The following is a 57,671-nucleotide window of genomic DNA, read 5'->3' on the forward strand; positions in this document are numbered from 1 at the left end:
AACAGTAACAATCACAGATAATGACTCTGTTAATGTAACAATTGAAGATGTAACCGTAGATGAAGGTGATGGAACAGCAACTGTGCCAGTAACTTTAAGTACACCAAGTTCAGAAGATACAATAGTTGATATTGTAACAACAACAGGAACAGCAGGCACATCAGATTACACAGTTACAACAACAACAGTAACTATTCCAGCAGGAGAGACTAGTGTAGATGTAATCATTCCAATAACAGATGATAATATTAGTGAGTCACCAGAAGACTTTACAGTTGAAGGAACGGTAACAAGTACAAACACTACTAATACAGATCCAGAAGGAACAGTAACAATCACAGATAATGACTCTGTTAATGTAACAATTGAAGATGTAACCGTAGATGAAGGTGATGGAACAGCAACTGTGCCAGTAACTTTAAGTACACCAAGTTCAGAAGATACAATAGTTGATATTGTAACAACAACAGGAACAGCAGGCACATCAGATTACACAGTTACAACAACAACAGTAACTATTCCAGCAGGAGAGACTAGTGTAGATGTAATTATTCCAATTACAGATGACACAACAGGAGAACCAACAGAAGACTTCACAGTTGATGGAACAGTAACCAGTGGTAACACAAGTAACACCGATCCAAGTGGAACAGTAACGATTACAGATAACGATTCAGTAACAGTTACTATCGGAGATGTAGTTGTAGATGAAGGAGACGGAACAGCAACTGTACCAGTAACCTTAAATATCCCAAGTTCAGAAGATACAGTAGTTGTTATTGTAACAACAGACGGAACAGCCGGAACATCAGATTACACAACGACAACAACAACGGTAACAATTCCAGCAGGAGCAACAAGTGTTGATGTTATCATCCCAATTACAGAGGATGCAACAGATGAGCCAGATGAAGATTTCACAGTAGACGGAACAGTAACTAGTGGTAACACAAGTAACACCGATCCAAGTGGAACAGTAACGATTACAGATAACGATTCAGTAACAGTTACTATCGGAGATGTAGTTGTAGATGAAGGAGACGGAACAGCAACTGTACCAGTAACCTTAAATATCCCAAGTTCAGAAGATACAGTAGTTGTTATTGTAACAACAGATGGAACAGCCGGAACATCAGATTACACAACGACAACAACAACGGTAACAATTCCAGCAGGAGCAACAAGTGTTGATGTTATCATCCCAATTACAGAGGATGCAACAGATGAGCCAGATGAAGATTTCACAGTAGACGGAACAGTAACTAGTGGTAACACAAGTAACACCGATCCAAGTGGAACAGTAACGATTACGGATAACGATGGTACACCAACAGTAACCATTGGAGATGTAACCGTAGATGAAGGAGACGGCACAGTAACAGTACCAGTAAGTATCGATGTACCAAGTTCAGAAGATACCGTAGTTTCTATTGTAACAACAAGTGGAACAGCTGGCACATCAGATTATACTGAGACAACAACAACAGTAACAATTCCAGCAGGAGCAACAAGTGTTGATGTTATCATCCCAATCACAGAGGATGCAACAGATGAGCCAGATGAAGAGTTTACAGTAGACGGAACAGTAACTAGTGGTAACACAAGTAACACCGATCCAAGTGGAACAGTAACGATTACCGATAACGATGGGACACCAACAGTAACCATCGGAGATGTAACGGTAGATGAAGGAGACGGCACAGTAACAGTACCAGTAAGCATCGATGTACCAAGTTCAGAAGATACAGTAGTTTCTATTGTAACAACAAGTGGAACAGCTGGCACATCAGATTATACTGAGACAACAACAACAGTAGTTATTCCAGCAGGAGCAACAAGTGTAGATGTTATTATACCAATAACAGATGATACTATAAGTGAAACACCAGAAGACTTCACAGTTGATGGTACAGTAACCAGTGGTAACACAACTAACACCGATCCAAGTGGAACAGTAACGATTACAGATAACGATTCAGTAACAGTTACTATCGGAGATGTAGTTGTAGATGAAGGAGACGGAACAGCAACTGTACCAGTAACCTTAAATATCCCAAGTTCAGAAGATACAGTAGTTGTTATTGTAACAACAGATGGAACAGCCGGAACATCAGATTACACAACGACAACAACAACGGTAACAATTCCAGCAGGAGCAACAAGTGTTGATGTTATCATCCCAATTACAGAGGATGCAACAGATGAGCCAGATGAAGAGTTTACAGTAGACGGAACAGTAACTAGTGGTAACACAAGTAACACCGATCCAAGTGGAACAGTAACGATTACCGATAACGATGGGACACCAACAGTAACCATCGGAGATGTAACGGTAGATGAAGGAGACGGCACAGTAACAGTACCAGTAAGCATCGATGTACCAAGTTCAGAAGATACAGTAGTTTCTATTGTAACAACAAGTGGAACAGCTGGCACATCAGATTATACTGAGACAACAACAACAGTAGTTATTCCAGCAGGAGCAACAAGTGTAGATGTTATTATACCAATAACAATTGATACAGAAGTTGAAGGAGACGAAGTATTTACAGTTGATGGAACAGTAACAAGTGGTAACACAACAAATACAGCCCCAAGTGGTACTGTAACAATTACAGATTGCCTATCTGATTTAACAGCAGATTGCGATGGTGATGGTGTATCAAACGGAGATGAGTTAACACCTCCAGATGGAGAGGATCCAACAGATCCTACTGATCCATGTGAGTTTAATACTGATGATATTACTGTAACACCTAACACTACTTGGTTAGAAGCAGATTGTGATGGTGATGGTGTAACAAATGGAGATGAATTAACACCTCCAGGTGGCGAAGAAGCAACAGATCCTAATGATCCATGTATGTTTATAGCAGATGATATTTCAGTAACACCAACTATAGATTGGTTGGCAGCAGATTGCGATGGTGATGGTGTAACAAATGGAGATGAAGTTAATGATGGAACAGATCCATTAAGTAACTGTAGTTTCATTGCAGATAGCGTAACACTTCCTCAGTCTACTGAGTGGTTTAATGGAGATTGTGACAATGACAATGTTCCAAATGGTATTGAATTCCCATTTGGAGATACAGATGGTGATGGAATACCAAACTGGTTAGATGCCGATGATGATAATGATGGAATTGATACAATTAATGAAGATTATGCAGATGTAGATATCTCTGATGGAGAAGTTGATCCAACAGGAAACGACGATCCAACAGATAACGATACAGATGGAGATGGTACACCAGATTATTTAGATGATGATGATGATAATGATGGTATATTAACTATTCATGAGAATCCAGATCCAAATGGAGATGGTATTGGATTTGGAGAAGATGCACAAGATAGTGATGGTGATGGTCTTCCAGATTACTTAGAGCCTGATAATGGAGTTCTTCCTGCAACTGGTTTTGCAGACGATTTAGAAGTTTTCCAAGCAGTAACACCAAATGGAGATAATGATAATGATGTATTTATTATTAAAAACATTGAGTTATTCCCAGAAAACACTGTTGAAATTTACAACAGATGGGGAGTTATAGTTTATGAAACTGAAGGGTATGGACAGAATGGTAAATACTTTAAAGGTGAATCTAATGGTAGAGTAACAATTAAACAAGGAGAGCAATTACCAGTTGGAACATATTTCTATATTGTTAAATACAAAAAAGGAGATGAAGCTAAATCTAAAGCTGGTTACCTATACATTCAACGTTAATTAAACAAATAATGAAGGCAGAGCAATTCTGCCTTCAAAATTAAATTATACCTTTTATAATGAAAAATAGAATATTAATTTTAGTAATCCTTATCAGTTCTATATTTGCTGTAGAGAGTACTGCACAACAGGATGCTCAATACACACAGTATATGTATAATACAATGAGTGTAAATCCAGCTTATGCAGGATCTAGACAAGGTATTAGCATGACAGGATTGTATAGAACACAATGGGTAGGTCTAGATGGAGCTCCAGATACACAAACTTTTAATATTCATTCTCCAATTGGTGATAATGAAAAGGTTGGTTTGGGTTTATCTATTATTAATGATAATATTGGTCCAACTCACGAAACTTATTTTGATATAGATTTCTCATATACAATTAATACTTCAGAAGAAGGAAAGTTAGCTTTTGGTTTAAAAGCTGGAGGTCATTTACTAGATGTGGCTTATTCAGAGTTAAGTCAGTTTAATGCAAATGATCAATTATTACAATCAGATATTGAAAATAAATTTTCACCAAACATTGGTGCTGGTGTTTATTATAGAAAAGGAGATAGATGGTATGTAGGTTTGTCTGTACCTAATTTATTAGAGACTAAACATTTTGACAAAGCCTCTCTATCTGTAGCAAAAGAGAATGTTAACCTTTACCTTATTGGTGGATATGTATTCGATATTAATCATGATTTAAAACTTAAACCAGCTGTATTATTAAAAGGAGTTGCAGGAGCACCCTTACAAGCAGATTTAACTGTTAATGCTTTATTAAAAGAAAAATTAACATTAGGTTTAGCTTATAGGTGGAGTGCAGCAGTAAGTGCTTTAGTTGGTTATCAATTAACAGATAGACTTATGTTAGGATTAGCTTACGATAGAGAAACAACAGATTTAGGAAAAACGCAGTTCGAACAAGGTTCTTATGAAGTATTTTTAAGATTTGAAATTTTTGACGAGCAAAAAATATTATCTCCAAGATTCTTCTAAATTTAGAAATTAGTAATTATGAAAAAAAGAATATATATAATATTAGCAATTTTTGCGATATCCTTTAACACTGCCTTTTCTCAAGAGGATGGTAAGGTTAATACAGGTGTAGATAAAGAGTATAAGGGCTTAGAGTATAAAGAAGTAATTAGAAATCTTTCTAAGCTTGTTAAATCGGGAAATAACAGTCCAGAAGTATTAAATAAATTAGCTAATGCTTATTATTTTAATGTTGAAATGGAAGAGGCTTCAAAATGGTATGGAGAACTTTTAGCCCAAGATACTGCTATAGATTTCGAGAATTACTATAGATATGCAATGGCACTTAAAGCTACTGGTAAATATGAAGATGCAAACAAGTATTTAAAAAAGTTTGCCGTTCTTAATCCTAATGATTCAAGAGCAATAAAATATTTAGAATCTCCAGATTATTTAACAACAATCGATAAATTATCAGGTAACTTTATAATTGAAAACTTAGATTTTAATTCGCGTTTTTCAGATTTTGGAACTTCGTTTTATAAAGATGGAATTGTATTTGCTTCTTCAAGAGGTGATGGTAAATTATATAAGTGGAACGAACAACCTTTTTTAGATCTATATTATGTAACAGACGATGGAAGTAATCCAATAAAATTTTCTGAAGAAATAAATACTAAATTTCATGAATCTTCTACAACATTTACAGAGGATGGAAAAACAATGTATTTTACACGTAATAATTATATTAACGGTAAGAAAAGAAAGAGTAGTGAAAAGGTAGTTGGTTTAAAAATATATAAAGCAACATTAAATGAAGATGGTGAATGGTCTGATGTTACTTCTATGCCATTTAATAACGATGAGTATAATGTAGCACATCCAGCATTAAGTTTAGACAATAGTAAACTTTATTTTGCATCAGATATGCCAGGAACTAGAGGACAGTCAGATATTTTTGTTGTCAATATTTTTGAAGATGGTAATTATGGAGAACCTACAAATCTTGGAGATGTTGTAAATACAGAAGGAAGAGAAAACTTTCCTTATGTTAGTAATAATGGAACACTATACTTCTCTTCAAATGGACATCAAGGTTTAGGAGGTTTAGACATTTTCTATGCTAATTTAAATGGTGACATTAAGAAAATCGAAAATTTAGGTAAGCCTATTAATAGTCCTCGTGATGATTTTGAATTTATTATAGATGAATTCACTAATATTGGTTATTTAACATCTAACAGATATAATGGTAAAGGAGATGATGATATTTACAAATTTGAACGTGAAATATGTAATCAATTAGTAGCAGGAACAGTAGTAGATAAAAACACTAACATTGTAATACCAGAAGCAAATGTTATTATTTACAATGGTAGTAAGGAAAAAGTATATCGTTTTACAACTGATGTTAACGGCGCATTTAGCTATAATACAGATTGTAAAAAGGGAACTTATAAAGCAGTTGCCAGTAAAGAAGGTTACGATTCTGAAGAGTTGACTTATATTATAGATCCAGAAATTAAATTAGATTTAGCACTTAAGCTTAATTTAACTCCAAAAACAACTATCGACGAACCGGCAGCGATTGGTGAAGATTTATTTGTGTTATTAGATTTAGATCCTATTTATTTTGATTTCGATAAATCTTACATTAGACCAGATGCTCAAATAGAATTACAAAAAGTAATAAATTACTTAAAGCAATATCCTTCAGTAAATATTGATGTACAATCGCATACAGATTCAAGAGCGACTCATGAATATAACGAAGCATTATCACAACGTAGAAACGTTTCTACTAAAAATTGGATAATACAAAAAGGAGGTATTTCGCCAAATCGCCTTACAGGAAGAGGATATGGAGAAACGCAACTTGCAAATAAATGTTCAGATGGTGTTAAATGTAGTGAAGAAGAACATCAAGAAAATAGACGTAGTATGTTTATTGTAACTAGAAACTAGATATTTACAACATTAATAATCCATTGAGATTGTCAATAATAAAAAGTGCCATAGAAATATGGCACTTTTTATGCTTTATTCTCAATATTAAAATAAACTAAAAACCCTTATAATATTGAGGCTATTTTGTAAATTTGTTTTCCTCAATAAATATAATGGCTGAAGAAAAAGTAATTTTAGTAAACGAAAAAGATGAGCAAATAGGTTTAATGCCTAAAATGGAAGCTCACGAAAAAGCTATTTTACATCGCGCTTTCTCTGTTTTTATTTTTAATGATAAAAACGAATTAATGCTTCAGCAACGTGCATTAAGTAAATACCATTCACCAGGATTGTGGACAAATACTTGTTGTAGCCATCAAAGAGATGGAGAAAGTAATTTAGAAGCTGGAACAAGACGTTTACAAGAAGAAATGGGTTTTGTAGCACCTTTAGAAGAGAAAATGTCTTTTATTTATAAAGCGCCTTTCGATAATGGTTTAACAGAACACGAGTTAGATCACATTATGGTTGGTAACTATAACGAAATTCCTAATATTAATAAAGAAGAAGTTGAGGCATGGAAATGGATGCCTTTAGAAATGGTGAAAAAGGATATTAAACAGCAACCAGAAATATATACAGCTTGGTTTAAGATAATATTTGATAAATTCTACAATTTCATAAATATAACAGATGAAAGTAACAGTTAATAGGCGTGCACATTTTAATGCAGCACATAGACTGTATCGAAAAGACTGGAGTAACGAAAAAAACAATGCTGTTTTTGGTAAATGTAATAACGCTAATTATCATGGGCATAATTATGAACTCATTGCTAGTGTTACTGGAGATATAGACCCAGAAACGGGTTTTGTTATAGATATGAAAAATTTAAAAGATATTATTAAATCTGAAGTTGAAGATGCTTTCGATCATAAAAACTTAAACTTGGATGTAGCTGAATTTAAAGACTTGAATCCTACTGCAGAAAACATTGTTGTTATTATTCATAAAAAAATAAAAGCTAAGCTAGAATCACATTTAGAGTTAGAAGTTACTTTATATGAAACACCAAGAAATTTTGTAAGCTATTCAGGTTAATAATGATTAAAAATAAATTCTACCCAATTAAGTTTCAACCCATTTTCAAAGAAAAAATTTGGGGAGGAAATAAATTAAAATCTGTTTTAAATAAAAAGACAGAGGGCAATTCAATTGGAGAAAGTTGGGAAATTAGTGATGTTGATGAGAACGATGTTTCTATAGTATCTAATGGCGCATTAAAAGGACAATCGCTTAAGACACTTTTAAATGAGTATACTTCAGACTTAATAGGAATTAAAAACCATAAAGCTTTTGGCAATAAGTTTCCATTACTAATTAAATTTATAGACGCAAAGGAAGATTTATCTATCCAGTTACACCCTAATAATGAAATGGCAGCTAAACGCCATAATTCTTTTGGGAAAACAGAAATGTGGTATGTTTTACAAGCAGACCAAGATGCTAATTTAATAGTTGGATTTAATCAGGAGATGACTTCCGATAAATACTTAAATCATTTAAGGAATAAGACACTTCCAAAAATTTTAAATTTTGATAAGGTAAAACCCGGAGACACTTATTTTATAGATGTTGGTCTTATACATGCTATTGGAGCAGGAGTAATGGTTGCAGAAATACAACAAACTAGTGATGTAACTTATAGAGTTTACGATTGGGATAGAGTAGATGCTAATGGTAATTCTAGAGATTTACATAATGATTTAGCAATAGATGCTATTAATTTTGATTTGAAAGACGATTTTAGGATTAACTATTCTAAAAAAGAGAACCAAACAAACAAGTTATTAACTTGCCCTTATTTTACTACAAACTATTTGTCTTTACAAGGTTCGATATTAGAAAAAGAAAATACTTACGATTCTTTTATGATCTATCTATGTGTAGATGGCGAGGCTACAATTATAGCTTCTGGATTTTCAGAAACTATAAAAAAAGGAGAAACAGTTTTAATGCCAGCAGCAATTACATTTTTTAAAATTGAAGCAGAAGCAGCAGAACTACTCGAGGTTTATATTTAAATTGTTTTAATATAAAACAGTTCATTCTTTTCAATCATTTATTCCAAATTAATTCTTTACTTTTGTCGCTTAAATAAAATTAATATTATGGCAAATAAAAGAGACCTAAAAAAAGACCTTAATTATGTATTAGGGGACATTATTGAAGCAGTTTATGTTTGGGAATATAGCAACTCTAGCAAGGACACTAAACAAAGTGAAGCAGTTATTGATGATGCAATTAAGGTTTTCGATGATTTAATAGCAAGAGTTAATGCAAAAGATGTAGAAAATAAAAAAGCACATTTTAAGGCAATTAGTTCAGAATTAGAGACTAAAGGTCTTGAATTAATTGAGAGAATAAATAAATTGTAAAAAAGTTCAAAAAAACTTTGTAGATATCAAATACAAAATTATATTTGCAACCGTTTGGCCGATGTAGCTCAGCTGGCTAGAGCAGCTGATTTGTAATCAGCAGGTCGTGGGTTCGAGTCCCTCCATCGGCTCTTATTAAACCTTAACTACTAATGTAGTTAAGGTTTTTTCTTTTTACAGTAAATCCTTAATCCTAATTTTTTTATTAAAATAGATATTAAATAAGGAGTTTCTATCTGTTAGTATCTCTTTTAATAGTCTGTTTCAAAACGAATGATAAATTCTATTTATATAATAAACGATTAAACTTAATAAGCATCAATTTTAGGCTTTATAAGCAGTTTATTATAGTAGGATAAAGATTTAGCTTATCTAAACCAAAAAAGGCTTTTAAATTAAATTTAAAAGCCTTTTTTTCTTTTATGAAAAAGGATACTATTTTTCGTCCTTCTTTATTTTATCAATAAAACGTTGTAATTCTTTTCCGTAGTTAGATGCTTTAACATTACTGGTAAGTGTATCGTTTATCATGTCTAAATATTTAATGTTTGCATTATACAAATCTGTTAAAGCTAAATAAGGAGCAACTTCACTGTCTCTATTATTAATAGCAAAGTTTACAGTATATAAATATTTACGCTTTTCAAGGTTCTTGTGAGCTTTTTCTGTTTTACTAATAAGTACAGTGTCATTTAGCTTAATGGCATCAAAACTTTCTTTTACTAATTCTAAATTCTTGTTATTAAATTTTGAAGCTACATCTAAGTACTCTTCAAATACTTTTTGTTGTTTAGAGCCTTTAATTTTAGCATCATAATAAAAACGCTTTCGCGATGTATTAATTTCTGTAATACCTTTGTCTGCAAAAAAGATAATTCTATTATCTTCATTGTCGTTTTTATCTAAATACAGATAGAAAATTTCAGGACTATCAATTTCGCTTTGTAATTCAAAATTAGAACTTCCATTAACAACCATAGAATCTACAGTTATTAAACTAGTATCATTAGCTTTTTTTAAATAGACAGTCCCTTTTTTTAGGCCTTTAATATTTCCTTTTACAATTAGTTTATCTGAAGTATTATTTCCACAAGAGAATAGAATACATAAACTGAATAGAATAAATAATTTTTGCATGTGTAATTTTTGATTTTTTAAGTGGGCAAATATGATATAAAAATTAATTAAATACTAACCAACTGCTGCTATTCTCATTAGTTCGGCACACAGTATAGCACCATAAGTTCCCACTACATAGCCAAAGACAGCTAAAAGTGCTCCTACAGTAGCTAAAGATGGGTGAAATGCAGCAGCAACTATTGGAGCAGAAGCTGCACCACCAACATTTGCTTGACTACCTACGGCTAAGAAAAAATATGGAGCTCTAATAAGCTTGGCAACGAGTATTAATAAACCAGCATGTATAGTCATCCATACAAGTCCAATCATTATTAGTCCTGGCTTTTCTAAAATACCTCCAAGATCCATTTTCATTCCTATTGTTGCTACTAGAATATAAATAAAAATACTACCTATTTTACTAGCTCCTGCACCTTCATATTTTTTTGCTTTTGTGAAAGAAAGTAAAACACCAATTAAGGTAGAGATTGAGATTAACCAAAAGAAACCACTACCAAAAGATGATAATGCACTTTTAGGGTCACTAACAGCTTCAAAATTATTCTTTAAAAAGGCTGTGATTTGTTCAGATCCAAAATGTGCAACACCTACTGCTGTAAAAGCAATCATAAGTATTACCATGTAATCGTTTAATGTTGGATTTCTAACAGTTTTACTAGCAAAATTTTCCATTTTTGCTTGCAGCGCGTCTATTGCTGTGTTATCTGCTTTTAACCATTTATCTATCTTTTCTCTTTTCCCGATACCTAACAATAAAATAGCCATCCATACATTGGCTACAAAAATGTCTACTATTACCATTCCTCCATATTTTTCAGGGTTATATTGGTATATTTCTAACATTGCAGCTTGGTTTGCACCACCGCCAATCCAACTTCCAGCTAGAGTAGAAAGACCTCTCCAAACGGCATCAAAATCTGCTCCTCCAACAGTTTCTGGAGAGAATATAGAGATTAATAAAATTGCTAATGGACCACCTATAATTATTCCTACAGTACCTGTTAAAAACATTATTAATGCTTTAGGACCTAAATTAAAAACAGCTTTTAAATCGATACTTAATGTGAATAGAACAAGAGATGCAGGTAAAAAATAACGACTTGCAACAAAATATGCATTAGATGTTTCTGGATCTACCCAACCAAATAAACTAAATAGTGAAGGGATAAAGTAACACATTAATAGTGCTGGCACAAACTTGTAAAAAGTTTTCCAAAATCCTGTTTTTTTATTCTCGGTATAAAATACGAAGCCTAAGGCTAAAAACAGTAAGCCAAAAACGATAGCATCGTTGCTAAACGGTAATGTAATATCCATAATTTTGTTTAATTAGTTACCGCAAAATACCAAATATAAACAGGATAAAAAAAAGTAAGAAATAAACTTTGGCACACAATTTGAATTATACAAAAAGAGATTACTTATGATAACTAATTTAAAGAGTGGTTACTTTATATTAAGAGTAGGTAATCATCATATTTTTGGTTGGTTAGTATGAAAAAGCGTCTTGTGTAAATAAGACGCTTTTTCTATTGTTTAGTAGTAATGTGAAAGTTTTCATAAAATTGAATGCCATAAATACTATAAAATACAATTGGCACGTTAATTGAAATACAAATAGTAATTACTGCAACGACAATTTTAGAGTGTGGTTACTTTAAAAGAAGAGTGGTAATTACCATATTTTTGGTTGGTTAGTATGAAGAAGCGTCTTAGTTAATAAGACGCTTCTTCTATTCTAGCAAGTTCCGTTTATTAATAAATTAAGACATAAAATTTTTTACATAGTCAGTTTTACTTTTAAATGTGAAAAATTTCATAAAATTGAAACTCTTCAATACTATAAAATAAGATTGGCACGTTAATTGAAATACAAATAGTAATTACTGCAACGACAATTTTAGAGTGTGGTTACTTTAAAATAAGAGTGGTAATTACCATATTTTTGGTTGGTTAGTATGAAGAAGCGTCTTAGTTAATAAGACGCTTTTTCTATTTTAGCAAGTTCCGTTTATTAATAAATTAAGACATAAAATTAGTTACATAGTCAGTTTTACTTTTAAATGTGAAAAATTTCATAAAATTAAAACATTTCAATACTATAAAACAAGATTGGCACGTTAATTGAAATACAAATAGTAATTACTGCAACGACAATTTTAGAGTGTGGTTACTTTAAAAGAAGAGTGGTAATTACCATATTTTTGGTTGGTTAGTATGAAGAAGCGTCTTAGTTAATAAGACGCTTTTTCTATTGGTATAAGTTGTAACAAAAAAAAGGCTCACAACTATGTGAGCCTTTTTAGTTTAAAATTTATAATACTGTTATTTTATAAATGCAATAATAGCTTCAATTAATTCTGGAGATAATGCTCTAGCAGATTCGTTGTAAGATTTAGAGTTTTCTAAATTTCCACCTTCAATAGGAACTAGAATGTGATTCATTTTATCAATTATTTTTATTTCAGCATTAGGTACTGCATCTTTTAAAAGTTTAGCTTCAGCTTCAGATACCTGCAAATCTTTTGTGCCATTTATTATTAGTATTGGCATGTTTAATTTTTTAATTTCTACTTGTGGATTATATTGTATCCAATTAGAAATAAAAGGTTGTACATCTAAGTTAAACATAGAGGCTAGAGCAGGAGGAAAGTCTGTAGTCGTTTTTCCTTCCTCTAAAACCTTAATTACACGCTTAGTATCTTCTAGATATATAGGCGCTGTTTTTTCTACTTGATCAATAATAACCTTACCTATAGACTGTCCAGCACCTGCAAGCGATATAAAACCATCAGCATTATCTTTTGCTGCTAACATACCAACTAAACTACCTTGGCTATGTCCTGCAATGTATATTTTGTTATATTTTTTTGAATCTTTAAAAAAAGTGATAACAGATTTTGCATCTACTACAAAATCATCAAACATCATGTTTTTATCTATATTCCCTTTTCTTATTTGTTTTACAATACGTTTATCGTAACGAAAAGTTGCAATGTTTTTGTTAGATAAGCCTTGTGCTAGTTTTTTAAGAGAGTTTCCTTTTAAAAAATTCTGATTTCCATCACGATCTGTAGGTCCAGAGCCAGCTATAATAATTACTAGATTAGGTTTCTCGATGGTATTAGGTATAAGTAACGTACCGTCAATTAATTTGTTAACAGCAATTTCTTGAGTATTATAGTTGTTTTCTTGAGCGAAAGAAAAACTACCTAAAAACATTAAAACAATTAGAAACTTTATTTTCATGATATATTTATTTTAAAATTACTGTATTACAATATGGATGTTATTTGTAAAACTTATAACGCAAATTTACAGTTTAATATTGAACAGAAAATAGTTTTTTACCCTATTTGAATTGTGCTTTTAAACGATTTTATTGTGCGTTTTATCGTTAAATGTTAAAATTTAATGCTTTTCATCGAATATGCGTGCTCTTAAACGTCTAAAACAAAATAACTACCCTACATTTGAAGTGTGCTAAGAGACATACTTTTAGTCAATGGATTAATTAATTAATATTTGCATCGCTTTTTTTTGATATAGTAACCCTAAATCTAACCAAAGATATATCGCAAATACAGAAAACCAAAGTTGAGGGACTTTGGTTTTTTTGTGTTTAAAACTTTCGTTAATCTAAATTATAATTCTAAAAGTTAAATTTATTCTGGGCTTTATTTCTTTTTTTGTTTTTGCAATTTGATGTTGCCAATAATGCTGTGTGGTGCCTTGCATTAATAGTAAGCTACCGTTTTCTAGTAGTAATTTTTGTTTTAAATTGTTGTCTTTCTGGTGCTTTAAATTAAAATAACGTGTAGCACCAAAAGTTACTGAAGCTATTATAGGATTTTCACCTAATTCTTTTTCATTATCAGCATGCCAACCATTACTATCACTTCCATCTCTATATAAATTTGCTAGGCAAGTGGTAAATTTAGCATTAGTTTTTGTTTCAATTCTTAATTTTATTTTTAGTAAAACATCCGAGAATTCTTTGGGATGCATTGTTATATTAGAATAACTATATGGTTTGTTGTTATTAGCAAAAAGAGCTGTTAATCTAGGTTGTGCATGGGTTTTACCAAAAAGAGTAATAGTGTCTTGTTGCCAATTGCTTTCATTTAGAATAGAATTATAGAACGCCTGCGATTCAATTTTAGAAAAGAAATTAGGATAGTAACTAATATCTGCATCAGGTAAATTCAGTTTTATTTCTTCTGAAGGAAACATAAATATTAATTAATTTAAAGTTATTACTAAACGTAAAAGAGTAAAATACTATTGATAAATTATTATTTATCTAAATTAGCGTATAAATTCTGTACTATGAGATTTACCTTTTCCTTTTTACTAACATTATATACAATGGTGTCTTTTGCACAATTACCTGAAGGTTTTGTGTACGCTAAAATAGAAATACCTTCTATTCATGTAGATTTACAATATTGTGGAGATAATAATTTTGTTGGCGAAACAATAGATGGCTACAATGCCAATGTGGCAATAATGACAAAACAAACTGCTGTTGCTTTAAAAAAGGTGCAGACAGAATTGGTAAAACAAAATCTAGGTATTAAAATATACGATGCTTACAGACCACAACGTGCAGTAAATCATTTTATACGTTGGGCAAAAGTGGTTAACGATACGTTAATGAAACAGCAGTTTTATCCTAAAGTAAATAAAAGAAACTTGTTTAAATCGGGTTATATAGCTTCTAAATCGAGACACAGTAGTGGTAGTACTTTAGATATTACTATTGTAGATTTAAAAACAGGAGAAGCGCTAGATATGGGATCGCCTTTCGATTTTTTTGGAAGCGAATCTTGGGTAGAAAACAAGAACCTGACTAAAGAGCAGTCTAAAAACAGACAAAAACTGCAAACTGTTATGCTTACTAATAGTTTTAGAAATTATCCTAAAGAGTGGTGGCATTTTACCTTACGTGGTGAACCTTACAGAAATCAGTATTTTGATTTTTTAGTCGAGTAGATTAATAACCTAGAAATAAAGATTTTTATTAATTTTAAACTTCTACTAGTTTTCTTGCATAGATAATTTCTCTATAATAGATTTTATTTTACCTGGTTTAATGGGTTTAATAATATAATCTGAAACATCACTTATTCTATTGGCTCTATCAATATCTGTTTGATCAACCGAAGAAGAAACCATATATATAGTTATTTTTTTACCTAATTTGGGTTTAATTTGAATGTACTCTTCCATAAATTGAAAACCATCCATTATGGGCATGTTTATGTCTAATAATATAACATCAGGAAGCTCTTCGTCGTTATTAAGATTTTCAATCATAAAATTTAAAGCCTCTTCACCATCAGAGAAGGCAATAATTTTTTGAGTTAAATTTAAAGATTCTATTGTTTTTTTTATGGCAAACTGGTAAATGTCATCGTCATCTACAATACAAAAGTTGAAATTTTTATTCATTTTTATTTATTAAAATTTATGTTGAAAGAAGAACCTATATTTACTTCGCTTTCTACAGTTATATTACCTCCTAAGGACTCTATTTGTGTTTTAGTCATAAATAAACCAACACCTTTAGCATCTGGATGTCTATGAAACACCTTGTTTAAACCAAATATTTTGTGACCATGACGTTTTAAATTTATGCCAAGACCATTATCTTTAAACATAAGTTTTTGTACACCTTCTTCTATTACAGACTGAATAAAAATCTCAGGAGCTCTTTCTTCAGATTTATACTTTATAGCATTGCTCAACAAGTTAAGAAAAATACTTTCTAAATAAAACTTATTGTATTCAATATGTGGGCTTTGTGAGAAATCAGTAGTTATTTTAGCACCTGTTTTTAAAATTTGTCCAGATAATATTTCTTTTGTCTTAATTAAAACATCATCGAACATAATAGTTTCAATGTTCTTAACAGTTTCATTTTTAGTTTTTAAAGCTTTAATTAAGGTGTTTAATGTTTCTGTAAGATGATTTATTACGATTTCAAATTTTTCAAATAAAATAACTTTCTCATCTTCAGTTTCTGCTATGTTATAAAAATCTAATAAAGAATTTAAGTTACTTACTGGCGCACGTAAATTGTGAGATGTTATTTGTGCAAAATCTGCTAACTGTGTATTTTGTATCGTTAGTTTATTGGCTAAAATTTCTAAACTATTTTTTGCTTCTATTATTTTCTTTTCTGCTATTTTTTGAATTGTAATATCTCTAATAGCAGCAGAAACTAATAAACCTTCTTCTGTTTTAAGAGGACTTAAACTTATTTGTATTGGTATTTCTATTCCATTTTTATTAAGCCCATAAAGATCATCACCTTCTTCACCCATTTTTCTAGTTTTAGGCATGCTAAAAAAGTTTTCACGATGGGAAGTGTGTTTATATTTATCTGGTATTAATAATTCTACAGGTTTATTAATTAATTCTTGAGATCGATAACCAAATAGTTTTTCTGCTTGTTTATTAACTAATTGTATTTTTCCGCTATCATTTACAATTACCATAGCATCTGGAGCAGATTCAAGTAAGCCTTTAAATTTAATTTCGGCCATTCTTTGTTGGGTAACATCTTGGCAGGTACCAATAATTTCAATTACATTTCCTGCGTTGTCTGTAAGTACTTCGCCTAGTAATTGTACTGTTTTTGTTTTACCGCTAGTCGACTTTATACGATGTAATAAATCGTAAAAAACTTTATCTTTTATAGATTTATCAAAAGATGCACTTACAATAGCTTTATCTTCTGGATGTACAAAATTAAAATAGGTTTCAAAACGTAAAGCTTGATTGGTATCAACTTCAAAAATATTAAAAAGGTTACTAGACCATTTTACACTATCAGCAATGGTATCCAATTGCCAATGTCCCATCATGCTTATTTTTTCCGCAGCATTTAATACTTGATTCTTGCGTAAAAGCTCGTTCTCTGTTTCTTTTTGATTTGTTATGTTTTTTATTATTCTTAAAAAACCAGTGTTTTCTCCATGCTCATTTTTTAAAGGCGTAAGTGTGGAATGCCCTACAAACCTAGAGCCGTCTTTTTTTATTATGGTCCATTCGCGAGAATCGTAACCATTATATTTTGCTAATAATTTGTACGGATCGGAATCCAGGTTTTCTTTATATCTATTAGCAATATCTTTTCTAAAATTATTAAATTCTTCTTCTATTAGAAAAAAGGGCGCTTTTTCTAAACCAATGATCTCTTTTGAAGAGTAACCTAATAAAGTTTCGGCATCAGTATTAAATTGGTATACTATACCATCGTTATTTGTTGCTAGTATTGCAGTAATTTCAGAATTAGTGTTTACTTTCATAAAAGGTTCGTTACTTAAGCGTGTTGTATTATTACGTCTGTTATTTAAAAGGTTAGCTTTGTTGTGCTAAGTTAATTTTTTTTATTTAAACATATAAAGTCACTTTAATTCTTCTGTTTAAACCTGTAATAATGGATGGTAACTGTATATTTATGTATTAAATAAATACCATTAAAGAATGGATGTTTTTATTTTGAGGAATATTTTGAAATAGGTTTGTTTACGGTTTTGTGCATGGAAAGTTGCGTGTTTAAACACGGAGATTAGTAAATAAAAACCTGTGAATATTTTTGTAGGTAGGCAAAAACTATCAATAAACGATATGTGGTGTTGGCTGTAGTTACTTCAATCTTTCACCTAACAATGTTACTTTTTTTAACCAGTTCTCTCTAAAAAGCGAAGTTGAATTTTTTACGGAAGCAATATAAGTTGTCTTCACAGGACTTATTCCGCAAAATTTTAACGTTCCATTTTTAAATTGGTTTATTGTCGGACTTTTCATTATCAGAAAATCATACCATTTAGGAGTATCTGCCGTGATAATTAATCGTGCGGATTTTGCTTTAAGTAGTTTTTCGGGTAATGCTTTTCCTTCAATCGGTTGATATGTAATAGACGGTAAGAATGTTCTGTCTATAAATCCTTTCATAAGGGCTGGATAACCATACCACCACATTGGGAATACCCAAACAATATGATCTGCTTTTTTAATTTTTTCTATGGCCAAAACTAAATCAGGCTCCAATTCCATTCGTTTTCGATAACCAAATTGCAGATTAGGGTTAAATTCCAATTCTGCAATGTTAATTTGAGAAATTATAGAATTTGTTTTATTAGCTCCTTTTATGTAAGCTTCTGATAGGGCATAATTAAAGCTTTCTTTGTCAGGATGTCCATTTATTATTAATACTTGTTTCATATTTTATTCTTTGTTTTGCGCAAAGAACAATACTTCGATACTTTTTTTAAAGGACATTTGTCTAATTCGTAATTGACTTTCTTATTCTACTTAAATGTCTTTGGGTAATACCTAAATATGAAGACAGAAAATTTAAAGGAATTGATTGTAAATATTCAGGGTGATTTATGAGTAAATCTTTGTATTTTTTTTCTGCAGATTCTTTTTGCAATAAGAAAACTCTTTTTTCCATTTTTATGTATTCTTGTTCAGCAATTAATTTGAAAAATTTTAGCCAATTTACACTTGATTTCTCTAATATTAAAATTTCTTCTCTTGATATAGTTAATAACTCTATATCTGATAGTGCTTGAATATTTTCAATTGTTTTTGTTTGAGATAAGAAAGAAGAGTAGGCGCTAACAAATGAATTTGAAAAGGTAAAACAATAGGTAACTTCTTCCTCTGATGAAGTGTAATAAAATGACCTAAACAAGCCAGAAACTACAAATGCTACTTCTTTAGATATTCGACTTTCTTTGATGAAAAAATCGCCTTTTTTTAATTTCTTTCTCTGAACTTTACTTTCAAAAAGTTCAATTTCTTTTTCGGTTAGAATGTTAAATGTTTGAAGGTATTTCCTCATTTTTTTAAATTATTGCCAAGGTCTCGTTAATATAAAAACGCTACAATGTTTTACATCATACTTAAACGAAGTTAGTGTATTTTTTTGTGAAGAAAAATCAATTTTATTGGTTCAAATTAATATATCGTTTTACCCATTTAGGGTAGAAATAATGAATAAAACACAAATAGGAGAGTTGTTAAAATACTTTTTTTAGAATAGTGCTTTTGTATAATATCTGTATTTAATAGATGATTAATTTTTTATAAAAAAAAGCAATAGCGGTTAGAGTTCAAACTCGTACCGCTATTAATCTTTACTATTTTTTAATTTTGTGTTCCCAATAAGCACCACTTATATCTGTTATTTTTAGATTATAAACACCTATAGGTAAAGTGGATAAAATTTCATTTTTTAAACTCAATTTAGCTTTAGCTCCTAAAGGAATAATTAAGCTGTGTTTACCTGGTTTTATTTTGGCAACATAGTAATTTGAGATATTTTCTTTATTCAATATTGCCAAATCGTCTTGATTATATTCTAAAATGGTATTGTTGTTATTATCTAATAATTCAATACCAATAACCCAAGAGCCATAAACATCAACACCTTCGGTTCTAAAAATATTAAAACTTACTGTGTTATTGGTTATTTTTCCTTCGCTAATTTCTAGTTTTGGCTTTATAGATTTATTATGAAGTGTTCCCCAAAGACCACCATGAAAGACTTGGTTTGTCATTAACGTTATTCCTAAAATAAATAAAGAACCTGTTAAAACAACTTTTGGAAAAACACTTTCCTTTATTGGTAAAATACCAGAAGCCAACCAAGCAAACCATTTTTTTTTTGTAATTGCAAAATTGTTTTTTATCAGGTAATTATCCAACGAGTATTTTCCGCTAGCGGTTAAGAATAATACAAAACCTGTTGCAATTCCTAGCACGCCTATTTGCCATTCGTCTAGACAAGTTGTACCAATCCAACCGGAACCTAAAAGAATTCCCATAGCTAGGCCAAAAACACCTATGCTCATTATTCTGGTAAACAAACCAAACATAATAAACAAACCTACAATTCCTTCTACAATAGTAAAAATTACCATATTTACCCAAAGTGTATCTGGATTTTCTACTAGATATTGAATGATTGGTTTTATACCTAAGGCATTAGGTAAAAAAGCATTAAATTTTTCGCCAATATAACCGGCAGCTTCAGGATCAAGTTTGTTAGCTAATGCAGTTCTTCTCCAAAAGGCTGAAAAATAAGTCCAACCTACCACTAATCTTAATGCTAAAGCCAATAGTCCAGCATCGTTTTTTATACTAATATTTTTCATTTTTTTAAATAGTTAAAGCAATAAAGCCTTGTTTTGTTAATTGGAAACCGTGTAATATACCATTAGGAGTTATTTCTAAATTTTTTGGCATTGTGTTATGGTCTATATTAAATTTGTTAAGAGATATACCACAAACAAAGACTTTTACATTTTGAGATTTAGCCTTTTCTAAAAGCGTATTAAAATCGGAATTATTTGCAATATCATTAACTGTTTTACCACAGATAATGACATAGAATGCGCCATAATTTTCACCATCCTCTTTTGCCAATTCATTAGCAGTTAGTAAAACAGGTTTAAGTTGTTTTATGTTTTTTGAAAGCACTAAATAATTATTGCTTTTAAGGTTAATGTCTTGAGCTTGTAATTGGGAAGTCCCAAATAGTAAAATGAATAATGTTGTTATAAATAATATTGAATTTTTCATTGTTTTTTATTTTAAGTTTGAATTAATACTAAAAAAAAGAAGCGCTAGCGTTATTGCTTTTCCAACCTGTATAGTTAATGTAATAGGAATTAAAATGGCTATTAATACTAGTGAAGCTACTCTTGTTTTTAAAGTAAATAAGTAATAGAATGTCCGCAGCTAGCATTACAACTCCAGACAGAATTACGGCTATTTCTCGTGTTCCTAGAATATTCACTATAAAGCCCATTGATGAGTTTTCTATTCTACTCACGGCTTTTTTAGTATTTAATAGATGATTTGTGCTCGCTATTATAACAATTAGGCTAAGCATAATGCGAAGTATAACTACAGACTTGTAGCTAACCTCAAGCGTTTTTTATTGAAATTTCATTTTTTAATATTTGTAATTGATATATAGCAGAAATAGTAACTGCTTTAAACTTTTTTGTTTAAAAAATCAATTACGAGTAGACCTTGAGGTTACGGTATAAAATATACAGAGGAACATTAGAAGCCTCGTGATTTCTTGACGCATTAAGGTTAAAAGAATGCTTAAGTAAATAGGTTGTAAAATGAATAGGAAAAGCTTCCGGAATTAGAAAGACAGGTTGATTAAAACTTGGATTTGAAACAGATTGAATGTTTTCTGAAACCTCTATAGTCTGACAATTTGTTTGAGAAATTGTAGTTTGACTCTTGTTTAAAACAGTAGTTTGAGGAATCTCTAATTCGGCTTGAATAAAATTTCTAACCTTACAAGGCGAAAGCAATAGCAACAATACAAGTCCGAAAATGGACAAGATTGAGTTTATTCTATTTGTTTTAAAATTTGCTTTCATCTTTACAAATATAGACACAATTTTCACGAGAATATGTTATTGTTTTCTTAATGAAATCTTTAGTTGTAGTGAATACTTGAGTTTATTCTTAATAAATAGATGTTTTTAGAAAGTAATATTTTGAAAAGGTTTGTTTGAGTGGGTGTGTATGAAAAGTTGCGGTTTTGTCAGCGAGGAATTTCCTTAGGAAAATCAGATGTAGCAAAATCACAGCGACCTTTGGTTTAGACTAACACCAGCAATTTTTGATGTACAGTATGGCAGTAATTATTTAATTTCTTTATTTATGGTAGACTCTATTTTATAGATTGTTCCTGTAGCTTGTAATATTGAATCAGTAAATTCCTCACTTAATGCACCTTCACTTGTGTGAGTATCGTTAGTTTTAATAATATTAACAATTTCTTTCAACTTTAAAGTCAGTGTCAAAATTTCTGAAGTTATAGATGACATACCCAATATCGGTATTTCATTAAGTTCAGCGGTCTTCGTTTCTATTTTACTCGATAATGGTTTGATATTATTTCTAAGAGATTGAATTTCATCGTCGAGAAATTTCGTTGATTCTATGTGTTTTTTACTTAAATAGCTAACAATCTCATTCTGCTTCTTTATAAGTGCTTTTTTTTCTACACTTGAATCTTTTAAGTTTTCAAGTTTTTTACTGATTTCTTCTAAAGCTTTTATTTTTGTATTTGTCTCTAATTCATAACCTATCAGTTTAGTATTTAATATTCTTGTGGATTTAGTTGTCTCTGAATGAGGTTCGATCAAGATATACCTTAATTCATTTAATTTAGATTGAAGTTTGTCAAAATATTTTATGCGTTCTGTTCTACTAGATTCAGTTTTTTCAATCTTTTTTTTATCAAAATATTGATAAATACCCCAAATAAAAACTAGTATAGCTAAAGGAGAAAAGTACTTTAAAAAATCAATCATTATATTGTGTTTGGGTTAATTATTGTAAATGACTTGTTGATAAAAAATCAATTCAATATTTTATATGTTACGTAAACGAAGTTCGACTATTTTTTACAAAATCAAGTTAATATTATTTCTTCAAATTACTAAAACGCTCTAACAACGTAGGATGCGAATAATGCATAAATACATAAGCAGGATGCGGTGTTAAATTACTCAAACTATTTTTAGATAACTTTTTAAGCGACGTAATTAAAGGTTCGGCTTTGTATGTGTTTTTTGCATAATCGTCTGCCTGGTATTCAAATTTACGGGAAAACCAATTCATAATTAAACCAGTAATTGTAGAGATTGGAGAATATAAAATACCAAAAGCAATTAAGCCAATATGAAAACTAGGTTTCGAGACTCCTAAAGCTTCAGATAATAATGGATTAGAAATTAAAAGAGATAAAATGTATAACGTAAAACCAGTTAATAGTAAAGAGGCTACAAGATTAAAAATAATGTGTTTCTTTTTATAATGGCCAACCTCGTGAGCTAGCACGGCAACTATTTCTTCTTCTTCAAGATCGTTAATTAAAGTATCGTAAAGTGTTACGCGTTTTTCGCTTCCAAATCCAGAAAAATAAGCATTTGCTTTGGTACTACGTTTAGAGCCATCGATAACAAAAATTTTGTCTAAATTAAAACCTACGGTTTGTGCATAATTAGAAATAGCATCTCGTAAACTTCCAGATTCTAATGGTGTTTGCTTGTTAAATAAAGGTACAATTAGTCTTGAGTAAAAGAGATTCATAAATAAGGTGAATACCGTAATTAATGCCCAAGCATACATCCAGAATGTGTTTCCTGTAGTTTGATAAAACCATGTTAGTAAAGCTAATATTGCACCGCCAACAATAACCATCATTAACCAACCTTTTAATTTATCTGCTATAAAAAGTTTTTTTGTGGTCTTGTTAAATCCAAACTTTTCTTCTATTACAAAGGTTTTGTAATAGCTAAAAGGTGTCGTTAATATATCGCTACCTAGCATAATAATACCAAAGAATATAAGTGTAATTACTATTTCGTTAGTACTAAGGCTTCTTGCTAATTCGTCTATAAAAGCAAAACCATCTAAAAAGAAAAAAGCCAAGGTTGATACCAAAGAAAAAGCAGCGGTTAATAAGGAAAACCTATAATTTGTTTTCTTATAATCCTGAGATTTATGGTATTCTTCTTTATCGTAGACATCGTTTAAAACTTCTGGTATAGTATCGTTATAATGCTTTGCGTTTAAGGCATCTAAAATTTGATCGACAATAAAGCTAATTATTAAAATAGCAATAAGTATATAGAATAAAGTAGTTGAGGTCATTTAATAGAATTAGAGATTAATTTTAAAATCTATGCAAAGGTAATCAATAAGATTTTTTATATATTTATGTTCTAAACCACACAATATGAGAAAACTACTACTTTTAGCAATCTTAATTGCATTTAATTATTCTTTTGCACAAATTACAATAAACGAAAGTTATACAACACAACAACTTATTGAAGATGAGTTAATAGGAAACCCTAATTTTCCAGCGTCTAATTTTATTTCAAGTTCTGGATTAGATTTTGGGAGTGTTAATGGACTTGCTGCTTTTAATTCTAATGGTACCGATTTAGATTTTACCGAAGGTATTGTATTAAGCACAGGAAATGTTATGTCTATTCCAGGTCCAAATACTACTACTATGAGCTTTGGTAGTTCGGCATGGCCAGGAGATACTGATTTAGAATTTCATACTGCTGTATCGAGTACAAATAATGCATCTTTTATTCTATTCGATTTTGAAGCGCAAGTGCCAACAGTGAGTTTAGATTTTATACTAGCTTCTGAAGAATATGGTGCATTTGAATGCGATTTTCCAGATACTTTTGCTTTTATCTTAACAAATATTGTTACCGGAACATCGCAAAATATTGCATTGGTGCCAGGTACTAGCGATCCTATTTCTATATTAAACGTTCGCGGTGGCGGAAACAACTCTTGTGCACCAACAAACCAAGTGTATTTTGATAGGTATAATTACGATGTATCTGCCGCAACAGCAAATCCAGATTATGTTTTACCTCAAGATTCGCCAATAAATTTTAACGGACAAACAAAGGCTTTTATGCTTTTGGGAGATTTAGTGATTGGAGATATTTATTCTATAAAAATTGTTATTGCAGATGCAGCAGATATCGCTTACGATAGTGCTTTGTTTATTAGAAAAAGCTCTTTTGGTGCTATGCCACTTATGGAACAAGAACCAGACGATGTAGTAATTGATGATGCAGATAATAACGGATCATCTGTTTTTAATTTACGTGTTAACGAAGCACAAATGTTGGGAGCAGTGGATACCGCAATTTATACTTTCGATTTTAAATACTATATAACGTTAGCTGATGCGGAAACCGAAACTAATGAGATTACTAATCCAGAAGCGTATACAAACACAATGGATCCAGAGACTATTTATGTAAATATGAGAAATAGTTTTACAGGTAGTTTTATAACTAATAACTTTAAAATAGCAACAGATCTCGCATTATTAAGTGTGGATAGTTTTGAGTTGAAAGAAGTGAAGGTTTATCCTAATCCTGTAAAAGATATTTTATTTATTGAAGATGGTAATAGTAGTGTTTTAAAAGTAGAAATTTATAACATGCAAGGCCAATTAATAACGTCTAAAGCAAAAGTAGAAAGTAATAATTTAGAAATAAATTTTCAGAATTATAATGATGGAATTTATCTCGTTAAATTAATTTCTAACGAAGGTATAAATTACAAAAGAATAATTAAATAGATTGTTTAAACACTTAAGATTAATAGCTTTTAGTGCTCTAAAAGCTATTTTTTTTGCTCCTATTTAAAATCACGTTGTCTTTTAGCTTCAAAAACTAGAATACCAGCAGCTACAGATACATTCATAGAATCTATTGCACCTTGCATAGGAATACTAATGTTTTGTTTTGCAGCTTTACGCCAAGCATCACTTAATCCCGTAGCCTCTGTACCAACAACAATTGCCGTTGGTTGCGTGTAATCTTGCTTATGGTACTCTTGAGATTCTTGTAAAATAGCAGAGTAAATATTAATGTTTTTAGTTTTAAGAAAAGCAATTATATCTTGGGTAGAACCAGTTGCAATTTGGTTGGTAAAAATACAACCAACGCTAGAACGTATTATGTTTGGATTGTATAAATCTGTTTTCGGGTTTGCAATAATTACAGCATCTACATTTGCAGCATCTGCGGTACGTAAAATAGCGCCAATGTTTCCAGGTTTTTCGGGAGCTTCGGCAATTAAAATTAAAGGATTATCGTTTTTAAAATTTAACGCTTCAATAGTATTTTGTTTACTTTCTGCAATAGCAATAATACCTTCGGTAGTTTCTCTATAGGCTATTTTCTGGTACACTTCTTTGCTAACTTCAATAACTTCAGTAGTCTTTAAATTAAGCGCTCTAAGGTTTTCAACAGTAAATAATTCAGCATAAAACAAAACAGTTTTTAATGTATAGTTTCCTTTTGTTGCCAATTCAATTTCACGAGCACCTTCTATTAAAAATAAACCTGTTTTTTTACGTTCGCGAGATTTCTCTTTCAATAAAACAATTTGTTTTACTAATGCATTTTGGGTGCTATTTATCTGTTTAATATTCATTTTAACCAAGGAAAATCTTATATTTATAACTGAAACAAATTTACGCTAAATCTATTGTTTGTAACTAAAATTACTCACGATTTTCACGCAACCTTTTTTGTTTTTTAGTATCTATTAATAAACTAGGAAGTAAGAATATTTGTTTTTTATTCGCCATACTATCCATTAACCAATTAACTAAACCAAACCGTTATGAAAAAACAATTACTTTTATTAAGTGCTTTTCTCTTTACATTTTTAAGTTATTCTCAAGTAGCAAATATGCCAACACCTTTAGAGGTTTGTGATGATGCTTCTTCAGATGGTATCGCTGACTTTGATTTAACTATAAGTAATGCTGAGGTTTTAGGAAGTCAGAATTCTAATGATTTCTCAGTAATGTATTACGGAACTCAAATGGATGCAGATGCAGACATGAATCCGTTACCAAGTCCATATGCAAATACATCAAACCCACAAACGGTTTATGTAAGAGTAGAGGAGTTGAGTTCAGGTACTTTTGATACTACAACTTTAGATTTAGTTGTTAACCAAAGTCCAACTGTATTTACACCAGCACCACTAGAATATTGCGATGAAGATAACGATGGATTTGGAACGTTTATACTAACAGATGCCGACATTGAAATAACACAAGGAGCACCTGGTTATACCGTTACTTATTACGAAACAATGGCAGATGCAACGAATAATGTAAATATGTTATCAAACACATACAGTAATGTTGTAGCAAACACTGAAACGCTTTATGCGCGTGTTGAAAATGCTTCTACATCTACAAATTGTGCTAGTTTTGTAGCATTACAATTAGTAGTTAAAGGAGCACCAATTATAGATCCATATTATGATAACGAATTGCAGCAATGCGATGAATTAGACGCTAATTATAATTCTAATAACGATGATATTGGAGTATTCGATTTAACGCAAGAGATTCCAGAAATTACAGGAGGAAATACAGATTATACAGTTACTTTCTACGAGACTAATGCAGATGCACAGTCAGATATTAATGGTATTCCAGCACCAACAGCATACTCAAAGATTGTTAATGGACCACAAACAATATATATTAGAGTAAGCGATTTTAATACTGGTTGTTACGTATTCACTACGGTAACGATAAGAGTTTTACCAAACCCTTCTCCTGGACTGCCTAATGATCTAGAGGTTTGCGATGATAATAATGACGGCTTTTATGCTTTCGATTTAACACAAAACGACGCGATTATTATAAACGGTGAATCTGGGCAAACCATTACTTATTATGCAAGTCAAATAGATGCTGTGTCTGGCACAAATGCAATTGCAACTCCAACACAATTTACAAATACAAATCCATCTCAAACTATTTATGCAAGAGCAGAGAACAACATAACTGGCTGTTTTGCATTGGTAGATTTTGATATAATTGTTAACTCTCTACCATTACTAATTCAACCTTCAATATTAAATCAATGCGATGTGAATAATACAGGTGATCAGATGGAAGATTTTGTATTAGAATATGCTAATGCAGAAATATTAAATGGCCAAACAAATATTACTTTAACCTACTTTAGTACACAAATAGGAGCGGAGATTAACGATGGTACAGTCGAAATTGTTAGTCCGTATTACAATACAGCTAACCCGCAAACTGTTTACGTGAGAGCAGAAGATAACGATTCAGGTTGTGTAAATTCAGTTGCTTTGCAATTAACTGTAAGCGAATTACCTACAGTGACACTAGATAGCGAATACAGTTTTTGTGCAGGAGAATCGGTTATTATAGATTCTGGTTTCGATACTTCAACAGGTAATTATTCTTTTGATTGGTATATGAATGGTATTATTCTGACAGGAGAAACTGGACCAACACTTACTGTAGTTATGGCAGACGTTTATGATTTATATGTGCTTGACAATAATACCGGATGCAATTCAGGATACACTTCGTTTACAGTAACCGAAGTAAGTTGTGTCGATAGTGATGCAGACGGTGTAACAGATACAGATGAAGACATAAACGGAAACGGGAATTTAGACGATGATGATACAGATATGGATACCATCCCTAATTATTTAGACGATGACGATGATGGTGATAATGTACCTACAATAGATGAAATTGCCATAGTTTCTGGTAAAACTGCACAACACACTTTCGTGGATACTGATAATGATTTAATTGAAAATTATTTAGACGACGACGACGATGGTGATGGTGTTTTAACAATTAACGAAGACTACAATAATAATGGAGATCCAACAGATGATGATACTGATGCTAGTGGAACAGCAGATTATTTAGAAGTAAATGTAGCTTTAAGCACCACAGAATTTAATACTATAGATTTTGCTTTTTACCCAAATCCTGCAACAAGTATTTTAAATATTAAATTGAATAACGCTTCACGCGGAAATGCCACCGTTGAGGTTATAGATATTCAAGGAAAAATGGTGATAAGTACAATTATAAACCAAACATTACAGCTTGATGTAAAAAGCCTAATGTCTGGACTATATTTTGTAAAACTGAAATACGAAAATACCCAAACCGTTAAAAAGTTAATAATAGAATAATAGTTATAAAATTAAGTTAAAAAGCTTCAGTTAACGCTGAAGCTTTTTTTGTAAGCGTTAAATTTACGTTTATAAAAACCAAAAATATAAATACAACAAATGAAAAATCAATTATTCCTTTTTGCTTTACTAATTACAGTATTTGCATGCAAGCAAGAAAAAGAAATGGTATTAGAAAAAGAGGCTATTATGGAATCTGTTAAAGCAAAGGTAGCAACACCTGCTTATCCAGAAAATTTGACTAAAGTTTTTAATGCACATGGAGGAATAGATGCTTGGAAATCTATGAAATCGCTTTCTTTTAGTCAAGAAAAGGAATTTGGTAAAGAAGTAACTTTAACAAATTTAGATTCAAGAGAGGCTTTAATAGATAGTCCAAATGCAACAATTGGTTTCGATGGACAAACACCTTGGTTTGTAAATAAAACTGATGGAGATTACAAAGGTTACAATCCTAAGTTTGGCTATAACCTAATGTTTTACTTCTATGCGATGCCTTTTGTATTAGCAGACGATGGTATTAATTATGCAGATGCAGAACCTCTTGTTATAGATGGTGTAACGTATCCAGGAATACAAGTAACTTATAACGCAGGAGTTGGCGAAACACCAGAAGATCGTTACGTTATGTACTACAATCCAGAAACATATGTAATGGAATGGTTAGGTTATACCGTTTCTTTTGTTGAAGGTATAGATAAAAAAGAATTACATTTTAGAAAATACGGCGATTGGCAAGAAGTAAATGGTTTAAAACTACCAAATTCGATAACAGGTTATGGTTTTAAAAACGATAAGCCTACAGATAAAGCTAAAGCTCCAAATGTATTTACAGATGTTAAGTTGTCTACAACAGCAGCAGACTCTAAAGTATTTGCAAAGCCAGAAGATGGAACTTTTGTAGAGTAAATAGCAGTCTAAATAAATTTTAAAAAAGCTTCAGTAATTTACTGAAGCTTTTTTTGTAATGATAAGTTTCGGGTTACGACAAAATACTCTTAAACAATAAAAACTAACAAAATATTTTATGAAGAATTACTTAATATTAGCAGTTGTAGCTATCCTATTTGCATCTTGTAAGCAAGAAACAAAACCAGTTGAAAGTATAGATTACGCTGAAGAAACACTAGATGTTACAACTTCTATATATCCAGAAAATGTGTCTAAAGTATTTAATGCACATGGTAGTGTAGAGGCTTGGAATAGCTTTAAAACATTAGAGTTTACAATGAAAAAACCTACTGGTGATGAAAAAACAACAGTAGATTTACAAAACAGACGTTCTTTAATAGAAACTGATGCTTTTAAGTTAGGTTTCGATGGTACTGATGCTTGGGTTATGGATAAAGGAGATAATAAATACGAAGGAAAACCTGAGTTTTACTACAACTTAATGTTTTACTTCTATAGTATGCCTTTTGTTTTTGCAGATAACGGTATCTCTTATTCTGATGTAGAGCCTTTAGTTTATAACGGTAAAGAATATCCTGGAATAAAAATTAGCTACGATGCTGGTGTTGGACAATCTTCGGACGATGAATATATTTTATATTATGATGCCGATACAAATAAAATGGCTTGGTTAGGTTACACAGTTACTTATTTCTCTAAAGAGAAAGCTGCTAGTTTTAACTTTGTACGTTATGCAGATTGGCAAACGGTTAATGGTATAGAGTTACCATCTAAATTAGAATGGTATAAAGCTGAAGGTTTCACTATTGGTGAAATGAAAAACGATTTATTGTTTACAGATGTTAAGTTAACAAAAACGACTCAAGAAGATTCTTTTTACAAGAAACCAGTAGTTGCTGTTGAGTAATATAATATAAAGGAATAAAAAAAAGCGAGCAACGGAGCTCGCTTTTTTTTGTTTGTACTATTTTGTTATTCTTTATATAATGCGGTGTAATGGGTTTCTTTCGGATTGAAAAAATTACCAGAAAACATAACATTATCTAACGCTACATTTAAATTAGACTTAGAGTTAAAATCTGAATACTTATAGATTTTATTAGCATTTCTAGTTAATGCCACTAGGTTACGATGATCAATCTTGTCTAACTTTACTAGAGTAGAGGAGGTTGTTTTTATACTTTTTGAAATAGCATCTAAATTTGTTTGCGTAAAATAAGAACCATCTATATTTAGTGTGGATAAAAATAGAGGCTGTGTTTTAGTAAGTGCTTCCTTTTCTTGAGAGAAAGCCATGAAATTTAGTAGTAAAAAGAATAATAAAACCTTCATAATATTTAGTTTTTATATTTATTAGAGTAACGTTTGTATAACTCGGTTTGGTGAGATTCTAAACTAATATCTCTACCTTGAATATACGCTTTTTCTAACTTATTTGTTCTCATATCTAAAGCATCGCCTTCACTTATAAAAAGTGTAGCATCTTTTCCAACTTCTAAAGAACCTACTTTAGCAGCAACACCTAAAATTTTTGCAGTGTTTAAAGTTATTAAACTTAAAGCTTGTTCTTTATCTAAACCGTAAGCAGCACAAGTTCCTGCTAAAAAAGGAAGATTTCTAGCATTCATACGTTCCATATCTCCTGCATTTTCTAAACCAACTAATACACCAGATCTTACTAGCTCATTTGCTAATTTAAAAGGTAGATCGTAATCATCGTCATCATTTTTTGGTTTGCTGTGTACACGTTGTAATAAAACAGGAACGTTGTTTTGTTTTAATAAATTACTAACTTTATTAGCTTCATAACCACCAACAATTACTAAGTACTTTATGTTGTTTTGTTTAGTAAAAGTAATAGCGTCTGTAATCCCTCTTTCGGCATCTACATGTACATATAACTTTTTAGAACCATTAATTAAGCCTTGTAAAGCCTCGAAAGGTAAATGCTTAGGCGATTTATTACTTGCTTGGTATGCTTTACTTTCAGCAAAATAAGTGCTTAATTCCTCAACTTGTTTTTTGTAATCTTTGTTTTCTTTTAACATAGAAGGTTCACCTAACCACCAGCGACCACGAGAAAACGGACTTGGCCAATTCATGTGAATACCGTCATCGGCCTTAATAGCTGCATCTTCCCAATTCCAAGCATCAAACTGTACTACAGATGAAGCTCCCGAAATACGTCCGCCACGAGGTGTTATTTGTCCCATTAAAACACCGTTAGGTCTCATAGATTCAACAATTTTAGACTCGGTATTATAAGCGATTAAACTTCTAATGTGTGGATTCATTGCACCAACTTCGTCGGCATCATCACTGGCACGAACAGCATCAACTTCTACTAATCCTAAAGTAGAGTTTGGTGCTATAAAACCTGGGTAAATATGTTTTCCTTGGGCTTGCATTACATTACCTTGGCGTGCAATTTTCATGTTTGCGCTACCAACAAAAGTAATTTTCCCATCGTTAAACATAATAAGTGAATTTTCTATCACTTGTCCATTTCCTAGATGTGCCGTTGCACCTTCAATAGAAATAGCATTTGTTTGTTTAGATGCCGGAGTTTGTTGTGCAATTACTACCGATGAAAGTAATAAAGCAAAAGCCAGTATGTTATATTTTAATTTTTTCATTCTAATTGTATTTTATTATTTCCGCGAAAGCGAAACACTTTTTTATTAATTTAAAAGTAAGCTACTAGAGTAAAACTGTCTAGGAATTTCTAAAACTCAGAATCACAGTGAAAATGAGCTTTCTCTTTCTTCTCAATTGGCTTCGTTTTTAAACCTTTGTTTTTAGCTTGAAGCATTAACGATGTTAATTCGTTTTTCTCTTTTTTAATAGCTTCTCTTAATTGCTTATCATGATTAATATCAAAATACGTTACACCTTCAATAATTGTTTTTTCCGCTTTAGCGTAAATAGACATTGGATGCTCGCTCCATAAAACAACATCTGCATCTTTCCCCACTTTAATACTACCAACACGATTATCGATATGTAATAGTTTTGCAGGATTTAAGGTTACAAACTTCCAAGCATCTTCTTCGCTTACGTTACCGTATTTAACAGATTTTGCAGCCTCTTGGTTTAAACGTCTAGACATTTCGGCATCATCACTATTAATAGCAACTGTAATACCCGCATTGTGCATAATTGCCGCGTTAAATGGTATGGCATCGTTTACTTCGTATTTGTAAGCCCACCAATCGCTAAAAGTAGAACCACCAGCACCATGTGCTTTCATTTTATCGGCTAGCTTGTAACCTTCTAAAATGTGTGTAAAGGTGTTAATGTTAAAGTCGAATTTCTCTGCAACCTTCATTAACATATTAATTTCACTTTGTACGTAAGAGTGGCAGCTTATAAAACGCTCTTTGTTTAATATTTCTGCAATCACTTCCATTTCTACATCCTTTCGGTAAGGTTGTCCGCTTTTCTTTTTAGCATCGTATTCTTTTGCACGCTGAAAATAATCGGTATAAACCTGTTCTACACCCATTCTTGTTTGTGGAAAACGAACTGTATTTGTGCTTCCCCAATTACTTTGTTTTACGTTTTCACCTAAAGCAAATTTTATAAATTTAGGAGCATCTTTGTAAATTAAGTTATTAGCTGTTTCTCCCCATTTAAGTTTAATAATTGCCGAACGACCACCAATTGGGTTTGCAGAACCATGTAGTATTTGAATAGAAGTTACACCACCAGCAAGGTTTCTGTAAATGCCAATATCTTCTGGATTAATAACATCTTCTTGTGTTACTTCTGCGGTAGAGTTGTGTCCAGATTCGTTAACCGATGAGGTTGCAATATGCGAATGCTCATCTATAATTCCAGCTGTTAAATGCTTGCCTTCACCATTTATAATTTGTGCTTTAGAAGCACTTAAGTTTTTACCGATTTTAGAAATCTTACCATTTTTAATTAATACATCAGTATTTTTTAAAATACCATCGGCTTCATTAGTCCAAACAGTAACGTTTTTAAATAATAAAGTTTCTTGTTGTGGTAAGCTTTCAAAACCATACGCCATGTTAGGATAGGTTACAGGAAATAATTTGTTCTCTTTTTTGTCATCTTTATCATCGGCTTCTTTTTTATCGTCGGCTGTTTTAACTTCTGATTTTTTTGCTGTAAAAGAGGCTTCATTTCCATTCGGAAAAATAGCTTTTCCGTTAAAAGTAGAGGTGTTGTTTATATTAGCAACCAAACGAATAAATTCTTGTTTTGTAGTATCTACTGTAGAGAAAGTAAGGTTTAGCCAATCGTCATTAAAACTAATTTTAGAACCTAGTTTTTTATCGTTAGCTTTTAGTTCTGCTTTTAGCTTTTCAATTTCACCTTTAATTGTTAATTCGTAATCTGTGTTCTTTATATTAAAAGTGTAATCACCACGAATATCTCTATTATCCATTGGTTTTAATTCATTTTTAATACCAGTAACCCAGTTTTGGTAGATTGTAGTTTTCTTTTCGAATACATCTCCAGAAGTGACTAAGAAATTAGCATAAGCTCCAGCTTTTAATGTACCTAATGTGCTCGTTTGCCCTAAAACTTGAGCAGGAATTGTAGTTAATGCTGCTAATGCTTTTTCTTTAGATAATCCAGCGTCGATAGCTTTTAAAAGATTAGGTATAAATTCTTTTGCATCTTTTAACTTGTATGTAGAAAGCGCAAAGTTTACATTGTTATCTGCTAATATTTTTGGATTGTGTGGTTTCTGGTTCCATTCTCTTAAATCGGCTAAATCGACAGAGTTTCCTAAAAACGGATTCTCCATATCGTAAGCATCTGGGAAGTTTAATGGTAAAATAAAGGTTCCGTTAGTTGCTTTAATATCTTTAATGTACTCATATTCATCACCACCACCAACAAAAACATACTGCGTGTTAAATTGATCGCCAATATTATCTAAACGCAACGCATTTAATTTACTACCAGCTTCAATAATTTGAACCTGATTTTTGTTTCTGTTAAAAGCTTCTAAAGTTCTATCTTTTTCTTTTGCTGCTCCAGAGGCATACCATTTTGCATCCATATTTACTTGGCGCAATAGTGCAAAAGCACCCATTATTGATGTTGGGTAGGCTTGTTTAGATGTTTTACTTTTACTAGTTCCTAAGTACTGTCCGGAGTGTTCTTTTAATATTCTATTTGCATCACTGCCTTCAGAATTTAAAGCAATTAAGGTTCCTGTACCACGAATAATACCGTCCTCTATATGCGTGTTTACAACTCCAAAACCAGCTTCCATAAGCTTTTTAGCTTCTTTACCGTCGTACTTAAATTTATCGATTGCATTTTGGTCGGCTCTAATATGGTCGTTCCAATAATAGCCTTCTCTTGCGGCATCGTATTGTGGTCTTCGCGAATTACCTTCTGGTCTTTTAGGTTTTTCAACTCCAAAAGTAGAGTAAATGTCTATAAAAGAAGGATAAATACTTTTACCAGATAAATCTGTAACCACAGCATTTTTAGGAATAGAAATGTTTGCTCCAACAGAAACTATTTTACCATCTTTAATTACTAAAGTTCCATTTTCTATAACCTGAGTAGGCGAGACGTGAATTTTAGCGTTAGTTACGGCAGTGTAATTGGAACTTATGGTTTTTACACCATCATTTTTTGGGATGTTTTCTTGTGCAAAAAGATTAATTGTACACGCAAGAAAAACGAATAGTAGAGTTTTTTTAATCATGAGTTGGTTTGAAAAAATATTAAGGACTAAATATAGTAATTAGATAAGCTTTAAAGCAAATGAATATTGTTAAAGTCTTTTGTCATGAAGGTAATTAACAAGCAATGCTACAACATAGCTGTAACTCTTCATGCCTCCTTTTTGGTTGTTGGCTTCCAAAAATGTGCTATAAGTAGAATGAAATAAAGGTTCTATTGGGTTTTTATGGTTGTCCCAAAACTCGCGAACCTCTTGATAGTTTTTTAAAATGCCAGGATTAATTGTTGCAGCAAATTTTTGATATTGTTCTGGATCACGTCTGTAAACTTCGTGTAAACAGTGACGCAAACCAAAAGTATAACCAGAGTATTTAAAGTAAATATCTTCGTTGTTTGTGGCTGCTAAAAAGCCAATAAAATTAGCTTCGTTTTCTGCAGCATATCCTAATTGGTGTGCTACTTCGTGAGAAGCAGTAGTAGCAAATTTAAACACAGGAATTAAACTGTTTACTTGAGCTTCGTTACTTAACGGATTTAAATATCCGCTAAAACCCATATACGTTAATGGTAAACTAAGCATAGATTTTTTTATACTCGTTCCTTTATATTCTAACTGCGGAAATGTTTTTTGTAATGCCGAATAACCTTCGGGCACCTTAGATATAACTTGAGTTTTAGAATAAGGAAATTCTACTTTTACAGTATCGTTTTTTGTTATTTTAAGATGAATAGCATTAGACTTATCGATGAGGTTTTGAGTTACTTTTAGTAGTTCTTCAGTAGTATAATCTGCTTTTAAATTCAGGTTTTCATGAAGCGGTAACCGGTAATAATTCATTGCCCAAAACAAATGGAAAGCAATGTAAATAATAGATAAAGCCGAAAACACATCTATTAACCAATTTCTAAAATCTTTAAAAATGCGCTTTCTATTTTTAATAAACCATTTTATACTATAGATAATGGCAAGCGCGTAAACAATATCTCCAAACGAAAATGGCAACCAGCCTAAAGTATAGCGAAACAGTTTTGATGTTATTGGGTATAAACCTTTGCTGTAAAAGGTTTCAATAAACTCTGGGAATTTAGCAAGTAGTTTTACTAATAGAAACGCAGGAATTATAGAGAATGCAATTAATATTTTTTTGTTTTTCAGCATAATTCAAAAATAGTTAATTTTCTGTTAGATGGCTTCGGTTTTAACATCACCACAAGTCTTTTTTGTACTTTTGCAATTCATAAAATAAAATAACAGATGAATTCAGAAATAAGAGCTTTAGAACCAAAAGAATTGTGGAACAAATTTGCCGACTTAAATGCAGTGCCGAGACCTTCTAAAAAAGAAGAACGTGTAATTGCTTTTATGAAGGATTTTGGAGCAAAACTAGGTTTAGAAACTATAGAAGACGAAGTTGGAAACGTTATTATTAAAAAGCCAGCAACTAAAGGAATGGAAGATCGTGTAACTACTGTTATGCAATCGCATTTAGATATGGTGCACCAAAAAAATGGAGATACTACTTTCGATTTTGATACTCAAGGTATCGAGATGTATGTAGATGGTGATTGGGTTCGTGCAAAAGGCACAACTTTAGGTGCAGATAATGGTCTTGGTGTTGCAACTATTATGGCTATTTTAGAAAGTACAACTATCGCGCATCCTGCAATTGAAGCTTTATTTACCATAGATGAAGAAACAGGAATGACGGGTGCTATGGGATTAAAAGGAGGCCTGCTTTCTGGAGGCATACTTTTAAACTTAGATACAGAAGAAGACGATGAAATTGGAGTAGGTTGTGCAGGAGGAATAGATGTTACTGCAACTAGAACTTACGAAGAGGAGGAAACACCAGAATTTAAAATTGGTTATCAAATTGTTGTAAAAGGTTTACAAGGTGGACACTCAGGAATGCAAATTCATGAAGGTTTAGGTAATGCAAATAAAATAATGAACCGTTTATTGTTTGATGGTTTTGAAAACTTTGGTTTACGGATTTCTGAAATTGATGGAGGAAGCTTACGTAACGCTATCCCAAGAGAAAGCAAAGCGATTGTTGCTATAGATGCTATGCACGAAGAGGCATTTAATACAGAAATGAGCTTACTTGCAAAATCTATTCAAACAGAAATGAAAACTATGGAACCGGATTTAGAGGTTGCAATTTCTAAAATAGATGCACCAGAAAAAATAATGGATCTAGGTGTGCAAGAAGGTGTAACACGTGCTATTTATGCGGCTTTAAATGGTGTGCATAGAATGAGTGCGGATATTCCAGAATTGGTAGAAACATCTAATAACGTTGCTAGAGTAATTATTAAAGATGGCGCTATTAAGATTGGTTGTTTAACGCGTTCATCGGTAGAGAGTTCTAAAATGGACTTAGCAAACATGCTACGTGCTACTTTTGAGCTTACAGGTTGCGAGGTTGAGCTGTCGGGAGATTATCCGGGTTGGACACCAAATATGGAATCTTCTATATTAAAAGTGTTAGATAACTTATATCAAGAAATGAATGGCGAAAAAGCACATATTGCTGCTTGCCATGCAGGATTAGAATGTGGTATTCTTGGACAGAATTATCCTGAAATGGAAATGATTAGTTTTGGACCAAATATTAAAGGAGCGCACAGTCCAGATGAACGTGCTCAGATTTCTTCGGCTAAAAAATATTGGAAATTTGTTTTAGAGATTTTGAAAAATATCCCTAAAAAATAATGTGTTAGGAGATTCATTTATTGAATTTCTAAATAGTACAAAATAGAAAAGCACAGTTTTAGGACTGTGCTTTTTTATTTTATATGAATTTTGAAGAGGTTTGTTTAATGTTTTGTTGATATAAAATCGTTTCAATGTTTTATATCATACGTTAAACGAAGTTCGACTATTTTTTTTAGAAAGTCAAGTTTTTAGAATAAGCAGTTTAGTGTTTATTAAGCTATTAAAACAAGTTGTTATTAATAGTTAAATTAAGGTTTGTGAGATTGTTTTTATATGATTTAGATAGGACTTGCCATGACATAGTTTAAATCGTTATATTCAAATTCTCCATTTTTATTAATGTAAAATCTCAAATAACTATTAGATTCTCTAAATTGAATGTTCTGTATAATGTACCAATGTTCTTTTTCTAAATTAATTGGCAGTTTTTCGTAAGTTTTATTGCTAGTAGGTTTTTCTAAAGTCCATTCGTAAAAGTCGTTTTTAATGTTAAAATAGAGTTCGTTTTTATATTCAAATGTTTTTTTATTCAAGAAATGTTCCTCCTCACCATGATTGTAATGAGATGATATACCTTCGTTATTAATTTTTAAGCGCGCTTTTTCAATTATAGAGTATAAGAGAGGAAATGACTTATTGTCTTTTTTTAATCGATTGTCTTTTACTTTAACGATTACTAATCCGCTTTTAATTCCTCCTTTTATAAATAATCTATTTTCGTCAATTTCAATATTTTTTTGACAAGATAAAATTAAAGTACATACTACTATTATTAGGGTTAGATGCTTCATTTAAATTACTAATAATGTTTCGTTGATATAAAATTGTTTCAATTTTTAGAACGGTTTTGTGCATAGTATTTTTCTATGTCATTTTCAGTTTTCTTAAGTCTACTAAAAGTCCACTCTCCAATTGTGTGCTGTTTTAGTATTAATTGAGAATCCTTGTCGTTAATTTCTAGTTTTAGGTAAGGATTGTTTTTACCATTTGGAATTACTTCTGTTGTAATTTTCGCGTTAGTAAATTGTTGGTATTTATGTTTTCCGTTTTTCTGCCATTTTAGTTCTGTTATTGTTTCTGAAATACATATCGAATACAGATATATTGTAGGACTAAAAATAAATTGTGACACTAGAATTAAGGTAAATAAAACTGTAATTATTTTTATAGTTAGCGTGTAATTGTCATTCAAATTTGGTGTTACAAATACAAAGAGAATAAATGCTAAAAAGAGAATTAATAAAATAGATAAAATTGATTTTAGAATAAATGTGTTGAAATTGTGCGGCTCAATTTCTAATTTTAATTCTTTTGGCATAGTGTTTTAATCAAGTTATACGAAGTTAGAGTATTTTTTTGCAATTTCAAGTTTGAGAAATAAATGGTTTTATTACTTTTTTTTTAGGTTACTTGCTTTACTAAAATATTTAAAAGAGTAGTAGTGGTTACTTGCTTTTAAAGAGATAATTAAAAACATAAAAAAAGCCTCTCAAAATTAATTGAAAGGCTTTTTTATTAGATATGTTAAGTATTATTTAGCAATACCTTCTATTTCGATATCAAAATATAAATCTGTGTTTCCAGGAACTCTTGGTGGGCGTCCGCTTGCTCCATAGCCTAAATAACTAGGTACGTAAACTCGTGCTTTATCTCCAACATTCATTCTTAGCATTGCTTCTCTAAAACCTGCAACTAAACCTGCAGATTCGTTATAAATCATAGGAAAAGAATTGTAAGCACCACCTTTTTCTTGTTGCTCATCGTATTGGTTTAATTTTTTAGCAACTTCAACATCGGTTGTGTAAAGTAAGTTACCATTCATAAAGTAACCACTTGTTTTAATTAATACTTTATCTGTACTATTTGGTTTTACACCATTAGCAGTTTTGTTAAGTATCATTACCATTCCAGTTGGAGACTCAAAAATGTCTCCAGCTAATTCTGCATTAGCTTTTTTAAAGTCTTCGGCAGCAGCTTTAGATTTTTCTTTAGCTAATTCAACTTCCTTCTTTTGCATATCTTCTAAACGTTGAGGTAAAAGTGGTTCTAACTCTGTAAATACTTTAGGCGCATCGAAAGCTTTAGCGTCTTTTCCTTTACGAATGATTGTTACTTTGTTTATTACAACATCTTCTAAAGGTTTGTTAAGAGTACTTCTGTCTTTAGAAACGGCAACGTTAGAAATAGAATCTTGTACTTCTAAACCTTTTACTAATTCTCCAAATACTGGGTGACAACTTGTACCGCCAGCATTACAGTTTTTTAAACTACCGTCTGCAGTAAAAGCATCTAACCTTTTAAAAGGTACTTCGGTAATAAAAAATTGAGAACCGTTTGTGTTTAAACCTCCAGAGTTAGCCATAGATAGAATTCCTGGTTTGTCGTGGCTTAAAGTAGTATCGAATTCGCTGTAGAATTTAAATCCTGCGCTTCCAGTTCCTCTTCCTGTTGGATCTCCACCTTGAATCATGAATTTATCCATAACACGGTGAAAAATAATACCATCGTAAAAAGGTTTTCCTTTTAAGTCGCCTTTTAAACTTGGGTGTGTTCCTTCTGCTAAACCAACAAAATTGGCAACAGTTACTGGTGCTTTTTTGTAAAATAATTTGGCAACCATTGTACCTTTAGTAGTTTCAATTTGTGCATACAATCCATCTTCTAAATCTGGATATTGATTTTTGTCCTGGCAAGAAGATGCACTCATGCTTACCAATGCCAATAAGACAAGGCTTAAAAATTTCATAGTGTGTTTAATGTTCTTCATTTTTAGTAATTATTGTTTTTTTGTAATTGAGTTTACTGTTACTTGGCTAATTATAGGTGTGTTTCTACCAATCTTGTTTTCGTCTCCATAATAACCATATGCTTTTTGAGATGGAAATATAAAGGTATATGTTTCTCCCGCTTTCATTAGTTTTAAACCTTCGCGTAAACCAGTAAAAAGTTCTTCTTGGTCCATTGCATAGTTTCTGTTTTTTAATTCTGAAGCCGAATATATAACTTGTCCGTTTAAAGTAGAAATAGAATAGTCGAAATTAACGATATCGCTAAATTCTGGTAATTTAGAATTATTAACACTAACCAAAGAGTCTTGAGAAAACCAAAAGCCAAATTCTGAAGCTTTAAATTCCTCATTAGTTTGTGCTTTAATATAAGTTTCTATTGCTTTTTCCTCAGCTTCGTAAAGTTTTTTGTTGCGTATAGCAGATTCTTCAATAAAAGAACCCGTTTTTACAGTTTCTGGTTTTCTTGCTTCTGGTGATTTACAAGCAAATACACAGGTAAAAGCAAAGAGTAGAACTATAAATTTATTCATTGTTAAGGGCTTTACTATAAGTTGGTAATATACTAATAAATTTTTCAACGGTCTCTTCTAAAGAAGTGTCACTTTTGCCACCAGCAGCGTTTGTGTGACCTCCACCTTCAAAATGAGCACGAGACAACTCGTTAACAGAAAAGTTACCTTTAGAGCGTAAAGATATTTTAATAATACCTTGTTTTTTATCTTCAATAAAAATGGCTGCCAAAACAGTATCGTTAAGAGATAAAGCATAGTTAACAAAACCTTCTGTATCTCCTTTTTTATAATCTAAATCGCGTAACTCTTTTTGAGATAACGTAATATATGCAGCTTTATGCTCTGGCAATACTTTTAAATTACTTAAAGCACAACCTAATAATTGTAAACGGTTGTAGCTATTAGTATCGTAAACATTATTATGTATTGCAGTGTTATCTGCACCTTTGTCTATTAAGTTAGCAATAATTCTATGTGTTGTACTTGTTGTAGAACGGAATCTAAACGATCCTGTATCTGTCATTATTCCAACATAAAGGCAAGTTGCTATTTGTGTATTGATTTTGTTTAAAGCATCAAGTTTATCTAAAAAATGATATACCATTTCACAAGTAGAACTCATAGACACATCGCTAAACATATATTTTGCGTAGTCGTCTGGTTGCTGGTGATGGTCAATCATTATTTTTAAAGCATTACTATTAGCTAAAACAGTTTCCATATTACCAGTACGGTGAAAAGCATTAAAATCTAAAGTAAAAACAACATCTGCATCGTTTATTAAAGCTTCTGTTTCTTCTTTTTCGATTTCATGATTTTTAATAGTTTCTACACCTGGTAGCCATTTTAAAAAATCAGGAAAATCGTTAGGAGCAATAATTTTAGCATCGTGATTAAGTTGTAATAAATAATGTAATAAGCCTAATGTAGAGCCAATTGCATCTCCATCTGGGTTTTTATGCGGTATAATTGCTATTTTTTTTGGTGTCGATAAGAGTGCTTTTATCTCTAAAATATCTTGTATAGTCATAGGTTGCGAAGATACAATTTTTTAATATTGAATATTATTGTTTATAAATAGAATTGTACTACTTTTGCACCAAATTTATAAAAAATTAAAATGGCAACAAATAGAACATTTACAATGCTTAAGCCTGATTCTGTTGAAAAAGGAAATATTGGAGCAATCTTAGAAAAAATTAATGCTTCTGGTTTTAGAATCGTAGCAATGAAATTAACGCAAATGACTACAGCTGATGCTGAAGCATTTTACGCAGTACATAACGAAAGACCTTTCTTTGGTGAATTAGTTGAGTACATGACACGTGGTCCTATAGTAGCTGCCATCTTAGAAAAAGATAACGCTGTTGATGATTTTAGAACTTTAATTGGTGCTACAAATCCAGCAGATGCTGCAGAAGGTACTATTCGTAAACTATATGCTGCTTCAATAGGAGAGAATGCTGTACACGGAAGTGATAGTGATGAAAATGCTGCAATTGAAGGTGCTTTTCATTTCTCAGGAAGAGAGATGTTTTAAGACTTTTAAACGGTAAAAAACACATATTTAAGCCCAACTTTAACGAGTTGGGCTTTTTTTGTACCTGATAATCAAGTAATTTAGCAAGACTAAAAAAAAATCTATGAAAATTATTAAAAGTCTACTCTTAGTTTGCTTTTTGTTTTCAGCTTTTTCTCAAGCGCAAACTACAGAAAGAGCTATTGAAAATTTCAAACAAAAAACGAATGCCTTTGTTACTATTAACAAAGATTCTAATGTCCCTAAGTTTATTAAATTCTCGAATGATAATCCTTTAAAACTGAATGGCAATTCGCTTGTAGAAAAGGCACTCAGTTTTTTAAATGAAAACAAATCTATTTACAATATTAAAAATGTTAACGGTATTTTTAAATTAGAAGCAGAACAAGTGGATAATTTAGGGCTTAAACGTGTTGTTTTCAGTCAGCAATATAATGGAGTACCTATTTATGATGGGAAATTATTATTTCATTTCAATATTGAAAACAATTTAACGGCTATAAACGGTAATTATATTACAGATATTAAATTGAATGCAGTTGCTAGTTTATCTAAAACAGAAGCAAATACAATTGCTATTCAAACTATAGAAAATCAAGGTATTAATAATTCTGGTGATGTGCTAGTAGCACACCAAAGTAAGTTGTATGTTTTTCAAAAAGGATTAGGACAAGGTTTTAAAGGTGCTAATTATCTGGTTTATGAAATAGAAGTAAGAAACAACAACGATGTAAGAGAGTTTGTATTTGTAAACGCACACAATGGAAGTATTGTGGAACAGTTTACAGGTATTGCACATGCTTTAGATCGCGAGGTTTTTGAAAATGATTTATCAAATACAGTTTGGGAAGAAGGAGATCCTTTTCCTGGAGCCTTAACAATATGGCAAAAAAATGAGGTAGAAACTTCGGCACATATGTATCATTTTTTTAATAACACTTTTGGTTTCGAATCTTTTGATGGTGCAGGCGGAAAAATGCTAACCATAAATAACAATCCCAATGTAGCAAATGCAAGTTGGAATGGTACGACTACAAATTATAGAGACGGAACTGCTGCAGACGATGTTATTGCTCACGAATGGGGACACGCCTATACAGAATATACGAGTAGTTTAATTTACGCTTGGCAATCTGGAGCTATTAATGAGTCGTACTCAGATATTTGGGGAGAAACCATAGATTTAATTAATAATTACGAAGATGCTGGAGAAGACTTTTCTTTAAGAAGTGGTTGTAATAGTTCAGACAGATGGAGAATGGGTGAGGATGCTACATTTTTTAGTGCTCCAATTCGTGATCTTTGGAATCCTAATTGTAATGGGCATCCAGGGAAAGTTACAGATGGACAGTATTGGTGTAGTGATGGAGATTCCGGAGGTGTACATATAAATTCAAGTGTTCCAAATCATGCTTATGCTTTATTGGTTGATGGAGGGAGTTATAACGGACAAGTAATTACTGGTATTGGTTTTACAAAAGCGGCTCATATATTTTGGAGAGCACAGAGCCAATATTTAACAGGAACAAGTAATTTTACAGACTTAGCAAATGCTTTAGAAGCTTCTGCTAACGATTTAATAGGCACTAACCTTGAAGGTTTATCTACAACTGCTGCTACGGCAGGACCTTCAGGAGAGATAATTACAGCTTTCGATGTGCAACAAGTTGTAAGTGCCGTATTAGCAGTCGAATTACGTATAGAGCCGATACAATGTGGTTTTACACCTATTATTGGAGATGCTCCTGCAATTTGCGATTCTGGAATAAATAATCCAATCTTTTTCGAGGATTGGGAAACAGGAATGACAGGTTGGACTGTTGAGCAAGTTGCATCGACTGTAACTTGGACAGCAAGAGATTGGCAATTAGAAGCAACACTTCCAAATGGGAGAGTAGGAACTGGTATTTATGCTGTAAACGCGCCTATAGGTGATACCTATGGAGGAGATTGTGCTACAGATTTTCAAAATGGAATCATGAGATTGGTAAGTCCCGAAATTACAATGCCAAATATTACAATAGGTACTTTTGAAATGGCTTTTAATCATTATGTTGGAACAGAACTTAACTGGGATGGCGGAAACATTAAATATAAAATAGACTCAGGAGCTTGGTCTAATTTACCTACTGCTGCATTTATTAATAATGGTTATAATGGATTATTAGAAACAGCAGGCGCAGGAAGTGATAATCCTATGGCAGGTCAAGCTGCTTTCACAGGTACAGATCCTGGTTCTAATAAAGGAAGTTGGGGAATGAGTGTTATCGATTTATCGTCTTTAGGTGTAACTGCAAATAGTATGGTAAGTTTTAGATTCGATTTAGGAACAGACGGATGTAATGGTCGTGAAGGTTGGTTTTTAGACGAACTAACGGTTTATAACTGTGATTATTCATTATCAGTTTCAGAGTTTGATGCAATAAGTAACTTTGTTAAAGTGTATCCTAATCCATCAAACGGAACTTTTAACTTAAAGAAAACAGGACAAATAAATTTAGTGAAAGCCGAAATTCATGATATTAACGGTCGTTTTATTAAAACGGTAGATTTGTCTAATATGAACGAAACTAAAGCAATCGACTTATCGAACGCTGCTTCAGGATTGTATTTTATGACCGTTGTTTCTCAAGAAACTAAGAGTGTTATTAAATTAATGAAGCAATAAAAAGAAGTAATATAAAGTAAAAAAGCGCAACCATTGGTTGCGCTTTTTTTTTGTTGTTGAAGTAATAGTATTAAAACAAAAAAAGCTCACTAACAGTGAGCTTTAACTTGTAATAAAGTAAATTGAATATATAATTATACTACTTTTACGTTTACTGCGTTCATACCTTTTTTACCTTCTTGAAGGTCAAATTCTACTACGTCTCCTTCACGAACTTCGTCGATTAATCCAGAAATGTGTACGAAATGGTCGTTGTCTGATCCTTCTTCAGTTATAAAACCGAATCCTTTAGAATCATTGAAAAATTTTACTGTGCCTTGAGCCATTTTAAAAAATATTAAATTTATAATAAGTAACAAATATAATATTTTTATTAAAGAATCTGCTTTTATTTTTTTGATTACAATTTAATAATATTGATGTATCTCTCTTAATTACAGATTGATACTGCGTCAGTTTTAAGATTAGTGTTACATGTTTGTACTTGCAAGCTCTTTAATATTGCAGATAAAACTAAATAAAGCTTTATTTGTTTTTCAAGTTTTAATATTTTTTATATTAAAACTAAAAGAGAATATAAGTCTATTTAATGGTAGCTTTTTTATTGTAAAACTACCTTAATACTATCTTTTTTATTAAATCTTTCCCTAACTCTTCATTTAGCATTTTAACAATTTTATCTTTTCCGTAGCTTAATTCTTCTCTTAAAGCACTAGAGCTTAATTGCACATAAAGTGTTTCGTTTTTTATATCTACAGAAGTTGTGTAGTTATTTACACCATTACCCATTAAATTTGTCCAGGCATCACGAACATTAACTTTATCGAGTCCTTTTTCTAGTTTATTACTTTCTACAAAATCTTGTAGTGCGTCTTGAATGTTTAAAATACTATTGTTTCTTTTTGCCATGCTTAATTGTCACAATTTTTAAGTGCCGAAGTTTTTTATTAATTTACTGTAATAGGAACAAAACGTTTGTATAAATATACATCGTTCTTTTGGTTGATAATTTTTAACTGACTTTTATTTGCCATTAAAACGGTTTCTTTCCATTTAGAAAATTCTGTAGAATAATATAAATTTAAACTATCGTTTTCTATTTTTAGTTCTAGAATTTCAGCATCCTTTGATGTTTCATATTTACCATCAAAACGAGGATTCATTTTTTTTCTAAAACCTTTTAAATCATCACCAATAGAAATATAATCTACCGTTTGGTTTACATTATAGTCCTTTTTTGTGCCATTAGATAATGATACACTTTCAATTTCCCAATAACCATCAAGGTGTTTCATTGAGTCTTCTGGGTTGTTAGAGCAACTAAAAACGATAATAGATACTAATAAAACAAAAATATTTTTCTTCATAGTGTGAATTTTATATAATTAAAAGATTGCCACGTCGTTCCTGCGTCACTTCTCGCAATGATACTACAACTTAAAAATCTCATAAGATTGATGTACTTGTTTTACGGCTTTTTCTGTTCTTTCAGCATGTGTATCGCTAATAAATAACTGTCCGAAGTTTTCATCGTCCACCAATTTTATTATTTGTGTTACACGTTCTTCATCTAACTTATCGAAAATATCATCTAACAACAAAATAGGATTAAAACCACTTTGTTGTTTTATAAAATCGAACTGTGCTAATTTCAACGCAATTAAAAACGATTTTTGCTGTCCTTGACTACCAAACTTCTTAATAGGATGGCTATCTATATTAAAGATTAAATCGTCTTTGTGTACACCAACACTAGTATACTGCACCATTTTATCTTTATTAATAACTTGCATAAGTAATGTGTTTAAATCTGTTTCAAACAAATCACTTTTATAAACTAAATCTACAACTTCGTTACCATTACTAATGGCTTTATATCTAGCCTTGAAAATAGGGATAAAGGTTTCTAAAAAAGTATTTCTTTTATTAAAAACACTAGTACCAAAATCTGTTAATTGGCTATTGTAAACTTCTAGAGTGTCTTTGTTGAAAGTGTTGTTAAGCGCAAAATATTTTAACAGACTGTTACGTTGCGCAAGTGTTTTATTGTATTTAATTAAATCGTCTAAATAGGTTTTGTCGCTTTGCGAAATAACGCTATCTATAAATTTTCTTCGGGTATCGCTTCCTTCTGTAATTAAATCTCTATCGGCAGGCGAAATTATAACCAAAGGTAAGAATCCAATATGCTCGCTAAACTTATTATAAGCCTTTCCGTTACGTTTAATAACCTTTTTTTGACCGCGTTTTAGGCTAACTACAATCTTTTCAGATTTATTTTCCTTATTATAATCGCCATTTACAACAAAGAATTCTTCGTCATGTTTAATGTTTTGCGAGGCTACAGGATTAAAATAACTCTTACCAAAAGAGAGGTGGTAAATAGCATCTAAAATATTTGTTTTACCTACGCCATTGTTGCCAACAAGACAATTTATGGTGTCGTTAAAAATTAGAGATTTGCTCTCGAAATTTTTGTAATTTACTAAGGAAAGTGATTTTAAAATCATAGACTATTTTCACAAATGATGTAGCTGTTATTTTTACAAATATATGTGGCTTGCAAAATAACAAATAAATAAGCTTTTATATATGAAGAAATATTTTATTTTTGCGAGGCATAAATAAAAATATACATGGCAACTTATAAGAAAAGAGGTTACAAACCAAAAACGGAAAAAGAACAAGAAGTTATCGAGCAAGACTTGGGAGAAAACTCAACAACTGCGGAAGTATTTGATGCCTTAGATGAGACAGCTTCAAAAACAGAAGACTTTGTTGCTGCTAATCAAAAATACATTTTCATTATTATTGGAGTTGTAGCAGCTTTAGTTTTAAGTTATTTAGCTTACACTAAATTAGTTCAAGAACCAGCGAATGAAGATGGAATGAACGAAATGTACCACGCACAAAAGCAATTTAACGATGCTGCAAATGGTATTTCTAGCGATTCTCTTTACAATGTAGCACTTAAAGGTAGCGAAGGTAAATATGGTATGTTAGATGTTATTAAAGAATACAGTGGAACACCTGCTTCTAATTTAGCAAACTATTACGCTGGTATGGCTTACTTAAACTTAAAAGATTATAAAAATGCAATTACGCATTTAGATAAATTTGAAAGTGAAGATCAAGCAGCTGGACCTATGGCAAAAGGATCTATTGGTGATGCTTTTATGCAATTAGAGCAACCAGAACAAGCTTTAAAGTATTACTTACAAGCTGCAAAAATGAGAAATAACGAATTAACTGCACCTACATACTTTTACAAAGCTGGAATTACTGCTTTAAATTTAGGAAAAGCTTCTGAAGCTTTAGGTTATTTCAATACAATTAAAGATACTTATCCTAATGCACCTGAAGCTGCTTCAGTTGAGGTGTTTATTGGAAAAGCACAAGCAATGTCAAACAAATAATTTATCGCTATAGCGGAAAATAAACATGGCAACATTAAATAATAATTTATCGGAATACGATAAAGCATCAATCCCAAACGCGAAAGACTTTCGGTTTGGGATTGTTGTTTCAGAATGGAATGACAATATAACAGAAGGTTTGTATAAAGGCGCCTATGAAACTCTAATCGAGCATAACGTATTGCCTGAAAACATAACACGTTGGAACGTTCCTGGAAGCTTTGAGTTAATATACGGTTCTAAAAAAATGCAGCAACAAAATGTAGATGCTGTTATTGCAATAGGAAGTGTAATTCAAGGTGAAACTAAGCATTTCGATTTTGTTTGTGAAGGTGTTTCTCAAGGTATAAAAGACTTAAATATACTGCACGATGTGCCAGTAATTTTCTGTGTATTAACAGATAATAACGAGCAACAAGGTATTGAGCGCTCTGGTGGAATTCATGGAAATAAAGGTACAGAAGCTGCAGTAGCTGCTATTAAAATGGCAGTTATTAGTAAGTTATAGTATTTGTCTTAAGTAAGTTTGTATTCTGTTGTTAATCTATTAGATTTTAAGCAGAATTCAATTTTTTTTACAGTTTAAGGAAGTATAAAAACTGTCTTTTCTTTAGGAATAAACTTTTGTGATAACTAAATGAATCTCAGTAATATTTTTGTGTTTTATATTAAAAATTGAATGTAAAAGTTCTTCGTTTTCAATATAGACTTAACAAGTAATCAATCTTTTTATTTTGCTTTTGGCAAGTATCTGTTAACAAATTTAGCATTTCATTATATAAATTCTTCTGTATTTTCAGTACTTTTGAGTGTATTTCAATAGTATAAAATAACACTGTGTTTAATAATAGAAAAAACAAAACGTTTAATTATAATTCTAGGTTTTCTAAAGACGAAATCAAGGATGCTAAAACGAATTTTGATGCTAAGCGAGAGATGACTTCAGAGTGGAAGCGCACTAGAAAAACAGGAGCAGGTAAGCGAAAAATTGGTTTACCATTACTACTTTTGTTATTGGGCATTATTATTGCAGTTATATATTATCTTGAAAATAAACTATAATTGTTATGGGACTTAAACTAAAACAAAATAAGCGTTATAATTATAAGCCTCGTTTTTACAAAGGTGATGGAAGTCCGTTTGCTATGAAAGGTAAATTTGATTCTGAACGCTCGACATTAGAAGCTTCTGGAGGTCTTAAAAAACGAATGTTAAAAGCTGTAGATGAATATCAAAATTCACCAGATAAAGCAGTTAACAGGCGTGTGTTAATTATTGTTTCCGTTTTAGCTTTAATTTTTCTTTTTATAATCGATTTCGATCTCACTATATTTTTTTAAGCTGTAAATGGCAGATATCATTCAATTATTACCAGATCATGTTGCAAACCAAATAGCCGCAGGAGAAGTTGTACAAAGGCCAGCTTCTGTTGTTAAAGAATTGCTAGAAAATGCTATTGATGCTGGAGCAACCACAATAAAACTTATTATTAAAGACGCAGGAAAAACACTTGTACAAGTTATCGATAACGGTAAAGGTATGAGCGTTACAGATGCGAGATTAAGTTTCGAACGTCATGCAACATCTAAAATTAGAACAGCAGACGATCTTTTTTTGCTAAATACTAAAGGTTTTAGAGGTGAAGCATTAGCAAGTATTGCTGCGATTGCACATGTAGAATTAAAAACAAAGCAAGAACACGAAGATGTTGGTACTTGCATAGAAATAGAAGGTAGTACCGTTAACAGTCAAGAGGTTGTGGTAACACCAAAAGGAACTTCTATTTCTGTTAAAAATCTGTTTTATAACATTCCTGCAAGACGTAATTTTTTAAAATCTAATACCGTTGAAACACGTCATATTGTAGACGAGTTTCATCGTGTAGCATTAGCGCATCCTAATATTGGATTTGTAATGTTTCATAATGGTAGTGAAACGTTTAATCTTCCAGATAGTAATTATAGACAACGTATTGTAAATATTTTCGGAACTAAAACAAACGAAAAATTAGTTCCTGTAGACGAAGATACCGAAGTACTTAAAATATCGGGTTTTGTAGGTAAACCAGAGTTTGCTAAAAAGACTAGAGGAGAACAATTTTTCTTTGTAAACGATAGATTTATTAAAAGTGCATACTTAAATCATGCAATAGGTTCTGCTTTCGAAGGACTTTTAAAAGATGGAGCTCATGCAAGTTACTTTTTAAATTTAACGGTGAATCCACAAACTATAGATATAAATATTCATCCTACAAAAACGGAAATTAAGTTTGACGATGAGCATACACTATATGCCATTTTACGTTCGGCAGTAAAACACAGTTTAGGACAGTTTAATATTGCTCCAGTTTTAGATTTTGATCGCGATGCAAATTTAGATACACCTTACAGCTACCAACAAAAAGGAGAGCCTTCTGTAGAAATTGATAGAAGCTTTAATCCGTTTAGAGAGGAAAAACAATTTAGTAATAGCGGAACTTCAAGTAGTAGTTCTTATAAAAAAACACCAAGTGCTAATTGGGAAAGTTTGTATGTAGGTCTAGAATCTAAAGGAACACAAACACAACAAGATTTTAGCGAGGTTGAATTTGAAAGTGCGACAAAAAATGAGTCGATTTTCGATAATGATAACCAAGTAGAGAAGAAGCAAAGTACCTATCAATTTCATAATAAATATATTGTAAGTACTATAAAATCTGGTATGTTATTGATAGATCAGCATCGTGCGCACCAACGTGTATTATATGAAGATTTCTTAAAGAACATGACGATTAAAGAGGCAATGAGTCAGCAATTATTGTTTCCGCTGCAGCTTCATTTTTCACCACAAGAAATTAATATTATAAATCAATTAAAAACAGATTTAGAACATACAGGTTTTATTTTTCAAACCATAAAAGAAGAGCTGGTAGAAATTTCGGGAGTTCCAGTAAGTGTTCCTGAAAGTGAAGTGTCTATTATTTTAGAACAGCTTATTAATGATGTAGAAAATGAAGTGCCAGATAGTAACTTTAGTCCAACAGATTTACTAGCTAAATCTTTAGCTAAAAGTTTGGCTATAAAAACAGGACAAAGCTTAACAATAATGGAACAAGAGCACTTAGTGAATTCACTTTTTGCATGTAAGGAACCTAACGTTTCACCAACTAATAGAACTACGTTTGTAACGATGACAGTAGACGAGTTGGATAAAAAGTTTGTATAATGATTAAGTTAACAGAAGTAATAAAGCATATTGTAATTATTAATGTTATATTTTTTGTAGCATCAATTACGCTTGGAGATACGACCTTGTTTAACAAATGGATGGTTATGTATTATCCGTTAAATAACGATTTCCATATTTGGCAGGTAGTAACACACCTTTTTATGCATTTGGACTTTATGCACTTATTGTCTAATATGCTATTACTTATTTTTATAGGGACGTTGCTAGAACGAGCGATAGGTAAAAATAAGTTTTTAATTCTATATTTTTCAGCAGGATTAGGAGCTGTAGTTTTAAGTGTTTTGGTAGATTTTATACAAATAGAGTTAGCAATAAACACATTAACTAATTCAGGTTTCAACAAAACAGATATAATGTCTACGCTAAGTCAAGGAAAGTATTATCCTGCTTGGGAGACAGTATTAACAGAGAACTCTTTTAAAAACTTAGTTACTAATTTTAACAAAATTAGTTTAGGCGCTTCTGGTGCAGTTATGGGTGTTGCTGTTGCAACGGCTTATTTGTTTCCAAATGTAGAGTTTATGCTAATGTTTCCTCCAATTCCTATTAAGCTTAAATACTTAGTTATGGCTTATGTAGCGGGAGATGTTGTTTCTGCAGTTTTAACAGGAACACCATTAGTAGGTTCTACAAATGTTGGGCACATGGCACACATAGGTGGCGCAATTACAGGATTTATTATGATGTGGTATTGGAAGAAACAACTAATCAAAAAAAATAGAGCTAATTAATGAGTTTGCTTTCAGATTTAAAATATAAGTATAATTTAGCGTCTGTTCACGAAAAAATAATTTTCGTAAACATTGGTGTTTTTGCTGTTGTAGCACTTTTAAATACCGTCTATTTTTTAGCAACAAAATCACATTTATTATTATTTCAAGATTATTTGGGGTTACCCGAAGATTTAAATCAACTTATATTTAAACCTTGGACGTTTTTTACTTATGCTTTTATGCATACTAGTTTTTGGCATCTTTTAGGAAACATGATTGCCTTGTATTATTTCGGACGCATCTTCTTAACTTTCTTTTCTGTAAAACAACTTATTAACTACTACTTTGTTGGTGGATTAGTAGGTGGTTTAGTATTTGTTGTCTCGTATAATCTCTTGCCTGCTTTGGTAGATGAATCTGCGATATTACTAGGTGCTTCTGCTTCTGTTTTTTCAGTTTTAGTTGGTGCAACTACTAAATCTCCAAACTATGTATTAAACTTGTTTGGTGTGTTTCAGCTTAAGCTTTGGGTGCTTACAGTATTGTATCTTATTTCATTTGTAGCTTTAATACCTTATGCAAATGCAGGAGGAGAATTATCTCATTTAGGAGGAGCTGTTTTTGGATATATTTATACTAAGCAATTAGAAAAAGGAAACGATATTGGGAGTTGGTTTGGTAATACAGTACATAAAATTACAACTTGGTTTAAAGCAAGTAAAAAAGGAAACCTTAAAACAGTTTATAAAGATAAATCTAAGGTAGGTGGTTATACTAAAGGTGAGTTTAGTGAGTTTAATAACCAAAAGAAAATAGATCTTATTTTAGATAAAATTAGTAAAAGCGGTTATGAAAGTCTTTCTGCCGCAGAAAAAGAATATCTCTTTAAAGCCGGAAAGTAAATGCGAAAATTAAAGTTTTTCGAAAAAATAATGTTCTTCTTCAACTCTGTTGTGGCATTTGTTTTACTGCTTTCTTATATTTTACCATTACTACCTCCAAAAACGTTTGCAGCGCTGTCTGTGTTGGGTTTAGGTGTGCCAATATTAATACTATTAAATGTTCTGTTCTTTGTTTATTGGCTAGTTAAAATAAAGAAACAATTGCTATTATCGTTACTTATATTAGCTATTGGATATTCTATTTTTGGTTCTTTGTATAAGTTTTCTGAATCTAAAACCATAGAGGACGAAAACAACATTTCTATTATGAATTTTAATGTGAGACTATTTAATCTCTATAAATGGATTCCTAATGACGATACCGAAGAGAAGTTAGTCGATTTTATAAAAGCTGAATTACCAGATATTTTAGCTTTAGAGGAATACCATCCACGGGAAAGCACAAAATTGTCTTTTTATAAGTATAAATATGAAAAGCTTTTAGGTAAAAAGAAGAACTACGGACAAGCGATTTTCTCTAATTATCCAATAATAAATTCTGGATCTGTAGAGTTTCCTAATACCTTTAATAATGCTATTTATATAGATATAGTAAAGGCTAAAGATACTATTAGAATCTATAATATACATTTACAATCGTTACGTATAGATCCAAAAGTTGAAAACCTAACGACTAAAGAATCTGAGAAATTATTTAACGGTGTTGGGAAAACATTTAAAATGCAACAGTCTCAAGTCGATTTATTTTTAAAGCATAGAAATAAGTGTAAATACAAAACAATTATTTGTGGAGACTTTAATAATACTGCTTTCTCTTATGTGTATAAACAAGTAAAAGGAGATATGTTAGATACCTTTAAAGAGGCTGGTAACGGTTTTGGAAGGTCTTATAACTTCAAGTTTTTTCCAATGCGTATCGATTTTATATTTGCCGATCCTGCTTTTAAAGTGAATGGTTTTAAAACTTATGATGTCGAGTATTCAGATCACTTTCCAATAATGACTAAGGTTAGTCTTGAGTAATTAATGTTTAGTTATCAGTGATTAGCTTGAATGCTCTTTATGTTAATCATTTGTAATTGATACCTTTTAGTTTTTCAGCTCTAGCTAAGACATCATCCAACAATCTACAGCATCTGCTAAAATATGAATACATAACCCTAAACCTATCCATCTTGTTTTCTTAGGAAACACTAAGAAAAAGTACAACGGAATTAAATAGTAACTATGTAAAGGATGAAAATTTATACTACAACGGTTGGCTTCGAATATTGGATTTGCGAGTAAATGATCTAAGTCTATTAACATGCCTAAAATCATAATTAGATAAGCCTTTTTCCATTGTGGTTTAAAGAAATATAAAGCTACAGCTAAGGGCAGTAAAAAGTGAATACCATAATGTATAATACTTTGGTACATTACAGAATGTTTTGAGATTCTAAATAGCTAATAGTATTAGGGCCTTCGTTAAAAAGCAAATCTAGGATACTTAAATTATTAATATAGCCATGTTTAGTGTAAAAGACTTGGTTGTAAGGTTCTAAAGCAATAATATTTTCTTTTTTAGCATTTACTAAACCTCTATAGTCTTTTGTGTCTTTAGGTTCTCTTTCAAAAACTTCGGTTTTAGTAATGTTTATTTCAAGCTGAAGACATTCGCAAATAACTTCTAAGCACTTCATATTAAAATCTAAAATACTATTAAATTTTTCTGTAAAAAGTGGCTGTAATTCGTCTATATAATATTCGTAAAATGGAGACGTTCTGTAAGCAGATTCTAAAGATTTCCAATGGTTATCTTGCCATTTATAATCGTTAGCAATTTGTACTTCACTGTATTTTTGTCTGTTTTTCTGACTAAAAACAACTGGGACACTTAATTGTAATTTACCATTAGCAGCATAAATATAGCTACGGTTTCTATAGGTTTGTTTTTGGTAATTATCCTGAGTTTCTAAAACAACATGATCAGCTTTTGTAATGGCTACAAAAGTTGCAATGGTTGGAAAATAGGTTGGATGTATAAGTATTGTCATTATTTTATTAAAAAGCTGCCTAGCCAAGTGTAGGCAATAAATAGAACGCCAACTGCTGTTGCAACTGTACCTAAAGGAAAACCTAAAGCGGTACCAAAAGCTGCTATTAATAGCATGGCTATTCCATAAATGTAGTTAATAATTTCAGACCTATCATTATCTGATAAAGCAGCACGTGTTAAAGGCAATATTGCAGCTAAGCATGCTGCACTAATAAGTGCATAAAGCGGATTGTTAAGTATGAAATAGACTCCAAAAAACACTAATGAACTCACTAAAAGCCCAAACATAATTTGTCCGCTTAACTTGTCTTTTTTATCTAAAAGGTATTTTCCAAATTTATCAAACAGTAAAATCATATTAGATAAAGGATCCATAATCCAACTGCCTAAAGCAAATAATAAGTATGCAATTATTAATGGAATTGCCATTATTGTTAGTCCGCTTGCCGATAATAATTTTAAGGCAACACGATAGGCAATGTATAAACCTATTATAAATATATATTGGTTTTTTTGAGACTTGTTACTTATCCAAAAAGAATATCTTAAATACAGATTGTAAATCTTGTTTTTAGATTTCATAGCAGCTAGCATTCCGCTTCTAGCATAATCTAAATTGGGATCTAACATTAAAGCCTCCTTAAAGTGGTTTAAAGCTTCCTTAGGTTTGTTACTTTCCAGGTGAGACCATCCAACATTAGCATGAGAATAAGCATTTTCTGGGTTGTCGTTAAGAAGGTTTTCTATGGATGAAGCTGCTTCATCTTTTCGGTTTAATTTAGTAAGTGCTGTTGTTCTTGCGTTTAAGCAAAAAGAATTTTTAGAGTTGATTCTTAAGCCTTCGTTTGCAAAATCTAAAGCACTTTCAAATTGCTTGGTATTAATAAGGATGTAAGACTTTTGTCCAAAATAGTTTTCGTTATCTGGATTTATTTCAATGGCTAAATCAACGTTTTCGTTTGCCTCTTTCAATCTACCTTCGTGAAGGTGAATTTGAGATAATAAAAAGTATATCTCCGATGCGTTAGGATAAATTTTTCTTAAATCTGTAATTACAGTAAAAGCTTTGTCGATATCATCTAACTGAAAGTAGCATTGTGCTAAAAAGTATTTGGCATCAAAATCTTCAGCATTTTCTGTTAAAGCATTTTGAAAATACGGTATAGATTCTTTAAATCTTCCTAATTCAAATAATTGCAGACCTCTTTGTAAATTAGGACTTTCCATTATTTTTTTATTTTCAAGTAAGTCAAAATATCATCGTATAAACCAGAATCGTTAGAATATAGAGCATAGTTTTTAGCTGAACTAAACCATTCTTTAGTAGAAGGTTTCATTTTACTAAAAGCTTTAGTAATATCTTTTGTTTTTAAAGGTTTTGGAATACCGTCTTTAAAAGATTCTAATAACTTTTGTTCTATAGCAATATCAATACTAGATTTAATATCTGCACCAGAATATTCTTTACTTTTTTTTGCTAATTGCTTTAAGTCAATATCTTCTGTAGGTTTTCCTTCTAACTGTATTTTAAAAATAGATTCTCTAGCTTTATCATCTGGAGGCGCTACAAAAATAATACGATCAAAACGTCCTGGCCTTCTAAAAGCAGGATCTATATACCAAGGCGCATTTGTTGCACCTAAAACAAGAATACCATCGTTGTCTGAATCTATACCATCCAATTCGGAGAGAAATTGATTAATAACTGTACGTCCTGCTGTTTTAT

General features: G+C 31.4%; 55 protein-coding genes and 1 tRNA gene (1 of these 56 running past the window's edge). 24 read left to right on the plus strand and 32 right to left on the minus strand.

Features of this window, described 5'->3' with window-relative positions; translation table 11 throughout:
• The 8 genes from ASC41_RS14735 to ASC41_RS14770 form a co-directional block, all read left to right on the plus strand.
• Positions 1 to 3,730 (plus strand): Calx-beta domain-containing protein (locus ASC41_RS14735; RefSeq protein ID WP_152971482.1); only part of this gene is annotated, 3,730 nt, incomplete at its 5' end.
• A gap of 59 nt (positions 3,731 to 3,789) precedes the next feature.
• Positions 3,790 to 4,722: a PorP/SprF family type IX secretion system membrane protein gene (locus tag ASC41_RS14740; protein WP_055437427.1), complete on the plus strand. Its 933-nt coding sequence runs from the start codon at positions 3,790 to 3,792 to the stop codon at positions 4,720 to 4,722.
• A gap of 18 nt (positions 4,723 to 4,740) precedes the next feature.
• Complete coding sequence (locus tag ASC41_RS14745; RefSeq protein WP_055437428.1) at positions 4,741 to 6,666, plus strand: OmpA family protein; 1,926 nt, start codon at positions 4,741 to 4,743, stop codon at positions 6,664 to 6,666.
• Between the two features lie 155 nt (positions 6,667 to 6,821).
• Complete coding sequence (idi, locus tag ASC41_RS14750; protein ID WP_055437429.1) at positions 6,822 to 7,358, plus strand: isopentenyl-diphosphate Delta-isomerase; 537 nt, start codon at positions 6,822 to 6,824, stop codon at positions 7,356 to 7,358.
• Positions 7,342 to 7,749 carry a 6-pyruvoyl trahydropterin synthase family protein gene (locus ASC41_RS14755; protein ID WP_055437430.1) on the plus strand — a complete coding sequence of 136 codons (408 nt, stop codon included), beginning with the start codon at positions 7,342 to 7,344 and terminating at the stop codon, positions 7,747 to 7,749. Before idi ends, ASC41_RS14755 begins: the two co-directional genes overlap by 17 nt.
• A gap of 2 nt (positions 7,750 to 7,751) precedes the next feature.
• A complete protein-coding gene (locus tag ASC41_RS14760) occupies positions 7,752 to 8,732 on the plus strand; it encodes a type I phosphomannose isomerase catalytic subunit (protein ID WP_055437431.1) in 981 nt (326 codons plus the stop codon).
• Between the two features lie 87 nt (positions 8,733 to 8,819).
• Positions 8,820 to 9,086, plus strand: a complete 267-nt coding sequence (locus ASC41_RS14765; protein WP_055437432.1) for a hypothetical protein — start codon at positions 8,820 to 8,822, stop codon at positions 9,084 to 9,086.
• Positions 9,087 to 9,143: 57 nt separating this feature from the next.
• A tRNA-Thr gene (locus ASC41_RS14770) sits at positions 9,144 to 9,217 on the plus strand.
• 304 nt (positions 9,218 to 9,521) lie between these two features.
• On the opposite strand, the gene ASC41_RS14775 is transcribed toward ASC41_RS14770, so the two are convergent.
• The 4 genes from ASC41_RS14775 to ASC41_RS14790 all read right to left on the minus strand — a co-directional run bounded on the left by ASC41_RS14775 (position 9,522) and on the right by ASC41_RS14790 (position 14,459).
• A complete protein-coding gene (locus tag ASC41_RS14775) occupies positions 9,522 to 10,223 on the minus strand; it encodes a DUF4369 domain-containing protein (protein WP_055437433.1) in 702 nt (233 codons plus the stop codon).
• A gap of 54 nt (positions 10,224 to 10,277) precedes the next feature.
• Complete coding sequence (locus tag ASC41_RS14780; RefSeq protein WP_055437434.1) at positions 10,278 to 11,543, minus strand: DUF819 family protein; 1,266 nt, start codon at positions 11,541 to 11,543, stop codon at positions 10,278 to 10,280.
• Positions 11,544 to 12,551: 1,008 nt separating this feature from the next.
• Positions 12,552 to 13,475: an alpha/beta hydrolase gene (locus tag ASC41_RS14785; RefSeq protein ID WP_055437435.1), complete on the minus strand. Its 924-nt coding sequence runs from the start codon at positions 13,473 to 13,475 to the stop codon at positions 12,552 to 12,554.
• A gap of 390 nt (positions 13,476 to 13,865) precedes the next feature.
• Positions 13,866 to 14,459 carry an alpha-ketoglutarate-dependent dioxygenase AlkB family protein gene (locus ASC41_RS14790; protein WP_055437436.1) on the minus strand — a complete coding sequence of 198 codons (594 nt, stop codon included), beginning with the start codon at positions 14,457 to 14,459 and terminating at the stop codon, positions 13,866 to 13,868.
• A gap of 96 nt (positions 14,460 to 14,555) precedes the next feature.
• Here ASC41_RS14790 and ASC41_RS14795 point away from each other — a divergent pair, with 96 nt between their 5' ends.
• Positions 14,556 to 15,221 (plus strand): M15 family metallopeptidase, encoded by a 666-nt coding sequence (locus ASC41_RS14795; RefSeq protein ID WP_055437437.1) that lies wholly within the window; start codon positions 14,556 to 14,558, stop codon positions 15,219 to 15,221.
• A gap of 45 nt (positions 15,222 to 15,266) precedes the next feature.
• On the opposite strand, the gene ASC41_RS14800 is transcribed toward ASC41_RS14795, so the two are convergent.
• The 10 genes from ASC41_RS14800 to ASC41_RS14845 form a co-directional block, all read right to left on the minus strand.
• Positions 15,267 to 15,680, minus strand: a complete 414-nt coding sequence (locus ASC41_RS14800) for a response regulator (protein ID WP_055437438.1) — start codon at positions 15,678 to 15,680, stop codon at positions 15,267 to 15,269.
• Between the two features lie 2 nt (positions 15,681 to 15,682).
• Complete coding sequence (locus ASC41_RS14805; protein WP_055437439.1) at positions 15,683 to 17,542, minus strand: PAS domain-containing sensor histidine kinase; 1,860 nt, start codon at positions 17,540 to 17,542, stop codon at positions 15,683 to 15,685.
• Between the two features lie 340 nt (positions 17,543 to 17,882).
• Positions 17,883 to 18,461, minus strand: coding sequence for an NAD(P)H-dependent oxidoreductase (locus tag ASC41_RS14810; protein WP_055437440.1), 579 nt, complete (start codon positions 18,459 to 18,461; stop codon positions 17,883 to 17,885).
• A 61-nt stretch (positions 18,462 to 18,522) separates the two neighbouring features.
• On the minus strand, positions 18,523 to 19,086 hold the full coding sequence (locus tag ASC41_RS14815; protein ID WP_055437441.1) for a Crp/Fnr family transcriptional regulator: 564 nt from the start codon (positions 19,084 to 19,086) through the stop codon (positions 18,523 to 18,525).
• A 298-nt stretch (positions 19,087 to 19,384) separates the two neighbouring features.
• Entirely contained in the window at positions 19,385 to 20,401 is a 1,017-nt protein-coding gene (locus tag ASC41_RS14820) for a TQO small subunit DoxD (protein WP_055437442.1), read from the minus strand.
• Positions 20,402 to 20,405: 4 nt separating this feature from the next.
• The gene (locus tag ASC41_RS14825; protein ID WP_055437443.1) at positions 20,406 to 20,828 is read right to left on the minus strand and encodes a DsrE family protein; all 423 of its coding nucleotides are present in this window, start codon (positions 20,826 to 20,828) and stop codon (positions 20,406 to 20,408) included.
• Between the two features lie 28 nt (positions 20,829 to 20,856).
• Positions 20,857 to 21,141, minus strand: a complete 285-nt coding sequence (locus ASC41_RS16675; protein WP_152971483.1) for a hypothetical protein — start codon at positions 21,139 to 21,141, stop codon at positions 20,857 to 20,859.
• 130 nt (positions 21,142 to 21,271) lie between these two features.
• Positions 21,272 to 21,649, minus strand: a complete 378-nt coding sequence (locus ASC41_RS14835; RefSeq protein ID WP_055437445.1) for a hypothetical protein — start codon at positions 21,647 to 21,649, stop codon at positions 21,272 to 21,274.
• Positions 21,650 to 21,916: 267 nt separating this feature from the next.
• Positions 21,917 to 22,591 carry a hypothetical protein gene (locus ASC41_RS14840; RefSeq protein WP_055437446.1) on the minus strand — a complete coding sequence of 225 codons (675 nt, stop codon included), beginning with the start codon at positions 22,589 to 22,591 and terminating at the stop codon, positions 21,917 to 21,919.
• Positions 22,592 to 22,703: 112 nt separating this feature from the next.
• The gene (locus ASC41_RS14845; protein ID WP_055437447.1) at positions 22,704 to 23,936 is read right to left on the minus strand and encodes a M48 family metallopeptidase; all 1,233 of its coding nucleotides are present in this window, start codon (positions 23,934 to 23,936) and stop codon (positions 22,704 to 22,706) included.
• 85 nt (positions 23,937 to 24,021) lie between these two features.
• Here ASC41_RS14845 and ASC41_RS14850 point away from each other — a divergent pair, with 85 nt between their 5' ends.
• Positions 24,022 to 25,404, plus strand: a complete 1,383-nt coding sequence (locus ASC41_RS14850; protein ID WP_055437448.1) for a T9SS type A sorting domain-containing protein — start codon at positions 24,022 to 24,024, stop codon at positions 25,402 to 25,404.
• Between the two features lie 59 nt (positions 25,405 to 25,463).
• Here ASC41_RS14850 and ASC41_RS14855 read toward each other — a convergent pair whose 3' ends face one another.
• Positions 25,464 to 26,264 (minus strand): TrmH family RNA methyltransferase, encoded by an 801-nt coding sequence (locus ASC41_RS14855; protein ID WP_055437449.1) that lies wholly within the window; start codon positions 26,262 to 26,264, stop codon positions 25,464 to 25,466.
• A gap of 192 nt (positions 26,265 to 26,456) precedes the next feature.
• Between ASC41_RS14855 and ASC41_RS14860 the strand changes: the two genes are divergently transcribed.
• The 3 genes from ASC41_RS14860 (at position 26,457) to ASC41_RS14870 (ending at position 30,648) form a co-directional block, all read left to right on the plus strand.
• The gene (locus ASC41_RS14860) at positions 26,457 to 28,829 is read left to right on the plus strand and encodes a T9SS type A sorting domain-containing protein (protein WP_055437450.1); all 2,373 of its coding nucleotides are present in this window, start codon (positions 26,457 to 26,459) and stop codon (positions 28,827 to 28,829) included.
• Between the two features lie 99 nt (positions 28,830 to 28,928).
• The gene (locus ASC41_RS14865) at positions 28,929 to 29,738 is read left to right on the plus strand and encodes a DUF6503 family protein (RefSeq protein WP_055437451.1); all 810 of its coding nucleotides are present in this window, start codon (positions 28,929 to 28,931) and stop codon (positions 29,736 to 29,738) included.
• A gap of 118 nt (positions 29,739 to 29,856) precedes the next feature.
• The gene (locus ASC41_RS14870; RefSeq protein ID WP_055437452.1) at positions 29,857 to 30,648 is read left to right on the plus strand and encodes a DUF6503 family protein; all 792 of its coding nucleotides are present in this window, start codon (positions 29,857 to 29,859) and stop codon (positions 30,646 to 30,648) included.
• Between the two features lie 65 nt (positions 30,649 to 30,713).
• Here ASC41_RS14870 and ASC41_RS14875 read toward each other — a convergent pair whose 3' ends face one another.
• From ASC41_RS14875 to ASC41_RS14890, 4 genes are all read right to left on the minus strand, one after another.
• A complete protein-coding gene (locus ASC41_RS14875) occupies positions 30,714 to 31,073 on the minus strand; it encodes a hypothetical protein (RefSeq protein WP_152971484.1) in 360 nt (119 codons plus the stop codon).
• A 5-nt stretch (positions 31,074 to 31,078) separates the two neighbouring features.
• The gene (locus tag ASC41_RS14880) at positions 31,079 to 32,377 is read right to left on the minus strand and encodes an amidohydrolase family protein (protein WP_055437454.1); all 1,299 of its coding nucleotides are present in this window, start codon (positions 32,375 to 32,377) and stop codon (positions 31,079 to 31,081) included.
• 89 nt (positions 32,378 to 32,466) lie between these two features.
• Positions 32,467 to 35,442, minus strand: a complete 2,976-nt coding sequence (locus ASC41_RS14885; protein ID WP_055437455.1) for an amidohydrolase family protein — start codon at positions 35,440 to 35,442, stop codon at positions 32,467 to 32,469.
• A gap of 69 nt (positions 35,443 to 35,511) precedes the next feature.
• The gene (locus ASC41_RS14890) at positions 35,512 to 36,579 is read right to left on the minus strand and encodes a DUF3810 domain-containing protein (protein WP_055437456.1); all 1,068 of its coding nucleotides are present in this window, start codon (positions 36,577 to 36,579) and stop codon (positions 35,512 to 35,514) included.
• A 96-nt stretch (positions 36,580 to 36,675) separates the two neighbouring features.
• On the opposite strand from ASC41_RS14890, the gene ASC41_RS14895 reads away from it, so the two are divergent.
• Entirely contained in the window at positions 36,676 to 38,136 is a 1,461-nt protein-coding gene (locus ASC41_RS14895) for an aminoacyl-histidine dipeptidase (protein WP_055437457.1), read from the plus strand.
• A gap of 281 nt (positions 38,137 to 38,417) precedes the next feature.
• Here ASC41_RS14895 and ASC41_RS14900 read toward each other — a convergent pair whose 3' ends face one another.
• From ASC41_RS14900 to ASC41_RS14920, 5 genes are all read right to left on the minus strand, one after another.
• Positions 38,418 to 38,930, minus strand: a complete 513-nt coding sequence (locus ASC41_RS14900; RefSeq protein ID WP_055437458.1) for a hypothetical protein — start codon at positions 38,928 to 38,930, stop codon at positions 38,418 to 38,420.
• Between the two features lie 38 nt (positions 38,931 to 38,968).
• Positions 38,969 to 39,457, minus strand: coding sequence for a hypothetical protein (locus tag ASC41_RS14905; RefSeq protein WP_055437459.1), 489 nt, complete (start codon positions 39,455 to 39,457; stop codon positions 38,969 to 38,971).
• A 213-nt stretch (positions 39,458 to 39,670) separates the two neighbouring features.
• Entirely contained in the window at positions 39,671 to 40,906 is a 1,236-nt protein-coding gene (locus tag ASC41_RS14910) for a peptidylprolyl isomerase (protein WP_083477230.1), read from the minus strand.
• A gap of 9 nt (positions 40,907 to 40,915) precedes the next feature.
• Positions 40,916 to 41,458: a gliding motility-associated peptidyl-prolyl isomerase GldI gene (gene gldI / locus ASC41_RS14915; RefSeq protein ID WP_055437460.1), complete on the minus strand. Its 543-nt coding sequence runs from the start codon at positions 41,456 to 41,458 to the stop codon at positions 40,916 to 40,918.
• Positions 41,451 to 42,470, minus strand: a complete 1,020-nt coding sequence (locus ASC41_RS14920; RefSeq protein WP_055437461.1) for a DHH family phosphoesterase — start codon at positions 42,468 to 42,470, stop codon at positions 41,451 to 41,453. The genes gldI and ASC41_RS14920 overlap by 8 nt, the downstream gene beginning before the upstream one ends.
• Positions 42,471 to 42,560: 90 nt before the next feature.
• Between ASC41_RS14920 and ASC41_RS14925 the strand changes: the two genes are divergently transcribed.
• Together ASC41_RS14925 and ASC41_RS14930 are read left to right on the plus strand one after the other, a co-directional pair.
• Positions 42,561 to 42,980, plus strand: a complete 420-nt coding sequence (locus ASC41_RS14925; RefSeq protein ID WP_055437462.1) for a nucleoside-diphosphate kinase — start codon at positions 42,561 to 42,563, stop codon at positions 42,978 to 42,980.
• Between the two features lie 103 nt (positions 42,981 to 43,083).
• A complete protein-coding gene (locus tag ASC41_RS14930; protein ID WP_055437463.1) occupies positions 43,084 to 45,648 on the plus strand; it encodes a M4 family metallopeptidase in 2,565 nt (854 codons plus the stop codon).
• Between the two features lie 134 nt (positions 45,649 to 45,782).
• On the opposite strand, the gene ASC41_RS14935 is transcribed toward ASC41_RS14930, so the two are convergent.
• The 4 genes from ASC41_RS14935 to recF all read right to left on the minus strand — a co-directional run bounded on the left by ASC41_RS14935 (position 45,783) and on the right by recF (position 48,158).
• Positions 45,783 to 45,974, minus strand: a complete 192-nt coding sequence (locus ASC41_RS14935) for a cold-shock protein (protein ID WP_055437464.1) — start codon at positions 45,972 to 45,974, stop codon at positions 45,783 to 45,785.
• A 286-nt stretch (positions 45,975 to 46,260) separates the two neighbouring features.
• On the minus strand, positions 46,261 to 46,557 hold the full coding sequence (locus ASC41_RS14940) for a DciA family protein (RefSeq protein WP_055437465.1): 297 nt from the start codon (positions 46,555 to 46,557) through the stop codon (positions 46,261 to 46,263).
• A 38-nt stretch (positions 46,558 to 46,595) separates the two neighbouring features.
• A complete protein-coding gene (locus tag ASC41_RS14945) occupies positions 46,596 to 47,015 on the minus strand; it encodes a hypothetical protein (RefSeq protein ID WP_055437466.1) in 420 nt (139 codons plus the stop codon).
• A gap of 63 nt (positions 47,016 to 47,078) precedes the next feature.
• Positions 47,079 to 48,158: a DNA replication/repair protein RecF gene (recF, locus tag ASC41_RS14950; protein ID WP_055437467.1), complete on the minus strand. Its 1,080-nt coding sequence runs from the start codon at positions 48,156 to 48,158 to the stop codon at positions 47,079 to 47,081.
• Between the two features lie 126 nt (positions 48,159 to 48,284).
• Here recF and ASC41_RS14955 point away from each other — a divergent pair, with 126 nt between their 5' ends.
• The 8 genes from ASC41_RS14955 to ASC41_RS14990 all read left to right on the plus strand — a co-directional run bounded on the left by ASC41_RS14955 (position 48,285) and on the right by ASC41_RS14990 (position 54,930).
• Complete coding sequence (locus ASC41_RS14955; RefSeq protein WP_055437468.1) at positions 48,285 to 49,064, plus strand: tetratricopeptide repeat protein; 780 nt, start codon at positions 48,285 to 48,287, stop codon at positions 49,062 to 49,064.
• Between the two features lie 25 nt (positions 49,065 to 49,089).
• Positions 49,090 to 49,572, plus strand: coding sequence for a 6,7-dimethyl-8-ribityllumazine synthase (gene ribH, locus ASC41_RS14960; RefSeq protein WP_055437469.1), 483 nt, complete (start codon positions 49,090 to 49,092; stop codon positions 49,570 to 49,572).
• 329 nt (positions 49,573 to 49,901) lie between these two features.
• Positions 49,902 to 50,126, plus strand: coding sequence for a hypothetical protein (locus tag ASC41_RS14965; RefSeq protein WP_055437470.1), 225 nt, complete (start codon positions 49,902 to 49,904; stop codon positions 50,124 to 50,126).
• Between the two features lie 5 nt (positions 50,127 to 50,131).
• The gene (locus tag ASC41_RS14970) at positions 50,132 to 50,404 is read left to right on the plus strand and encodes a hypothetical protein (protein WP_055437471.1); all 273 of its coding nucleotides are present in this window, start codon (positions 50,132 to 50,134) and stop codon (positions 50,402 to 50,404) included.
• A 7-nt stretch (positions 50,405 to 50,411) separates the two neighbouring features.
• Positions 50,412 to 52,268 (plus strand): DNA mismatch repair endonuclease MutL, encoded by a 1,857-nt coding sequence (gene mutL, locus ASC41_RS14975; protein WP_055437472.1) that lies wholly within the window; start codon positions 50,412 to 50,414, stop codon positions 52,266 to 52,268.
• Positions 52,268 to 53,023, plus strand: a complete 756-nt coding sequence (locus tag ASC41_RS14980; RefSeq protein ID WP_055437473.1) for a rhomboid family intramembrane serine protease — start codon at positions 52,268 to 52,270, stop codon at positions 53,021 to 53,023. Before mutL ends, ASC41_RS14980 begins: the two co-directional genes overlap by 1 nt.
• Entirely contained in the window at positions 53,023 to 53,907 is an 885-nt protein-coding gene (locus ASC41_RS14985; protein ID WP_055437474.1) for a rhomboid family protein, read from the plus strand. Before ASC41_RS14980 ends, ASC41_RS14985 begins: the two co-directional genes overlap by 1 nt.
• Positions 53,908 to 54,930, plus strand: a complete 1,023-nt coding sequence (locus ASC41_RS14990) for an endonuclease/exonuclease/phosphatase family protein (RefSeq protein ID WP_055437475.1) — start codon at positions 53,908 to 53,910, stop codon at positions 54,928 to 54,930. It abuts the gene before it with no gap.
• An 84-nt stretch (positions 54,931 to 55,014) separates the two neighbouring features.
• Here the strand turns inward: ASC41_RS14990 and ASC41_RS14995 are convergent, their stop codons facing one another.
• The 4 genes in view from ASC41_RS14995 to ASC41_RS15010 are tightly spaced (each overlapping or abutting the next) and all read right to left on the minus strand, a layout consistent with a single transcriptional unit that may run on beyond the window.
• Positions 55,015 to 55,326 (minus strand): DUF6122 family protein, encoded by a 312-nt coding sequence (locus tag ASC41_RS14995; RefSeq protein ID WP_055437476.1) that lies wholly within the window; start codon positions 55,324 to 55,326, stop codon positions 55,015 to 55,017.
• Positions 55,326 to 55,943, minus strand: coding sequence for a WbqC family protein (locus tag ASC41_RS15000; protein ID WP_055437477.1), 618 nt, complete (start codon positions 55,941 to 55,943; stop codon positions 55,326 to 55,328). The genes ASC41_RS14995 and ASC41_RS15000 overlap by 1 nt, the downstream gene beginning before the upstream one ends.
• Entirely contained in the window at positions 55,943 to 57,172 is a 1,230-nt protein-coding gene (locus ASC41_RS15005; RefSeq protein WP_055437478.1) for a tetratricopeptide repeat protein, read from the minus strand. Before ASC41_RS15005 ends, ASC41_RS15000 begins: the two co-directional genes overlap by 1 nt.
• Positions 57,172 to 57,671, minus strand: partial view of an AAA family ATPase gene (locus ASC41_RS15010; protein WP_055437479.1) — the final stretch only. It continues 805 nt past the right edge of the window; the window shows 500 of its 1,305 coding nt (coding positions 806-1,305); its start codon lies beyond the right edge, outside the window; it ends in the stop codon at positions 57,172 to 57,174. Before ASC41_RS15010 ends, ASC41_RS15005 begins: the two co-directional genes overlap by 1 nt.

The organism is Lacinutrix algicola (assembly GCF_001418085.1).
Taxonomy (GTDB): domain Bacteria; phylum Bacteroidota; class Bacteroidia; order Flavobacteriales; family Flavobacteriaceae; genus Lacinutrix; species Lacinutrix algicola.

Coding starts and splice junctions, on each gene's coding strand:
- ASC41_RS14815 (WP_055437441.1), bottom strand. CDS start 19,086: ATGAGGAAATACCTTCAAACATTTAACATTCTAACCGAAAAAGAAATT.
- idi (WP_055437429.1), top strand. CDS start 6,822: ATGGCTGAAGAAAAAGTAATTTTAGTAAACGAAAAAGATGAGCAAATA.
- ASC41_RS14860 (WP_055437450.1), top strand. CDS start 26,457: ATGAAAAAACAATTACTTTTATTAAGTGCTTTTCTCTTTACATTTTTA.
- ASC41_RS14870 (WP_055437452.1), top strand. CDS start 29,857: ATGAAGAATTACTTAATATTAGCAGTTGTAGCTATCCTATTTGCATCT.
- ASC41_RS14755 (WP_055437430.1), top strand. CDS start 7,342: ATGAAAGTAACAGTTAATAGGCGTGCACATTTTAATGCAGCACATAGA.
- ASC41_RS14905 (WP_055437459.1), bottom strand. CDS start 39,457: ATGCCAAAAGAATTAAAATTAGAAATTGAGCCGCACAATTTCAACACA.
- recF (WP_055437467.1), bottom strand. CDS start 48,158: ATGATTTTAAAATCACTTTCCTTAGTAAATTACAAAAATTTCGAGAGC.
- ASC41_RS14920 (WP_055437461.1), bottom strand. CDS start 42,470: ATGACTATACAAGATATTTTAGAGATAAAAGCACTCTTATCGACACCA.
- ASC41_RS14980 (WP_055437473.1), top strand. CDS start 52,268: ATGATTAAGTTAACAGAAGTAATAAAGCATATTGTAATTATTAATGTT.
- ASC41_RS14930 (WP_055437463.1), top strand. CDS start 43,084: ATGAAAATTATTAAAAGTCTACTCTTAGTTTGCTTTTTGTTTTCAGCT.
- ASC41_RS14880 (WP_055437454.1), bottom strand. CDS start 32,377: ATGAAAAAATTAAAATATAACATACTGGCTTTTGCTTTATTACTTTCA.
- ASC41_RS14845 (WP_055437447.1), bottom strand. CDS start 23,936: ATGACCTCAACTACTTTATTCTATATACTTATTGCTATTTTAATAATT.
- ASC41_RS14850 (WP_055437448.1), top strand. CDS start 24,022: ATGAGAAAACTACTACTTTTAGCAATCTTAATTGCATTTAATTATTCT.
- ASC41_RS14935 (WP_055437464.1), bottom strand. CDS start 45,974: ATGGCTCAAGGCACAGTAAAATTTTTCAATGATTCTAAAGGATTCGGT.
- ASC41_RS14810 (WP_055437440.1), bottom strand. CDS start 18,461: ATGAAACAAGTATTAATAATAAATGGACATCCTGACAAAGAAAGCTTT.
- ASC41_RS14840 (WP_055437446.1), bottom strand. CDS start 22,591: ATGATTGATTTTTTAAAGTACTTTTCTCCTTTAGCTATACTAGTTTTT.
- ASC41_RS14865 (WP_055437451.1), top strand. CDS start 28,929: ATGAAAAATCAATTATTCCTTTTTGCTTTACTAATTACAGTATTTGCA.
- ASC41_RS14820 (WP_055437442.1), bottom strand. CDS start 20,401: ATGAAAAATATTAGTATAAAAAACGATGCTGGACTATTGGCTTTAGCA.
- ASC41_RS14855 (WP_055437449.1), bottom strand. CDS start 26,264: ATGAATATTAAACAGATAAATAGCACCCAAAATGCATTAGTAAAACAA.
- ASC41_RS14745 (WP_055437428.1), top strand. CDS start 4,741: ATGAAAAAAAGAATATATATAATATTAGCAATTTTTGCGATATCCTTT.
- mutL (WP_055437472.1), top strand. CDS start 50,412: ATGGCAGATATCATTCAATTATTACCAGATCATGTTGCAAACCAAATA.
- ASC41_RS14740 (WP_055437427.1), top strand. CDS start 3,790: ATGAAAAATAGAATATTAATTTTAGTAATCCTTATCAGTTCTATATTT.
- ASC41_RS14800 (WP_055437438.1), bottom strand. CDS start 15,680: ATGAATAAAAATTTCAACTTTTGTATTGTAGATGACGATGACATTTAC.
- ASC41_RS14995 (WP_055437476.1), bottom strand. CDS start 55,326: ATGTACCAAAGTATTATACATTATGGTATTCACTTTTTACTGCCCTTA.
- ASC41_RS14795 (WP_055437437.1), top strand. CDS start 14,556: ATGAGATTTACCTTTTCCTTTTTACTAACATTATATACAATGGTGTCT.
- ASC41_RS14775 (WP_055437433.1), bottom strand. CDS start 10,223: ATGCAAAAATTATTTATTCTATTCAGTTTATGTATTCTATTCTCTTGT.
- ASC41_RS15000 (WP_055437477.1), bottom strand. CDS start 55,943: ATGACAATACTTATACATCCAACCTATTTTCCAACCATTGCAACTTTT.
- ASC41_RS14765 (WP_055437432.1), top strand. CDS start 8,820: ATGGCAAATAAAAGAGACCTAAAAAAAGACCTTAATTATGTATTAGGG.
- ASC41_RS14970 (WP_055437471.1), top strand. CDS start 50,132: ATGGGACTTAAACTAAAACAAAATAAGCGTTATAATTATAAGCCTCGT.
- ASC41_RS14885 (WP_055437455.1), bottom strand. CDS start 35,442: ATGATTAAAAAAACTCTACTATTCGTTTTTCTTGCGTGTACAATTAAT.
- ASC41_RS14985 (WP_055437474.1), top strand. CDS start 53,023: ATGAGTTTGCTTTCAGATTTAAAATATAAGTATAATTTAGCGTCTGTT.
- ASC41_RS14890 (WP_055437456.1), bottom strand. CDS start 36,579: ATGCTGAAAAACAAAAAAATATTAATTGCATTCTCTATAATTCCTGCG.
- ASC41_RS14825 (WP_055437443.1), bottom strand. CDS start 20,828: ATGAAAAATTCAATATTATTTATAACAACATTATTCATTTTACTATTT.
- ASC41_RS14990 (WP_055437475.1), top strand. CDS start 53,908: ATGCGAAAATTAAAGTTTTTCGAAAAAATAATGTTCTTCTTCAACTCT.
- ASC41_RS14835 (WP_055437445.1), bottom strand. CDS start 21,649: ATGAAAGCAAATTTTAAAACAAATAGAATAAACTCAATCTTGTCCATT.
- ASC41_RS14805 (WP_055437439.1), bottom strand. CDS start 17,542: ATGAAAGTAAACACTAATTCTGAAATTACTGCAATACTAGCAACAAAT.
- ribH (WP_055437469.1), top strand. CDS start 49,090: ATGGCAACATTAAATAATAATTTATCGGAATACGATAAAGCATCAATC.
- ASC41_RS14945 (WP_055437466.1), bottom strand. CDS start 47,015: ATGAAGAAAAATATTTTTGTTTTATTAGTATCTATTATCGTTTTTAGT.
- gldI (WP_055437460.1), bottom strand. CDS start 41,458: ATGAATAAATTTATAGTTCTACTCTTTGCTTTTACCTGTGTATTTGCT.
- ASC41_RS14780 (WP_055437434.1), bottom strand. CDS start 11,543: ATGGATATTACATTACCGTTTAGCAACGATGCTATCGTTTTTGGCTTA.
- ASC41_RS14785 (WP_055437435.1), bottom strand. CDS start 13,475: ATGAAAATAAAGTTTCTAATTGTTTTAATGTTTTTAGGTAGTTTTTCT.
- ASC41_RS14895 (WP_055437457.1), top strand. CDS start 36,676: ATGAATTCAGAAATAAGAGCTTTAGAACCAAAAGAATTGTGGAACAAA.
- ASC41_RS16675 (WP_152971483.1), bottom strand. CDS start 21,141: ATGCTTAGCCTAATTGTTATAATAGCGAGCACAAATCATCTATTAAAT.
- ASC41_RS14910 (WP_083477230.1), bottom strand. CDS start 40,906: ATGAAGAACATTAAACACACTATGAAATTTTTAAGCCTTGTCTTATTG.
- ASC41_RS14955 (WP_055437468.1), top strand. CDS start 48,285: ATGGCAACTTATAAGAAAAGAGGTTACAAACCAAAAACGGAAAAAGAA.
- ASC41_RS14940 (WP_055437465.1), bottom strand. CDS start 46,557: ATGGCAAAAAGAAACAATAGTATTTTAAACATTCAAGACGCACTACAA.
- ASC41_RS14925 (WP_055437462.1), top strand. CDS start 42,561: ATGGCAACAAATAGAACATTTACAATGCTTAAGCCTGATTCTGTTGAA.
- ASC41_RS14760 (WP_055437431.1), top strand. CDS start 7,752: ATGATTAAAAATAAATTCTACCCAATTAAGTTTCAACCCATTTTCAAA.
- ASC41_RS14875 (WP_152971484.1), bottom strand. CDS start 31,073: ATGAAGGTTTTATTATTCTTTTTACTACTAAATTTCATGGCTTTCTCT.
- ASC41_RS14790 (WP_055437436.1), bottom strand. CDS start 14,459: ATGTTTCCTTCAGAAGAAATAAAACTGAATTTACCTGATGCAGATATT.
- ASC41_RS14900 (WP_055437458.1), bottom strand. CDS start 38,930: ATGAAGCATCTAACCCTAATAATAGTAGTATGTACTTTAATTTTATCT.
- ASC41_RS15005 (WP_055437478.1), bottom strand. CDS start 57,172: ATGGAAAGTCCTAATTTACAAAGAGGTCTGCAATTATTTGAATTAGGA.